Origin of the sequence: Sphingobium sp. B8D3A, from assembly GCF_025961995.1 — a bacterium.
Taxonomy (GTDB): Bacteria; Pseudomonadota; Alphaproteobacteria; order Sphingomonadales; family Sphingomonadaceae; genus Sphingobium.
The window spans coordinates 2,953,965-3,011,502 of record NZ_JAOQOS010000001.1; the positions used below are offsets into that span (position 1 = coordinate 2,953,965).

The window sequence follows — 57,538 nt, forward strand, 5'->3', positions numbered from 1 at the left end:
GCTGCTCTACATTGGCGACGAGCAGCCGCTGGAGATGGAACCGGCGGAGTGATCCGGCAGGATGCGGCTACTCTCCGCGTCTGATAAAGTCCGCAGCGCGCTCGGCGACCATGATGACCGGGAGGTTGGTATTGCCGCCGGGCAAGCGCGGGAAGATGGAGGCGTCGACCACCCGCAGCCCGTCGACGCCATTCACCCGCAGGCGCCCGTCGACGACGGCCTGCGCATCGCTGCCCATGCGGCAGGTGCCGCTCGGGTGATAGGCCGTCGCCGCTGTCTCGCGGATATAGGCCATGACCTCCTCATCTGACAGCAAGGGCCGCTCCGGCCGCCGCATCTGCCCCACCACCTTGGCGAGCGCCGGCTGGCGGATGAGCGCCTCCAGGCCTCGATAGCCGCCGAGCATGGCGCGCTGATCTTCGGGATCGCTCATCAGGTTGAAGGCAATGCGCGGATGGGCCAGCGGATCGGGCGAGCCGAGCTTCAGCCAGCCCCGGCTCTTGGGATAATTGAGCGACCACATCGCCCCCATGCGCGGCCCGAACGGTTTTGCCACGCCGGGGAACCAGACCCGCGAGAACATGGAGAGCGGGATCAGCAGGAAGTGCATGTCGATCACATCCGGGTCCGCGCCGGTGGCGACATTGGCGGAGGCCGCGAGCGGGGGCGCGCCCATGATGCTCTTGCGCCCCGCCACCCAGCGCAGGAATGATCCGGTCAGCCGGTCGAAGCGCAATTCCCGGTCGAAGGCCAGCGCGGGATCGAGATCGAACTCCATGCCGGCGCCGGGATGATCCTGCAGATTGGCGCCGACCTCGCCGCTTTCCACGGCGACATCCAGGCCCATCTCCTGCAGATGGGCGCCCGGCCCAATGCCCGAGAGCAGCAGCAATTGCGGCGCGTTGATCGCGCCGCCGGCCAGCAGCACTTCGCGCTCGGCGAGGATTTCTTCCAGCCGCCCGTCGCGTGAGACCTCGATGCCGATTGCCCGGCCATCACGCAGCAGCACACGCGTCGCCACGGCGCCGGTGCGCACCTCCAGATTGGGCCGGCCCAGCGCCGGGCGCAGATAGGCCTCCGACGTATTGGCGCGGCGACCGTTGCGCGTCGTGAAATCCGGCATGCCGAAGCCGTCGGTTCGCGGGCCGTTGAAATCCTCCGTGATCGGATAGCCGAGCGACCGGGCCGCCTCCAGCACATTGGCCATCAGTGGGCTGGGCGCCGGATGCGGCTCGACGCTCAGCGGCCCGCTGCCGCCATGTTCGGGCGTATCGCCGCGCCAGTGCCGCTCCAGCTTGCGGAACCAGGGCAGCACATCGTCCCAGCCCCAGTCGGTGAGGCCGGTATCGCGCCAGCCATCATAGTCAGCCTTGTGCCCCCGGATCGCCATCATGCCGTTGAGCGAGGACGTGCCGCCAAGCATCCGTCCGCGCGCGACCGGCAGACGGCGGCCGTCCAGCTCCGCCTCCGGCTCCGACATGAAACCCCAGGTGAGCGCCGGATTGGGCCACAGCTTGGAGACCGCCAGCGGCAGGCGCACGTCCAGTCGCCGGTCGCTGCCGCCGGCTTCCAGCAGCAGCACGCGGTTGCGCGGATCTTCGGACAGGCGGGCAGCGAGCACGCAGCCCGCCGAGCCGGCGCCCACGACGATGTAATCGAACCGATCCACGTTCAGACGACTTTCCAGAACCGGAAAATGGAGCCTTCCGGATTGCGCTGGCCGACGCCGACGAAGATCGTGCGGTTCAGCCAGTCATAGGGGCCGGCGGGCGCCTCGAAGCGCGGAGTCATGCGCATATAATAGCTTTGCGGATCGACCTGCTCGCCCGCCAGCAGGGCCTTCACCACCTCCGGCGGGGCGCTGCGCACGCCGGTGCTGCGCTTGAGGATATGGGCGCCGTCGTCCGTCTCCAGCAGATATTGCGATTCGAACCGCCCGCCGCCATCGGGGCGCACAAGCGGGAAGTCGCCGCCGCTGCCCTTGACGATCCGGCCCGAGAGACCGGGACCGGAGAAGCTGCCCTCACCGATCAGCACCGCACCACGCGTGTAGCCCTGCGCGACTTCGATATGCATGCGCGGACCAAGGCCGATGCGCATTTCCAGAGCGAATTCCAGCCGCATGGTCAGACGATCCTCTCGATGTTGAGGACAGGGCTGCCCTCGGCCTGCTCGGCAACGAACGCCAATCGTGCCAGATGGGCGACGCCGCCATCCTCGGCGGCCTCGAACAGCAAGGCGAGCCGCAGTCCCTCGAAATCCGGCGCGCGGGTGCGATAGCCATTGCCGAAGCAGCGGGCGAAACTGCCATCGCTGAAGGCGACATAATAAGAGGCTTCGACGACCGTGACGCCATCGGCGCGCAGCAGATGCATCTCGCTGCCACCGACCAACCGGCCCTCAAGCCCCTCGCCTACGAAGGTGCCGCCGCCGATGGACACATAGCTGCGCTGGCCACCGGTCGCGATCTCGCCGACCGTGACCGGAAAGGCGCGCATCGGTGTCATGCGGAAGGCCGGCGCGAAGCCGGGCACGGGCGCGCTGCTTGCCTCAGCCATGATCGCGGCCCTGATGATCGTGCGCGATCGTCACGGATTTGAGTTCGGTATAGGCTTCCACCCCGGCTCTCCCATTTTCGCGGCCGAAGCCGGATTGCCTGACGCCGCCTGCGGGCATCGCGATGTCGCCAGCGCTGCTGTTCACTCGCACGGTCCCGGCCCGGAGGCGACTGACCATGCCATGCGCCCGCGAGAGGCTGCCCGTCCAGACATAGGCGGAGAGGCCATAGCGGCTCGCATTGGCCAGCGCGGCAATCTCGTCGAGATCGTCGGTGTCAAAGGGGATCGCGCACAGCACGGGGCCGAATATCTCCTCGTCCACCGCGGCCATGCCGGCATGCACGGAGCCGAGCACCGTTGGCGCGACATAATAGCCTTGCTCCGGCAGGGCGATGTCGCCGCCGGCGCGGCTGGCGCCCTGCGTGAGGGCGCCCTCGACAAAGCCCATGATCCGCGCCCGCTGCGCCTGCGTGATCACCGGCCCGAGCTGGGTCGCGGGATCGAGCGGATCGCCGATCGTCATCGCCGCGCCGATGCGGGCGATCTTCTCCACCAGCGCATCGGCGACGGATCGATGCACGAACAGGCGCGAGCCGGCCGAGCAGGTCTGCCCGCTGTTGAAGAAGATGTTCATGGCGATGGCGCGCGCGGCGGCATCGAGATCGGCGTCGGCAAAGACGATGACCGGCGATTTGCCGCCCAGTTCCACCGTCACCCGCTTCATCTGCCGCGCGCAGTCGGCCGCGATCTGCGTGCCGGTCGCCGTCGATCCGGTGAAGCTGATCTTAGCGACGCCGGGATGATCGACCAGCGCCGCGCCCACGACCGGACCAAGGCCGGTCACGACATTGAAGAAGCCCGGCGGAACGCCGCAAGCCACAGCCAGTTCAGCCAGCTTGAGCGCGGAGAGCGAGGATTGCTCCGCCGGCTTGAGCACCACCGCGCAGCCCGCCGCAATGGCGGGGCCGAGCTTGAACGCCGCGCCCATCAGCGGATAATTCCACGGGATGATGTGGCCGACCACGCCGACCGGTTCGCGCAGCGTGTACGCCGTCGTTTCGCCAGGCTGCGAGAGTTCCATGCTTTCGCCGGTGAGCTTGGTCGCCCAGCCGGCGAAGTAGCGCAAGGTCGCTGCGGTGCCGGGCACGTCGACCCGCCGGCTGTTGCTGATCGGCTTGCCGGTATCGAGCGTTTCGAGCAGCGCGAAATCCTCGGCATGGCGCTCCACTGCCTGCGCCAGTGCCAGCAGGGCATCCTGCCGCTGGGCTGGCGTCCAGCGCGTGCGCCGGGCCGCGACCATCGCCGATTCGGCCGCCTGTACGGCCCGATCGATATCCGCCGCAGTGCCCGCACCGACCTCGGTAAAGACCGCGCCGGTCGCGGGGTTTTCCACCGGCAGCCGGTCGCCGGTCGCAGGGGGCGTCCATGCGCCGCCAATGAAATGACGCGCCTCAGCGGCAAGGGGCAATGGCACTTTCAACGTCATCTCAAATACATGTCCATGATGCGGCTGAGGACCCTGCTATCAGCGCGCCTGCGGGCAAACTTGTCTCGCGACGCATCTTTCTGACCAGCGCCGCACTGGAGACAAAATCAACAGTGTGGCGGTCTGCTGGACAGGCCCCGATATGGGGTCTAGCGTGCGCAAAAGCCGGACCGAGGGCGCAAGACCCCGGCCAGGATGCGAGAGGAGCCACGGGGATGCACATCTTCACCACAAAGGCATCGAGCCGCGTCGAGCGCAGCCGGCAATGGTGCGCCGTCACGCAGGCGCCCCACATCGAATTTGCGGATGATCGCGAGGCATCGCTGCGCGGCGGCGATTTCGGCGCGCTTCGCTTCTGCATCGTTTCGCTGGGCAGTCACCGGCTTGTCCTGCCCGACATGGCCGACCGGCGATCGCCACCGACCATGAAGCTGCTGTTCCAGGAGGAAGGCACCGCCCGGATCAGCCAGGGCGGGCTCTACAATGATGTGCAGGCCGGCCAGTGGTGCGCGCTGCGCAAGGATGTGCCCTACACCATCCATGCGCCGGACCAGTGCCGCCAATTGGCCGTGACGGTGCCGTGCAGCCTGCTCGCTGCACCCCGCTGGAGCCTTGACCGCTGGCGCAAGCCCCGCAGCTTCCTGCGCGGGCCGGCCCAGATTCTCCATGCCAGCGTCAGCGCCTCGGTGATGACCGGCAACACGCTGCGGATGCAGGACCGCGAGTTGCTCGGCGACCAGATCGCCCATCTGGTCAACATGACCATCCATGCCGATGACGTGCTGACCATGCCCGACCCGCGCGAAAGCCGGCGACGGGCGATCCTGGAATATGTCGACCGGCATCTGGCCGATGCGGACCTCAGCATCGCGCGCATCGCGCGGGATTTCAGCATGTCCAGCCGCTCGATCCACAAGCTGTTCGAGGGTGAAGCCTATACCATTGCCCGCGCCATCTGGGACCGGCGGCTGGAGCGCTGCCGCGAGGAGATGGTCGACCCGGCCCTCGCCCGCCGCTCGATCACCGAGATCGCCCACCTTTGGGGATTCAGCGATTCCCAGCATTTCAGCCGGGCGTTCAAACAGCGCTTCGGCCTTACGCCGCGCGATTATCGCAATCTCTTCTCGCTGCACTGAACGGCCCGGAAGTGGGATCGCGATCGCGAGCACGACCAGTCAGGTCCATGCGCTCCCATCCAATCGGCATGTCGCGCTGAGCGTCTATCCCGACAGGCCTGCCGCTTGATGCCTGCCCGACCGGCAGGCCTGCCACCCGGGAACAGATATACGTGACCAGAAGACAGCTCACCGTCGCCCTGATCCTGCTCGCCTCGATCAACGCCTTCGGCTTCCTCGACCGCGTGATGATCGCGCTGATCGCCGAGAAGATCAAAGCCGAGTTCCTGCTCAGCGATCTGCAGATCGGCCTGCTCGGCGGCACGGCCTTCGCGGTGGTGAACGCCTTTGCGAGCGTGCCCATCGCGCGCCTGGCGGAACGTTACAACCGCGCGCGGGTGACCGCGAGCTTCCTGATGCTCGCCTCGGTGTTCACGGCACTGGCGGGCGCGACCGTCAGCTTCTTCCAGCTCTTCCTGTGCCGCTGCGGCATGGCGGCGGGCAATGCGGCGACCGAGGCGCCGCCGCACTCGATGATCTCCGACATGGTGCCGCCGGAAAAGCGCGCCTCGGCCCTGTCGCTCTATATGCTCGGCGTGCCGGTTGCGGCTCTGGTCGGATCGTTCGCGGGCGGCGCCATTGCCGAGCATTTCGGCTGGCGCGACACCTTCATGTTCTTCGGCGTGATGGGCGGGCTGATCGCCCTGCTCTGCTTCTTCTGCCTGCATGAGCCAGAGCGCAGCGTGCCGCCCGCCGCTGCCGGATCGGGCAAGCTCGGCACCTGGCAGGTGGTGCGGCTTCTGCTGGGCAACAAGAGCATCCGCTATGTGCTCGCCGGGCTCGCCTTCATCAGCCTTGGCGCCTTTGGGGTAAACACGTTCCTCCCGGCCTTCTTCTCCCGCAATTTCGGGCTGGATGCGGCGCAGGCGGGGCTGGTCTTCGGCGTCGTCTCTGGCATTGCCGCCTTTTTTGGCACGCTGCTCGGCGGCTATGGCAGCGAGCATATGGCCCGGCGCGATGCCCGCTGGCTGCTCGGCTTCCCGGCGCTCGGCACCGTGATCGGCGTGCCGATCTTCCTGGCGGGGCTGAGCAGCAACATGCTGTTCATCGCCATTCCGCTGATGCTGGTCGGCTCCTTCTCCTTCTACACCGCGATGGGGCCGGCGATCGCGACGCTGCACGGCTCGCTCGACAGCTTCAGCCGGGCGACCGGATCGGCCGTGTTCCTGCTGATGGTCCATCTGTTCGGTCAGGGGCTGGGGCCGCCATCGGTCGGCGTGGTCAGCGACATGGCGTCCAGCTTCATCTATGGCGGCAGCCAGTTCGCCACCCAGTGCGCCGGGGCTGCCGGGCAGGTTCAGGGATCGGCCTGCGCGGCGGCCTCGGCCCTGGGCCTGCGCTATGCCATCGGCCTGTTCGCCATCTTCTTCCTGCTCGGCGGGCTGATGTTGTATCTCGCGGCGCGGACCAACCACCGCGCGGCGCAGGCGACCGCCACGGCGCATTGACCGCGCCCTCATTTTGCAACGGAGACCCGCATGAGCCAGGCCATTACCGATCGCGACGCCCAGCTTGCCTTGCTGGAGAGCGCCGATCCGCAGCTCGCGGCCAACAAGCGCCTCGTCTGGGACATGTACCGCACCGTGCTGCAGGCAGGCCATGCCGACCGGGCCGCCGAATTTATCGCCGAGGGCTATATCCAGCATAATCCCAATGTCGCCTCCGGCCGCCAGCCGCTGATCGACTTCATCAAGGGCTCGCGCCCGGTCCGCGAGATCGAAGAGCGGATCATGCTGCCGCTGGTCAACATGATCGCGGAGCGGGACATGGTGATGTGCGTGTTCGAGCGCCCTGAGAAGGATGCCGATGGGCAGCCTTATGTGACGAGCTGGTTCGACCTGTTCCGGGTCGAAAATGGCATGATCGCCGAGCATTGGGACCCGGCGCTCAAGAGCGTGGAGATGCTCAAATTCGACCCCAACAGCAAGCGCACGCCGCCCACCGACTGAGCGGCGAGCGGCAGCGCGCGGGCAACCCGGGCCGCCCTACACCTCCTTATAGTGGTAAGGCGCGATCACCGGCTCGGGGTAGGATTCATACTGCATCGTCGGCGGCAGATCGGGCTGCAGCCCATCGATCGAGCGCAGCAGCTGGACGCCGCCGCGATGCCAGCCCTCATCATATTCGGTGTAGATGTTCATATAGCCGTGCAGCTGCGCGATCCGCCACTTGCCATTCTCGATCTTGTAGCTGTTCTCATAGGTCGCCTCGCCCCAGCGCGCCTCGCGCCCGACGCCGCCGACCATCATGAACGTGCGCCAGCGCGCCTTCGCAGTGCCGGCGGCACAATCGATGTGGACGACCGGCTGGAGCTGCATGTGATTGTACAGCACGCCAGGACCATAAGGCGGCAGATGGTGGAGATATTCCCGCACCCGCTCCCGCCCGACATAGACGCCGCGCCCGGCCAGCTCGAGCGTGCCATCCTCGGCGAACAGCTTGGCTGCATCGTCCCAGCGGCCCTTGTCGACATAATAGCCATAAGCGCATTGGAGATTGCAGATTTCGACATAATGATCGGCCTTGTCGGCACGGGCGGCGAGCGCCGTCAGATCGGATCGCAAACGCGCCAGTTCCTCGCGCAGGGCTGAGACATCATCGGACATGGGGGTGCTCCTTGGGGTCGGGGGATATTATGGGTTCCACGTCGTCACCCCGGGCTTGACCCGGGGTCCCGCTTTACTGCTGGCCGAAGCCCGAAAGCAGCGGGACCCCGGATCAAGTCCGGGGTGACAACGGTGGGTGTGATGGGGTGGCATCCGCTTAGGCCTTCGCCAGCCGCGGATCGCGCTCGTCCTGGGCCCAGGGCGAGCGCATCCGGTAGGGCACGAAGTGGAACACCGCTTCGACGGCGGAAATGGCATCGTCGCGGATCTTGAAGGCTTCCAGATAGGCGAAACTGTGCGGGCGAAGGAAAAAGCCGGTGCGCGTCTCGCCATTGGTGAGTTGATAGTCGCGCGTCTGCCCGTCATGGTCGATGAAGCCGCCGCAGAGGACCACGCCCTGCTCCTCGTCCACCAGCGGATAGCGCCGCGCGCGAATCCAGTTGTCGAACCGGTAATAGCCGAGCAGGAACTGCTCCTCGCAGCCCATCTTGGCGACCGGCGCCAGATCGGGCTGGGGATTGTGCGTGGTCTGCACGCCATTTTCGCGCCGCTCGCAATCCGCCGTGAAGCGGGTGTGCAGCGTGCCGTCATTCTGCTCGAGCGTGGAGAAATAGCCATCGGCCAGCGAGAGCATCCGTGCCCGTTCGGTGCGGGAGGCTGGCGGGACCGGCTCGGTCAGTCCCGGACGCGGCGCGGGATCGGTGTTGAGGAAGGGAACGCCGCTGTCCGTCGCGCGCGCCACCAGCAGCTCGATCTCGGCGAGCGCGCCGGTTTCCAGCGCCGCGATCCGCAGCACGAACAGCGCCTTGTCGCCGCTCTCCTCCAGCACGCCGAAGCGCGCGGCATTGCTGGTGCGTATGTCCACCACATCCCAGCGATACTCGCCGATGCCGGTCACCGTCTTCCAGGCGCCATCGCCAAAGGGAAATTCGACGCTGTTCTCGGTATAGCGCAAACGGGGCGCGAGGGCCAAGCGCTGGGGATCATTGGCGCCCAGAGACGCGACGGTCTCATCCAGCAATGCCAGCAAAGCGGCTCTGTCCATGCGCAGACATCCTCTCGTGTAACGCCGCCGGGTTTATCCCGCTCGTCCGGTGACGCTCGCAGTCCCTAGCCGATTGTTTGCGCAGGAACTTGCCGGTGCGCGCATCCCGTTGCGGCAGGGTTCAAAGATCGATCATCCCGGCAAGCGCCGCATCGGCCCGGCCCCGTTCGACGAACTGCGCGATCAGCCATTCAGCCGCCGGGCCGGGCGGCGTATCCCGGCGCCAGATGCCGGCAAAGCGGTAGGTTCCGCCCGGATGATCGGGCATGGCGAGGCGCACCAGTGTGCCGGCAACGAGATCGCTCTCCACCATGGGCAGCGGCATATTGCCCCAGCCGACGCCCTCGCACAGCAGGGCGTGCTTGGCGCCCAGATCGGCCAGCCGCCAGGTCTTGGGGCTTAACACCGAATAATCCTGCCCATCGGTGGCGCGGGAGCGGTCGGTGAGCACAAGCTGGGTGTAATCGCGCCCGGCGCCCGGCGGGATCTGCGCCATTTGCCCCAGCGGATGATCGGGCGCGGCGACCGGCACCAGCGGCACCGAGCCCGCCGCGACGCACTCCACCCCATCGGCGCCGATGGCGAGCGGGCCGGAAATGCCGATCATCGCCCGCCCCTCCCGCACCATGGCGAGGACAGCGCCCAGCGCCTCGACATGCAGGCGGAGCTGGACGGTGGGGTATTCGCGCGCGAAGGCGCGCAGCACCGCGCCCAGCCGCTCGGCCGGCAGCATGACGTCAACGGCCAGATCGACTTCCGCCTCCAGCCCGTCGAGCAGGCCTTTGACGCGGGCGCGCAGCCCGTCCACGCCATGGGCGACGGCACGGGCATCGGCGAGCAGCGCCCGGCCGGCAACGGTCAGCTCCGGCTTGCGCGTCCCCTCCCGCTCGAACAGCGTCAGGCCAAGCTGCGCCTCCAGATTGGCGATGCCATAGCTGATGACCGACACGGCGCGGTTGAGCCGCCGCCCCGCCGCCGCGAAGCTGCCGCTGTCCACCACCGCGAGGAAAATGCGCAACTGGTCGAGCGTTGGCGTGCCGGGCGTGCTCACTATTCAACTTTCTCGAACATAATGGTCTATTTTATCCCACTGAACAGCAAAGCTCACAAGCCCTAAATCGGTCTCCAACGCCGGACAGAACGTCCGCGACCTTCCCTCTGACAAGGAGACATACGATGATCGACCTTCGCCCCTTCGATAGCCTCGGCGCCGCCAACCATGGCTGGCTGGATGCCCATCACCACTTCTCCTTCGCCGGCTATCATGATCCTGCGCGGGTCCACTTCGGCAGCCTGCGGGTGTGGAACGACGATGCCATCGCGCCGCAGACGGGCTTCCCGCCCCATCCGCACCGCGACATGGAGATCATCACCTATGTCCGCGAGGGCGCGATCACCCATCAGGACAGCTTGGGCAATGTCGGCCGGACGGAAGCGGGTGACGTGCAGGTGATGAGCGCCGGCACCGGCATCCGCCACTCGGAATATAATCTTGAGGACGTGACCACGCGGATCTTCCAGATCTGGATCATCCCCACCCGCGAGGGCGAGCCGCCGCAATGGGGCGCCAAGCCTTTCCCCAAGGGCGAGCGCTCGGGCAAATTCGTCACCCTGGCCTCTGGCCATGCCGAGGATGAGGACGCCCTGCCGATCCGCACCGATGGCCGGGTACTGGGCGCGACCCTGCGTGCCGGCGAGACGGCGGACTATCCGCTCGGCAAGGACCGCAAGGCCTATCTGGTCCCCGCCACCGGCGCCGTGCAGATCGAGGACGTGCGGGTGAATGCCCGTGACGGCGCCGCGATCAGCGATGTGGAGGTGCTGCGCATCACGGCCATCGAGGACAGCGAAATCGTCCTCGTCGACGTGATCTGACCGCAGGAACGCCGCGCTGCCGAACCCACCGGCAGCGCGGCGTTCGCTTGTCCGCGACGCCACGCCTCAATCGGGCATCAGGCCATAGGCGCGGTTCTTGACAACGCTCTCCAGCAACAGCCGCTCGACCGCATCCCGGTCCCCCTGCGCCTCGGCATCCCGCCGATGGAAGACGAGCCGCCAGTCATGCAGGGGGAAGAGCCGCACGATCCTGCCCCGCATATCCGGCGGGATCATCGCTGCAGGGAGGTTGGCGACCGCCTGACCGCGCGCCACCATGGCAATGATCACATCGAAAAATTGCACCCGCGCCACGATGTTGGTGGGCTGCACGCCAAAGGATGCCAGCTTGCGGCGCAGGCGCTGCTCCGCCCCATCATCGCGCCCGGACGGCAAGGCGAAGGGCAAGCGCGCCACCTCTGCGGGAGAGAGCGGCACCTCGCGGCCTGCGGCCAGTTTGCGGTTGCCGAAGATGCCGCCCGACACCCGCCCCAGCGACCGCATCGCTTCCGCCACGGGCTCATCGGCAGGCTGGTGGATCAGCACGAAGTCATAGGTGCCACTGCTGGCCGCGAGTGTCGATTCGTGGCTCGGAATGCGGGTGTCGAACTCCAGAACGATGTGGGGATGGGCCGCCAGAAACCTGTCCAGCCTTGGCCGCACATAATGATCGGCGAGGCCTTGCCCCAGCAGAATGCGAAAGCGCACGATCTCGCGCGGGCCGGGCCTGCGCAGGCGGTGTGCCGCCAGTTGATCGGCCGCGCTGGAAAATATCCTCAAGTCGGCGAGGAAGCGGTCGCCCTCCGGCGTGAGTTCTGGACGCCGCCCCGCGCTGCGGGCCATCAGCGCGACCCCGAGCTGCGCTTCCAGCGCCTTGAACTGGCTGCTCACCGACGCCTGGGAAATGCCCAGCAAGTCCGCGCTGCCGGCGAAGCTGCGTGTCTCGGCAAGCGTCTCGAAGATCACCAGCTGGCGCAGGGTAAATGGCAGGCTTTGCAGGACACTCATCATTCAGCCATAGCCTGTGCGTTATAAATGCCATTGCCCGTACATCTGTTGCCTCGCCCGTTCAATCGCTGCCACATGAGCGAAAGTCAGACGGAGACCCAAGTTGACCGACCTTGACGTGACTCGCCGCAGCGTGCTCGGCCAATCTTTGGGCGTCATCGGCGCCGGCATGGTGGGGGCCGGTTCGACGGCGCAGGCCGCGCGGCCTAAGAAGGCATCGGGCAATCGACGCAAGCAGCCGAACATCCTGTTCATCATGGCCGACGACATGGGCTATGCCGACCTCTCCTGCTATGGTCGGCGTGACTATGAAACCCCGGCGATCGACAGTCTCGCGGCGGACGGCATGCGCTTCCTGCAAGGCTATGCCAATTCCGCCGTCTGCTCGGCGACGCGCACGGGCCTCATCACCGGGCGTTATCAGAACCGCCTGCCCATCGGCCTTGAGGAGCCGCTCGCTCAGCGCCCTGTCGGCCTGCCACCCGAGCATCCCACTCTCCCGTCGCTGCTGCGGGCGGTGGGTTATGGGACGACGCTGATCGGCAAATGGCATCTGGGCGCCCTGCCCAAATATGGCCCGCTCAAGAGCGGCTATGACCATTTCTGGGGATTCCGGGGCGGCGGCGTGGACTATTTCACGCATAAATATGCCGGGCGTCACGACCTGTGGGACGATGACCGCGAGGTCTTCGAGAAAGGCTATCTCACCGATCTTCTGGCCGAGCGCGCGCTGGAGACGATCAGCACCGCCGCCCAGGGCGACAAGCCCTTCTTCATCTCGCTGCACGTCAACGCGCCGCACTGGCCCTGGGAGGGGCCGGGCGACGAGGCCGAGGCCACCAGGCTGGATGCCGATGGCAAGCCGACGGCGCTGATGCATTATGACGGCGGCTCGCAGCGCATCTATGCCCAGATGGTGACGCGGCTGGACATGCAGGTCGGGCGCATCCTGCAGCGGCTGGACGACCTTGGCATCGCGGACGATACCATCGTGATCTTCACCAGCGACAATGGCGGCGAGCGCTTCTCCGACACCTGGCCGTTCACGGGTCGCAAGACCGAGTTGCTGGAAGGTGGCCTTCGCATCCCCGCGATCGTACGCTGGCCGGCCTATGTGCCTGCCGGGGTCACCAGCGATCAGGTGATGATGTCCATGGACTGGCTGCCGACCCTGCTCGCGGCGGCCGGCGGTGCGCCGGACCCGGCCTATCCCAGCGACGGCATCAATCTGCTGCCTTACCTCGCCGACCCCTCCAGCAAGAGCGAGCGGACCTTGTGCTGGCGCTACAAGAATCTGGACCAGCAGGCCTGCCGCATGGGCGATTGGAAGTATCTGAAGATTCTCCAGAACAGCTTCCTGTTCAACGTCGCCGACGATCCGATGGAGCGCGCGAACCTCAAGGACCGGATGCCGGAGAAAATGGCGCAGGTGAAGGCGGCCTATGACGCATGGGACAGCCAGATGCTGCCGCTCGACCCGGATTCATCGACCCATGGCTTCACCGGCAAGGACCTGGCCGATCACTTCGGCGCCAAGATGGAGAACAGCGTCAAGCCGCGCTGACGGGCGTGGCGGGATAGGCAGGCTCGGGTGTCCTGCGGCGCCGCCCGCTCAGGGTGCCCAGCCCTGCCCGGCCTCATAAGGCAGGCGCGTGAAGATCAGCTCGACCTCGCGCACCTTGCCGCCCCGCATGCCCAGCATCTCGCCGCTGAGCAGCGACATCGGCCCCCTCGGCTTGGCGGGGCAGGTGCGACCATAGCCCGGAATGTCGTTGCACTCGGTCCGCCCATAAAAGCGCAGGGAAAACACGCCGAACAGCACCTGCTGTTCCTCATCCACCACCAGAGTGCGACGCGGATCGACCTTATCGAGCGTATCGAACAGATGCGCCTCCACCTGCGCCTGACAGCTCATGCTGCCGAAATGCGGCAGCGGTTTGCCGGGGATGGGCGTAACGGGATAGGCCAGTTGCGGGTTGCCGCTCATCGGCATCCGGTTTTCGATCCGCTGGCAATCCGGCGCGAAATGATCGCCCTTGTTGCGCAGCATATTATCGAAGTTCCGGTCGGCCAGTGCGATCATTTCGGCGCGGGACAGGCGCTCGCGCTTGGGCACGATGGTGCGCAGGCCTGCTCTGACCTCGGTCGGCATGGAGGGATGCTGCGGCGCGAATGACCGGCCGATCACCGTCTCGGCTTCCGCGATCCGCCCGGCGACGATCTTGAGGCGCGTGGCATAGCCGACGGTCTTGCCGGCCTCCTTCACTTCTCCCAGCACCGCGACTTGGCCTGCGGCCACATCGGCGGCGCGCGCCTGGTAGCTGCTATAGCCATCCGTCGTCTGCCAGAGCCCCTCGCCCGGCGCCACCGGCACGCCATTCTCGGTGGCGCGAAAGTCCGGTGCGAGGTCGAGACCGGCTGGCGTCCCCTGCTCGACGGCGGCGAGATAGCGGTCCACATGCGCATAGAGGCAGGCGCGGTCGCACGCAGGCGCGACCTCCCGTGCCAGCGTCGGCAAGCCGGGGGAGAGCAGCAGCGCGAGGGCGGCGGCACGCCATGCAAAGCGGATCATCGCTCAGTTCTCCCCGCCGGACCCGGCATCGCGCAGATCGCCCTGCCAGCCGCTGTCGGCCTCATAAGCGGCGAATTTGAAGATCGCCTCGACCTCGTGAATCTTGCCGCCGCGCACGCCGAGGATTTCCGCGTTGAGCAATGAGACCGGCTGGCGGGGCTTGTCATGGCAGATCGTGCCATAGCCGGGGATCTCGTTGCACCGGCCGTTCTTGTACCAGCGCATGACATAGACGCCGAAGACGAGCTGCTTCTCCTCATCGAGCAGGAGGAAGCGGCGGGGCTCGACCGCGTCAAGCTGGTCGAAGAGGTGCAGGCTGATCTGCTGGCCGCAGCCCATGCTGCCGAAATGCGGCTTGGGCACGCCGGGGATCGTGCCGATGGGATAGTTGAGTTCCGCATTGCTGCTCATCGCCATGCGATTCTCGATGCGCTGGCAATCCTCCGCATAAAGGGAGCCGTCGGCCGCGAGCAGTGCGTCGAAATTGGCATTGGCCGTTTGGATCATCTGCTGGCGGGTCAGCCGCTCGGCGGGCGGAACGATATTGCGGAACGACGCGCGCGGCGCCGGCACGATCGATGATCCCGGCACCCGCCCGCGCCCGAGAATCGTCTCCACCTCGGTGATCTTGCGATCCGCCACCTTGAGGCGCAGCGCGATGGTGACCTTGCCCTCCCCTTCCAGCACCTCGCCGATATAGCCGACGGTGCCGCTCACCGGATCGGCGAGGTCGATGCGATAGGTGCCGAGGCCGGTCGCCGTCTGCCACAGGCCCGCGCCGAGACGGACCTCCTGCGCATCCTCCGTCGCGCGATATTGCGCTGCCATCGGCGCCCGAGCGGGCGCACGCGCGACCATGGCGGCCAGATACTGGTCCATGATCTCGGTGAGGCAGGTGCGGTCACAGGCCGCCGGTGCGGCAGGTCCGGCAGCCATTGCCGGGGCGGCGAGCAGGAGCGCGGCCATCGCGGCCAGCCCCCGGATGGGACGCGCGATCATGGCTGCACGGGACGCGGGCGGGGCCGGATGCGGGTGATCTTGCCGCATGGAATCTCGTAGAGCAGCACGCCGCGCAACCGCCAGTCATCGCCCGCCTTCAAGGGCCGCGAGCCAAAGTCGGGCCAGTCGCTGGTGGCCTGAAAATGCGCTTCCAGATCGACCGTCGCGCCCTGCGGTTGCACCTCGATGGCGTGCGGGGTGACATGCTCCTGCAGCCCACGGGCATCGACGTCGCGATAGAAGGCGATGATCGCCTCGCGCCCCTTGAGATCGGGCCATTTGCCACCTTTCACCAAGACGACATCGGCATCGTAATAGCTGGTGAAGCAGGCATAATCGCGCGCATTGAAACAGAGGAAATAGCGCTCGAAATCGGCCTTGGTCATGCCCGGCGACGGGCAATTCTCGGCCGCCACAGCCGTTTGGGCGAGCGATCCGAACAGAGCAAGTATGAGCGCTTTGCCGACGGCTGAGCTGAACCGCATCCCCTGTAATCTCCCCCTCATGACGTGCAGCTTCCGCATGGGCAGCGGATAAATCGTGATACGTCGTTGTAGTTTATTCCGTCCTGCAGGGCTGCCTTGTCAAGCGAAATGCCCGGCGAGGGAACCGCCCTTGTGACCCTCTGTCAGAGGCGTGACGGACCAATGATCGTTCGACTCCAGTGGCTTGGGCCGCGATCGGACAAGCTGTCGGAACGATCCCTTGACCCTGCTCAGAATAGGAACATAATAGGAACATATGAGACTCGCCCCTGCCCTTTTGTGCGATCACGCGATGCCGGATGCCCCCTCCCGAAAGGCGTTCGGCATCGCCGCGATCGATACGCTGCTGGGCGGCGGGCTGGCGCGCGGGCGGGTGCATGAAGTCTATGCGGCAGAGGTGGACGATGTCGCGGCAGCGGCGGGTTTCGTCGTCTCGCTGGCGACGGGTCTGAGCGAGGCCGAGGGCAAGGTGCTGTGGCTCCGCGAGCGACAGGCGAGCCGAAAAGGCGGCGTGGCGCAGGGCCATGGCTGGGCCGAACTGGGCGGCGCCCCCGGCCTGGGGCTGATCGGCACCGTCAGGGACGGCATGGACCTGCTGCGCGCGGCCGTGGATGCCTTGCGCTGCTCTGGCCTGAGCGCAGTCGTGGTGGAAGGCTGGGGGCCGATGCCCGCGCTGGACCTGACCGCCAGCCGCCGCCTGACTCTGGCGGCAGAGAAATCCGGCGTGACATTGCTGGTGCTGCGCCCGGACGCGCCGCCCGTGCCCAGCGCGGCACAGACCCGCTGGCAGGTGGCCGCCGCACCTTCGCTCGCGCTGCCAGGCAATGCGCCCGGACTGCCGACCTTCGATGTGACCTTGCTGCGCCAGCGTTCCGGCCCTTGCGGCCTTTCCTGGCGGCTGGAGTGGGACCGTGACCGACGCTTGTTCCGTGAAGCGGCGCTATCTGGCGCTGTGGTTTCCGCTCCTGCCCACAGAAAGGCTGCGGATTCAGCAGGGGATCGACAGCGCGGGGACCGGCGGGCAGCCTGACGGGCCGCTGGTTCTCGTCGCCAAGATCAAGGGCGCATTGCGGCTGTGCGCCGTCGATGCGCAGGCCCACGCGCTCGGCATCTTGCCGGGCCAGACGCTGGCCGATGCCCGCGCGCTGCAGCCCGACCTCATCGTGGCCGACATGGACGAAGAGGCCGACCGTCACTGGCTGCAGCGGCTGGCCCGGCATTGCATCGCCTGGTCACCGCATGTCACCCTCGCCCCGCCCGATGGGATAACGCTGGATATTGCGGGAAGCGACCATCTGTTCGGCGGCGAGGCAGGCCTGGCCGCGCAGGCCGAGGATGCCTTCGCCGCGATTGGCATGAGCGTGCGCATGGCCACAGCCTCTACCGCGCAGGGCGCGCAGGCGCTGGCCCGTCATGCCCGCCTGCCCGTCACCAGCGAGCGGGAGGCGCTGCGGGCGCTGCCCGTGCTGGCGCTGGGGCTGGACGAAGAGGCGACGCTCGCCTTGCGCCGCGCCGGGCTGAAGACCATCGGCGATCTGGCGTCGCGGGCCGCCGCCAGCATCGCCGCGCGATTCGGGGCGGACGCGGTGACTGCCTTGCGCCGCCTGCTGGGCGAGGAACAGGCGCCGATCGATCCGCTCGCACAGCCCGAGCCACTCCATTTCGAGCGCCGTTTTGCCGAGCCGGTTGCCTTGCAGGCCAGCATCGCCGGCTGTTTTCTCGACCTGCTGCGCGAGGCGGCCCGGACACTCGATGAGCGCGGACTGGGGGGCCGGCGCTTTGTCCTGACATTGTTCCGCAGCGATGGCGCGCGCCATCGGCTGGCGATCGAGACCGGTCTGCCCACGCGCGATCCGGCGCCGGTGTTGCGCCTGTTCGACGAACGCATCGGGACGCTGGCCGATCCGCTCGACCCCGGCTTTGGCTATGACCGCATCACCTTGTTCCTACCCGTCACCGAGCCACTCGGCACCAGCCAGCCGGCTCTGGATGGCAGCGAGCAGGATGCCGGCGCGCTGGCCGATCTGATCGACCGGTTGAGCACCCGCCTGGGGCCGGCCAGCCTGTGTCGCCTTGAGCCGCAGGACAGCCATATTCCCGAACAGGCGCAGCTTGCCTTGCCGGCGATCCACGCCCGTGCGCCCCTTCCATGGCCCACGCCGCCGGTGGGCGAGCCGCCCTTGCGGCCGCTGTTCCTGTTCGATCCGCCGCAGCCGGTGGAGGTGATCGCGCAAGTGCCGGACGGCCCGCCGCACCGCTTCCGCTGGAAACGCAGGCTGCACGAGGTGCGGCTCTATGAAGGCCCCGAGCGGATCGCCTCCGAATGGTGGCGGCGCAAGGGCGGTGAAGCCCCTGGCAAGGCCGGGCTGACGCGGGACTATTACCGGATCGAGGACGTGCGCGGGCGACGCTACTGGATCTTCCGCCATGGGCTTTATGATGAAAAGCCCGATCCGAACTGGTATCTCCACGGGCTGTTCGCATGAGCGACCCGCCCCCTTTCGCAGAGCTGGTCGCGGCCACCAATTACAGCTTCCTGCGCGGCGCTTCGCATCCCGCGCATATGGTGGCGCAGGCGCATCATCTGAGCATGGCCGGGCTGGGCATTGCGGATCGCAACACGGTGGCCGGCGTGGTGCGCGCGCATGTGGCCTGGCGGGAGGTCGGCGGGCCTGCCACCGGTTTCCGCCTCGCCGTCGGCGCGCGGCTGGTCTTTGCGGATGGGACGCCGGATATCGTCGCCTATCCCGCCACCCGCCATGGCTGGGGTCGGCTGACGCGGCTGTTGACGCTGGGCAACCGCCGCGCGGAAAAGGGTGATTGCACGCTCAATCTGCCGGATCTGCTCGATCATGCCGACGACCTGCTGCTGATCGCCACCGGACGCGACCGGAACCTGTTGGAGCGGCTGACGGAGGCGCGTCCCGGCGCGGTGTGGCTGGCGGCGACCATGCAGCGCAGCGGCGCGGATGCGCGGCGGCTGGCGCAAGCCCAGGCGCTGGGTGCGGCTTGCGGCGTACCTCTGCTCGCCACGTGCGATGCGCTCTACGATCATCCCGATGCGCGACCGCTGCACGATATCCTGACCTGCATTCGCGAAGGCACGACCATCGCTGCGGCGGGCCGCCGCCTGCTGGCCAACGCCGAACGCCATCTCAAGCCGCCTGCCGAAATGGCCCGCCTGTTCCGCACCTGTCCGCAAGCCGTGACGGCCAGCACGGACATCCTCTCGCGCATCGCCTTCACGCTCGATGACCTGCGCTATGAATATCCGCACGAACCGGTGCCCGAAGGCTGGCAGCCGCAAGCCTGGCTGGAACATCTGGTGCAGGAGGGTGGCCGCGAATATTTCCCCGATGGCCTGCCCGAAAAATACCAAGCGGTGCTGGACGAGGAATATGCGCTGATCCGCAAGCGGAACTACGCTTATTACTTCCTCACCGTGCACGATATCGTGCGCCACGCCCGCAGCCTCGAGCAGCCGATCCTGTGCCAGGGCCGGGGCAGCGCGGCCAATTCGCTGGTCTGCTATTTCCTCGGCATCACCCCGATTGATCCGGTGCGGGAGAAGCTGCTGTTCTCGCGCTTCCTCTCGGAAGAGCGCCATGAACCGCCCGATATCGACGTGGATTTCGAGCATGAGCGCCGCGAGGAAATCATGCAGTATATCTATGCCCGCTATGGCCGCGAGCGGGCCGGCATTGCCGCCACGGTAATCCATTACCGTCCGCGCAGCGCGATCCGCGAAGTGGGCAAGGCGCTGGGCCTGACCGAGGACGTGACCGCGCGGATCGCCTCGACCATCTGGGGCTCGCCCGGCGGTAGTCGGGTACCCTCCCCGCGGATCGAGGAGGCAGGATTTGATCCTGACAATCCCGAAGTCGGCCGGCTGCGCACGCTGGTTGAGCGCCTGCTCGAATATCCCCGCCATCTCTCTCAGCATGTCGGCGGATTCGTGCTGACCGAGAGCCGGCTCGACGAACTGGTGCCCATTCACAATGGCGCCATGCCCGATCGCACCTTCATCGAATGGGACAAGGACGATATCGACGCGCTGGGCCTGATGAAGGTGGATGTGCTGGCACTCGGGATGCTGACCTGCATCCGCAAGAGCTTCGACCTGCTGCGCACGCACGGTCTGGCGGACCTGAAGCTGGCCACGGTGCCGCGCGAGGACAAGGCGACCTACGCCATGCTCCAGCGCGGCGACAGCATCGGCACCTTTCAGGTCGAAAGTCGCGCGCAGATCGCCATGCTGCCAAGGATGAGGCCGAAGGAGCTGTACGATCTGGTCATTCAGGTGGCGATCGTCCGTCCCGGGCCGATCCAGGGCGGCATGGTCCATCCCTATTTGCGTCGTCGCAACAAGGAGGAGGCCGTGGTCTTCCCCAGCCCTGCCCCGCCGAACGATCCCAACGAGCTGCGCGAGGTATTGGGCAAGACATTGGGCGTGCCGCTGTTCCAGGAACAGGCCATGAAGCTGGCCATCGTCGCGGCCAAGTTCACGCCGCCGCAGGCCGATGGGTTGCGGCGCGCCATGGCCACCTTCCGCCATCACGGAACGGTGCATAATTACCAGAGCCTGCTGGTCGAAGGCATGGTGGCGCGCGGCTATGAGCGGGACTTTGCCGAACGCTGCTATCAACAGATCGAGGGTTTTGGCGAATATGGCTTTCCCGAAAGCCATGCCCAGGCCTTTGGATGGCTCGCTTATGTCTCATCATGGCTGAAATGCCGCCACCCGGCTGCGTTCACCTGCGCCCTGCTCAACAGCCAGCCGATGGGCTTTTATGCGCCCGCGCAGCTGGTGCGCGATGCGCAGGAGCATGGCGTGGAGGTCCGTGCGGTCGACGTGAATGCCAGCGAATGGGATAGCACGCTGGAAGGACCGGCCGGCGCTGCGCTGGCGTTGCGGCTGGGATTTTCACGCATCGACGGCTTCCGGCAGGGATGGGCCGACACGATCGCACAGGCCCGGCAGGCCGGCGCGTTCGTTTCTATCGAAGATCTCGCCCGGCGGGCCAGTCTGCCTCCCCAGGCCTTGCGCAAGCTGGCCGATGCCGATGCTTTTGGCACGCTGGCGGAGTCGCGCCGCGATGCCTTGTGGGAGGTGCGCCGCACGCCGCCAACCCAGCTGCCGCTGTTCGCCTTTGCCGATGCGCCGGAACTGGGCCGCGAAGCCGATCCGCGCCTGCCCGCCATGCCGCTCTCCGAGGAAGTGGTGGCCGATTACCAGACCGCGCGGCTCTCGCTGAAGGGGCATCCGATGCAGTTTCTGCGCGCTGCGCTCACCCGCGAAGGCGTGCGATCCTGCGCGGCCGCCAATGCGCTGCCCGATGGCCGCAGGGCGCGCGTCGCCGGCGTGGTCCTGACCCGGCAGCGGCCCGGCAAGGGCAATGCCGTGTTCATCACGATCGAGGACGAAACGGGGATCGTCAACGCGCTGCTCTGGGCACGCGATCTCGACAAGCAGCGCCGCGCCGTGATGGCCGCGCGCCTGATGCTGATCGAGGGTGAAATCCAGAAGAGCAAGGAAGGCGTGGTCCACCTGATGGTCCGGCGGGTGATCGATCGCACAGCAATGCTCGATGACCTCGCCGATCATCCCCCCATGGCCCCGCAAACCGCGCGCGGCGACGAAATCCGCAACCCGCAGCGCCCCCGCCTCAATGACCATCCCCGCAATGTCAGGATTCTGCCGAAATCACGCGACTTCCACTGAGGCCCGTCTAGGGCATGTGTGTGGAATATCTCGCTTGTCCACAATATCCGCTAAGCTCAGCGTTCTGGCCACGCGTTATCACAGGCGTCGCTTACGCGACCGTGCCCGTTCAACTCGTGTGGCCACCCAGCGTCTGGGCGAACCAGTCAGCAATATAATCGCGCCCGTAAGACATATTGTCAGCGCCGACATGCTCCACCCCGCCCTCGCGCTCGGTGAACATCTTGAGTTCGCGCCGGGGGCTGTTGACCAGTTGCGCGTAGCAGTCGTGGGCATATTGAACGCTGATCTGCCGATCATGTGCGCCGTGGGTGACCAGGAAGGGCACGCCATCGTCATATGCAACCGCCGCCAGTTCGGCATCGATGTTTGCGAAGTGCTGCATTTTGAGGAAGCATAGGTCGTGAAAGACATGGCAATGATTCGCCCTGATCTTTGGGATTACGCTGACGCGACAAGCCTGCAGTCTTTCCGGACAGCCTGCACCCACGTGTTTTTAGGAGCACGCGATAGTATCCTCATGTGCAGCCGGAACTAATCACCCTGTCCGCTCCTGACCAACTTACGCCATTCAGAGTTGGATGCCCGTATGGCCGCTTAGGTCTGAATCAATGACAGCTTTCAGCAACCGCCCATCGACATTTGAACAACGCTATCACGACCAATGCCCCCTGCCCCACCCTCCGCTAAGGCCGTGGACATAGCCAAGAGAGCGCTCGGTGGCGGGGTCCCGTGCGATGGAACGATGGAGCGGCCCATCTCAATCGGCACATGGCTCGTAACACCGCATATGCTGAAAGGTACGCCGGTCTGCCGACTGAATGGACTGCCAGCCCGGGCAACCGCTCTCCCCGCCAGGGGTTATCCTGGCATGGCTCGCTCGAAATCAACCCATACTGACGACAGCAAGGCTCCGCTTGCGCCCATGGAAGCGGTTTTGGTCGAGGAACTGCCCGAGTCACCCGGCTGGCAGTATGAACCCAAATGGGATGGCTTTCGCGCGATCGCTGCGCGCGAGGGCGACAATATCGAGATATGGTCCAAATCGGGCAAGCCGCTCGGCCGCTACTTTCCGGAAATGATTGCACATATTCGCAACCTTCCTGAGAAGCACCTGCTCCTTGACGGCGAACTGGTGATCCCGATTGGCGATCATCTCTCCTTCGATGCGCTTCAGGCCCGCCTCCATCCCGCTGCCTCGCGCATCGCCAAGCTCTCGAGGGAGACACCCGCGCAGCTTATCCTGTTCGACGCGCTGGCAATCGGCAGCAGCAACCTTCGCGACAAGCCGCTGGCGGAACGACGGGGCGCGCTTGAGGCGCTATACAGCTCGATAGCCAATTCATCACTGATCCTGTCGCCGGCCTCAGAATCGCTGGAGCAAGCAAAAACCTGGCTAGCCGAAACGGGCGGCGCCCTTGATGGCGTGATCGCCAAGTCGCTCGACGAGCCCTATCGACCAGGGGAACGCGCGATGCGGAAGGTGAAGCAATTGCGCACGGCCGATTGCGTGGTTGGCGGATATCGCAAGACTGCCAAGGGCGATGTCGCCTCACTGCTCCTTGGGCTCTATACTCAGACTGGTCATCTCGATCTTGTCGGATTCAGCTCGGGTTTCCCCGCCACCGAGCGCAAGGCCCTGATCAAAACACTCAAGCCGCATGAAGGCGGGCCGGGGTTTACCGGAAAGGCGCCCGGCGGACCCAGCCGCTGGAATCCCGACAAGAGCGGTGATTATATTGCGCTCGATCATGGGCTGATCGCCGAGGTCATCTATGACCAGATCACCGCAGGGCGGTTCCGCCACGGCACCCGCTTCCACCGATGGCGCCCTGACAAAGCGCCCGCGCAATGCACGTTCGATCAGTTGGTGCGAGAGTTGAAGCCTGCCGAACTCATTCAACTCGTCGAAAAGAGCGAGGAAATCGGGACGAAACTTCCGCCCGAAGACCTGACCTAAGCGAAGGGGACGACGCGGATCGACGCACTGAAAGCAGAGCTGTCTCGCGACTGACCTTCTTATGCCCCGATCCGCGCGCCCGTTTCGCCAGTCACGGGATCGCGACGGGGTTCAGGCACAGCGGCCATTCGGGCCTCGGCGGCATCGTCGGGCCCTTCCCGGCAGATGTCCCAGCTCAACCCTTTCGGGTACGCGCCAACAACCTGAAAATCTTCGCTGGACGCGACGCAGCGGTGGCCGGTGCCGACGGGCAACATCACCGCATCGCCCGCCACGACTTCGACCTGCCGGCCATCGGGTCCGCCGAGTTCGAGCATCGCCCTTCCGGCAAACACGCCGAGCGCTTCATGCGTGGTCGAATGATAATGATGATAGTCGAACACACCGTCACGCCAGTCGGGCGGCCAGCCGTTCTCCGCGAACAGCGCTTCAAACCGTTCGGCCAAATCCGAGTTACCGCCCTGCAATACACGGCGATAGACAATCACGGGCAACCGATCGTTGTTCGGCACCCAGCCGTTTTTGCCCAGGAGGAAGCTTTCAGTCTCCATCATGACATAGCTTTCGGGGTTCTTTTGCGTTTGGGCTTATCGGCAAGTTCGATCCAAACTGGCGCATGGTCGCTCGTTTTTTCCCAGCTACGCACATGGGCGTCAACGTGAGCATCGACCAGTCGGCTGGCGAGGGCCGGGCTGAGCAGCAGATGGTCTATTCTAAGGCCTGCATTTCGGCCGTAGGCGTTCCGGAAATAATCCCAGAAGGTGTAGATGACTTCGCCGGGATGAAGCGTGCGAAGCGCATCTGTCCAACCTTGGTCCAGCAACCGGAAATAGGCCGCCTTCACCTCAGGCGCGAACAGGGCGTCGTCGAGCCAGCGCTCGGGCTTATAGACGTCCAGATCGGTGGGCATGACATTGAAGTCACCAGCAAGCATTACTGGCAGCCCGGTTTCGAGCAACCCGGCAGCGTGATCGATCAGCCGCTCGAACCAGCGCAGCTTATAGTCGAATTTGGGGCCAGGTCGGGGATTGCCATTCGGGAGATAAAGCCCGCCAATCAGGATACCGTTGACCGCCGCCTCGAGGTACCGGCTTTGGCTCGGGTCCGGGTCGTCGGGAAGCCCTCGCCGGGTCTCGTGAATTTCTCCGACGCGGCTCAGCATCGCGACGCCGTTCCAGGATTTCTGGCCGTGCCAGATGACATCATAACCAAGATCGCGGATGGCGCCTTCGGGAAAGCGCTCCTGCGGCGCCTTCAACTCCTGGAGCACGACGACATCGGGTTCAGCTTCTTCCAGCCAACGGAGGAGGACAGGCAGCCGGCCGTTGACGCCGTTCACATTGTAGGTCGCGATCTTCACCGCCGAGCACCCGCATGTCCGGCAGCATCCCGTCGGCGGCCGCCCAAGCCTATGAAGACCTCTGGACCGACGCGCTTCATCTGCGCCACATCATGAATCCCGCCAATGGCATATCCACGAAATCCTTTGGCATGAGAGTCGTTCCAGCTTGGTCTAAGGAAGGTTCCAGCGGCCCAACGCACGTCGCTCACCCGCGGAAATGCTCGTTGAGCCGAGTGCAACCGTCGCTAAGGACGCGTTTACTTGCAGGACACAAACCTGCCGGTCGATGGATCAGGGGGCAGTCTCAACATTGATAAGCTAGGGACCGATGCAGCGAAGGCGACGCATCGTGACCAACGTCGGAAGTTCCGACCAGGACAATCAACATAAATCAGACTGAATTTGCCTGCGATCCTGCGACCAGGGGCGAACGTGCGCGTTTCAGACTTCCTATCGTCCAGTGCAGGAGCAGACCCTGGAAGACTTTGCAGGCCGGATTGCGGCCGCGGCCACTATGATCGCCGCTACGATGGCCGCTGCCAATATCGGGCCGCGAACTGCGGTCGATCTTGCAGCAGAGAACGCGACATGAGCGTCGGGCACGGAGTGGGTGTACGGGCCCTGACACTATGGAAAGCGCTGCAAGCCGAGGACGTTCTCTATCTCGCCGATGATGAACAGGAAGCGGAGGCGCTGGCCGCCGCCCTCGGCAAGCTAGCGCCCGAGAACGTTGTCATCTTCTTACCATCAAGTGACACACTGCCCGGCGACAGTGCTCCTGCTTCACCTGCGAACATTGGGCAGCGTGTTGCCGCGCTGCGCATGCTCAGGCGCTCCATGCAGGCGGGCGGCGTCAAGCCCATCGCTGTGGTAATGAGCGGCGAAGCGGCGGCAAGGCTTTATCCGGATCCAGCAGCCTTTGACGCTGCGCCGCCTACGCTGAGGGAGGGCGACAAGATCGATCCTGCGGGGTTTGCGCAGGACATGTACGCGATTGGCTATGTCAGTGACGACCGCGTAGACGAACCGGGCGAGATCGCGGTGCGGGGTGAAGTCATTGATATCTATCCGGCGGATGCCGGTGCGCCCGCTCGCATTGAGATTTCTGATGGGCAGATCGCCAGCATCCGGCATTACGACCCGGCGACCCAGCTTAGCACTGGAGATTGCGAAGCGCTGGAGATCGGCCGCGCGCTGGAGCCAACGGATGGTCGGCGTTGCAGCATTCTCGCTCATCTTCGGCCGGGGCGCCTGTTTCAAAGTGGAAAAGCCGACCAGCGCCGTCGTCGATTTGCTCGACTGGCAGCTGAGACAGGGGCCGAACAGCCGGCCGACGCCGTGGCGGAAGGTGAGTGGAGGGCGGGCGAAGAAAGCTGGAAGACAAGTGAGATTACCGATGCTCAAATCGAAGCCCTCCCCCGTTTCGCTGAGCAACGCGCACCACTCAACGCGATGGTCCGGTTTGTGAAGCCGCGGCTTGATTCCGGCGACCGATTACTGCTCGTTGGAAGCGAGCGGGATGTCCGATTCCTGCGGTCTCGCATCGCGCGCAAATTGGGTCTCGAATTACATGACGTGGCCGATCTCGGTTCCGTTCTCGCGTCTCCGAAGTCGAGTGGTGGCTCTCTAATTGCGCCGATCGACGCGGGCGCGGTCGGAGACCGATTGATCATGCTGGCGGCCGCCGATCTCTTGGGCAGCCGGGCGTTGCTGAACGAGGCCCCGGAGACGGCATCGTCAGAAATTGCGCGCGCAGGCGGCGATATTCGCGTGGGCGATGTGGTCGTCCATGAAGACCATGGCGTCGCGCGAGTGCTCGGGCTCAATGCCGCGCCAGCCGAAGGCGGATCGGAAGCGATCATTTTGGAATATGCCGGCGGTACCCGCCGACTGGTGCCTGCCGGAGAGGCGGGGCGTATCTGGCGCTATGGCGCCGATGCGGACGCAGTAAAGCTCGACAAGCTTGACGGCACGAGCTGGACGAAGCGGCGTAGCGAGATAGACGAGGCGACGGCGGCCAACGCAAAGGCGCTTTTGAAGCTGGCGCAACAGCGCATGAATACAAAAGCCCCTTTACTGGAGCCGGAGGCGGCCGCCTATGAGCGCTTCGTTGCGACCTTCGCGTTCAATGAGACGGCTGATCAGGCACGGGCCATCGCAGCCGTGCGCGATGACCTTGCCAGCGGTCGTCCAATGGACCGACTGATCATTGGCGATGTAGGCTATGGAAAGACCGAAGTTGCCCTCCGGGCTGCGGCATTGGCTGCCCTTGCCGGGCATCAAGTCGTGGTGGCAGCGCCGACTACTGTGCTTGTGCGCCAGCACCTCGAAACGTTCGAACGCCGCTTCGCAGGGCTGGGAGTCAAAGTCGCTAGCCTATCCCGCCTTTCGAGTGCGGCAGAGAAAAAGGTCGTCAAGGCTGGCTTGGCGGACGGATCGATCGACATCGTCATCGGAACGAGCGCGGTAATGGCGAAGGACGTGCGCTATGCGAAGCTGGGTCTCGTTGTCATAGATGAGGAGCAGCGTTTTGGTGCAGCTGACAAGGCGAAGCTGCGCGGCCGGGCCGACGTCCATTTGCTCGCGATGAGCGCAACCCCGATCCCGCGAACCCTCCACCGGGCGATGATCGGACTTCAGCAGATTTCCGTCATCGCAACGCCGCCAGCGCGCCGCCAGCCGATCCGCACCAGCCTTGCCGAGCCGAACGACGCGCAGATCAGAACGGCCTTGCTACGCGAGCGCTCGCGGGGCGGGCAAAACTTCGTCGTCGTGCCACGGATCGAGGATCTCGCGCCCCTCTCAGAGCGATTGCGGCGCATCACGCCCGATCTTGTGCTGATTGAGGCGCATGGCAAGCTGCCGGCGGCGGAGATTGACGCGGCTATGGTCCGTTTCGCCAATGGCGAGGGCGATGTGCTCCTCGCAACGAATATTATCGAGGCGGGTCTGGACGTGCCGCGCGCCAATACCATGCTCGTTTGGCACGCCGACCGTTTCGGCCTCGCCCAGCTTCATCAACTGCGCGGACGGGTCGGCCGGGGCAATAGGCGGGGACAGGTCATGCTGTTCACCGAGGGTGGGACGATTGCCGAGCAGACGATGAAGCGCCTGCGAACGCTTACTACTTACGACCGACTTGGCGCGGGATTCGAGATAAGTGCAGCAGACCTTGATCAGCGCGGCGCCGGCGATCTGTTAAGCGATGCTCAGGCGGGGCATATGAAGCTCATGGGCGTCGACCTTTACCAGCATTTATTCGAGGCGGCGTTGAGGGCCGCACGCGGCGAGGATGACGGGCTTTGGCTCGCGGAGGTGAATGTTGGAACGGCCGGCGCGTTGCCCGAGGACTGGATTCCCGACGTCGACATTCGTCTGGGTCTCTATGTGCGGATCGCCAGGGCGAGCGACGAAGGAGAACTCGAAGCCTTACAAGAAGAGCTGATCGATCGGTTCGGCTCGCTCCCGGATGCTGCTGAGCGACTTCTTGCGGTCGCGCGGATCAGGCTGCTCGCTCGATTGGCCCAGATAGAGAGGGTCGACGCAGGACCTGCAGCAATCGCGCTGACTCCGCGCGGACGGCGCAGGAAGGTCCCGACCGGGCTGGTCCATAAAGACGGACGCTGGCTGCTCAAGGAGCGGATCGCTGAGGAAGAGCAACTGGAGCGGCTGGCAGGCGTGCTGCACGCCATCGCGCGATAATCGCATTGGTTGTGTCGTTGCGTTTCTTACACCCTCTGCGACGCGCTTTATAAGACCAGAGGGACGCTTGCCAACTTTTCATCTTTTGGGCTCCCTTGACTAATCCTGGCGCGGCGAGCGGGCTCCCCCGGGGCCACTACCGCCTCGCCAGCTGAGCCAGCCAGACCGGCCCGGAACTTATGCCAATCGACCTGAGCGAATGGCGGCTTTCGGAACACGAGCAACGTAGACCGCACGACCGCAACCAAGGCGAAGCCACATGCTGCTTTCTAACGACAGGCTTGCTGATGACGAGTAGTGAACGATCACCTACGTCCTGACCCTATGTGACCGCAATCAAGCTCGCCTCATTGTCAATTCAGGCTATGTCACGGCTGCCCCAGCTCGAAGTAGGTGCGGTGACTTAAGGAAAGCCAGAAGATCAACTCCCATGGAGCACAGTGCGGAAAGAACCTGCTGGACGTCGATGCCATAGCCGTGCTGATGACGGGCCTGTGATTATATGTGAGGCGGAACGGCGCCAGCGAACTGAGGGATGCACGACATGATGATGAGCCGGCTGGTATCAACGTCCTGCCTCACCTTCATCTGCGCAAGCAGCGCGGCGCTGGTGCATGCGCAACCTGCAGGGGCTGGACAAGCAGAAGTGCGATCCGCACCGGCCCAAGCGGCTGGCGCGATCCTGCCAACGCCGGAACAGCGCTTTGAAGGCAAGATCGGCCGTACGCTCGCGCAATCCGATCCGCCGAAATATGCGCCCTTGCCCAAGCCGCCGGCAGGGGCGCCGAACGTTCTGGTCATCATCACCGACGATGTGGGGTTCGGCGCCACCACACCGTTCGGCGGCCCGGTGCCGACACCGACCTTCGAGGCGCTCGCCCATGATGGGCTGCGCTACAACCGCTTCCACACGACCGCGCTTTGCGCACCGACCCGCGCCTCGCTGCTGACCGGCCGCAATCCGCATCGCGTCGGCTTTGGCGCCATTACCGAAATGGGCACGGGCTATCCCGGTTACACGACGATCCTGCCCAAGAGCGCAGCGACGGTCGGCGAGGTGCTGCGCCAGCATGGCTACGGCACGGCGTGGTTCGGCAAGAACCACAATACCCCGGAATGGGAACAGAGTGCCGCCGGTCCGTTCGACCGCTGGCCCAACGGGCTGGGCTTCGATTATTTCTATGGCTTCATGGGCGGCGCGACCAGCCTGTGGAACCCCTCCTTGTTCGAGAACCAGCTTCCGCTCGCCCGCGGAAATTTCCCGCCGGGCTATCATCTTGAGCGCGACATGGCCGATCACGCGATCGAATGGATCCGCATGCAGGGGATTTCGGCACCGGGTCGGCCCTTCTTCATGCTCTATGCACCGGGCACCTCGCACAGCCCCCATCATGCCCCGGCCGACTGGATCGCGCGGTTCAAGGGCCAGTTCGATCAGGGCTGGGACAAGATGCGCGAGCAAATTCTGGCGCGGCAGATCGCGGCCGGCGTCGTCCCGGCCGGGACCAAGCTGACGCCGCGCCCCGCCTCCATTCCCGCCTGGGACACGCTCGGCCCGGACGAGCGGCGGCTCTACGCCCGGATGATGGAGACCTACGCGGGCGCCCTCTCTTATGCGGATCACCAGATCGGCCGGGTCATCGAGACGCTGCGGGCGTCCGGCCAGCTTGAAAACACGCTCGTCATCTACATTCAGGGCGACAATGGCGGGAGCGGCGAAGGCGGCCTGAACGGATCGACCAACGACATCGCCGCGATCAACGGGATGCGCCCTGATCTCACGACAATGCTGGGCCAGATCGACAAGCTGGGCGGCCCGGAACTCTATAATAATTACCCCGTCGGCTGGGCCTGGGCGATGAACGCGCCGTTCCAGTGGACCAAGCAGGTTGCCTCCCATCTCGGTGGCACGCGCAATGGCCTGGTGGTGTCCTGGCCTGCGCGGATCAAGGCGCATGGCGAAGTGCGCACGCAGTTCCACCATGTCGCGGACATCGTCCCGACCATCTATGAGGCGGTGGGCATCACGCCGCCCGAGCAGGTGGATGGTGTGACGCAGATGCCGCTCGATGGCATCAGCATGGCCTATAGTTTCGGGCAGGCCGATGCGCCAGGCCGCCGCCACGAGCAGATTTTCGAACTGCAAGGCAATGCCGGCCTGTACCGCGACGGCTGGTTCCTCAGCAGCACCCCGACCCGCGCACCGTGGGATTTCGCCGGGCCCGGCGGCCTGCCCACCGACAATGGCTGGGAGCTCTATAATCTCTCCGAGGACTTCTCCCAGTCGCGCAATCTGGCGGCGCAGGAGCCGGAGCGGCTGAAATCGATGATCGACCAGTTCTGGGCGGACGCCAAGAGCGGGGACATTCTGCCGCTCGACAACCGCTCCTTCGCGCGCTGGTCGAGCCGCAATCGCCCCACGCTGCTGGCCGGGGAGACACGCTTCACCTACCAGCCCACGTCACGGCCGATCACCGGCCCCGGCTTCCCTGATCTGGCCGGCCGCTCGTGGCGGGCAGAGGCGGATATCGCCCTTGCGAAAGGCATACGCGCCGAGGGCACGCTGGTCATGAACGGCAGCCGTTATGGCGGCTGGAGCCTCTACATGACAGGCGGGCGACCGACCTTCCTCTACAAGGCCTCGGATTCACCCGGCGACATTCTGCGCCTGCAGGGCCCTGCCCTTCCCGCCGGCAAACACCGCATCTCGGTTGCGGTGACCGACAATGGGCAGGGCAAGCCCGGCGATGCGGTGCTGCACGTGGATGGCGTCGCTGTAGGCCAAGGTCAGATCAAGCGGACCATTCCCGCCATCATTCGCGGCGGCGGCGCCATCGGGCGCAGCTTCGACACGCTGGACGGCAGCTTCACGGCCCCCTTCGCCTTTAACGGGCAATTGGACAACGTGACAATCGAGGTAGCGCAGGAATAGTTCGGATATTTGCAGAACGCTTCGGGTGTCGCGCGTCGCTCGTAAGACAAAGGCCAACAGCGCATGCGACACACACACCGTCAGTCGATACGTTCCATGAAAATGGTGTCGCAACATCGATCCCGAGTTGTAGCAAACGTCTAATGAGCAAAGGGCAGGTTTCAGCGACCATTCGAGCAGTGAATGTCGGCTATGCCGGCGCTTCCACGCGCCTGTTTCAAGCACGTGCCAATGATAGGTTTTGGGGAGAACTGACATTCACGGAAGGTCTGCTTGAAGGGCGACCAAGTCCCGGAGTTACGGACTCGCAAATAGAGGCCGCCGTCGGAATAGATGCTTGACGTTGAGTTTGTGCCGCGTGCGCATAAGCCATGGCGGTATGCCGGGTATTACAATGGATTAAGCCGTAAAATCGGTCATAAAACCGGCCGAGTTTGCACACGATCTACCGCGGACGGAGACGGATGGCCTCTTTGCCGAATTCCTAGGATTCAAGAAAATTTGCGTACGCGCTGGATCGGGAGCGATCACTGAGGCGCAGGAACTGGCGGAGAGGGTGGGATTCGAACCCACGGTACGGTTGCCCGTACACCGCATTTCGAGTGCGGCGCATTCGACCACTCTGCCACCTCTCCGCAGAGGTTTTCGCGTCGCAGTGCCCAAAGAGAGGGCGCCGCTGCGGTAGTCGAGCGCGCGCTGTTAGCGGATGATCAGGGCTTTGCCAAGCAGTCGGTGCGGGAAAACTTGCACTCGGTGCCGGCGACACTAAATCTGTCTCATGAATCAAGCCCAAGCCCGCAAGTCATTCTCTTCCGTGACGCACATTCCGACGATCAGTGCCGCCCATCGCGTGTCGCACGCGCATTTCGGCATTGGGGAGAAGGTCCGGCACCGCCTGCTGGGGTTTCGCGGGGTTGTGTTCGATATCGATCCGGTCTTTTCCAACAGCGAGGAATGGTATGAGGCCATTCCCGAGGCGATGCGGCCGGAGCGGGACCAGCCTTTCTACCATCTGTTCGCGGACAATGGTGAAGCGACCTATGTCGCTTATGTGAGCCAGCAGAATCTGGTGGCCGACGGAACCGACGAGCCGATCGATCATCCCGCTGTCACCGCCTTGTTCGGCGAGCATCGCGGCGGGCATTATGCGCTCGACCCGAGCTACTGGCACTGAACTGACGGGCGGCGCCTCGCCTGTTGTAGTCGGGGCTATGCCTGTCTTCAGGATTTGATCCGCCACCCCTGCCGTAGCCCGATGTAGCAGACGGCGGCCAGCACGAGGTTGAGCGCCAGCAGGAGCGCCGCGCCCACCGCGATGGGCGAATCGGCCGCGGCGAGGAAGCCATAGCGGAAGCCGGAAATCGCGTAGAAGAACGGATTGACGTGGCTGATCGCTCGCATGATCGGCGAGACATGATCCATCGAGTAGAAGGTGCCGGAGAGCAGCGACAGCGGCGCAACGAGAAAGTTGGTGACGGCAGCGGCATGATCGAACTTTTCCGCCCAGATGCCGGTGAGAATGCCGAGGAAGCCCAGCATCGCCGAGCCGGCAATGCCGAAATAGACGACCGCCCAGAGATGATGCGGGGCCACATGGACGCCCGGCCAGGCCAGCATCGCCAGCCAGATCGCGCCACCGACGAAAGCCGCACGGGTCACCGAGGCCGCGACGAGGGCGAACAGCAGTTCCCCGGCGGAGAAAGGCGGCATGAGATAATCGACGATCGTGCCCTGCAGCTTGCCGGCGAGCACCACGGTGGCGGTATTCTGGAAGCTGTTCTGCACCATCGCCATGATGATGAGGCCGGGCGCCACGAAATCGGCGAAGGGCACGCCCATCACCATCAGGCCGCCACGCCCCAGCGCGACGGTGAAGATGATCAAGAACAACAGGCTGGTAAGCGCCGGCCCCCAGATCGTCTGCAGATGCACCTTGAGGAAGCGGCGGACTTCCTTGAGATAGAGCGCCTTCATCCCGGACCAGTTGACGCCGTGGATGACGGGAACGCCCGGTTCATGACGAATGAGCGGTTGGGTGTGCGAGGAAGCAGGTTCGGCCATGAAACTGCCCTATCGCGTCCCACCCGCAGCAGCAATGGCGCAGCGATACTGTGCCGCCCGGCTTTGTCGATGACAGGCCGTTTGACCTTTGGGCCATGGATGCCCATATGACCCGATCATTTGAAGGAATAGGCATGTCCTGGACAGACGAACGCATCGATCAGCTCCGGCAGATGTGGGAGCGCGGCATGACTGCGAGCCAGATCGCTGAAGAGCTGGGCGGCGTGAGCCGCAACGCCGTGATCGGCAAGGCGCACCGCCTTGGCCTGCAGTCGCGCCCCTCCCCCGTGAAGGCGGCGGACTCCAGCCGCGCTGCTGCGCCGCAAAGCCGCAAGGCCGCGCCTCCGCCGGCACCCGCCGCACCCAAGGCGGAAGCCGCGCCGGCGCCCGAGCCGCGCATCGCAAAGCCGCAGCCCAAGGCGCCGCCGGTGGTGGAAGCACGGCCGCAGCCGCCCGTCGCGGCCCAGCCTGTTGCCGACGCCCCTCCGCCGCCTCCCCAGCCCCGGATCGTCTCGGTTGGCCCCGGCGGCTTCCTGCGGCAGGGTCCGGGCGAGATGCAGCAGCCGATTCCGCCGGCACCGCCGCGCCGGCTGGTTCCGGCCAAGCCCAGCCCGGAAATCGCAGACAAGACTAGCCTGCTCGATCTCAACGAGAAGATCTGTAAATGGCCGATGGGCCATCCGGGCGAGCCGGACTTCCACTTCTGCGGTGAAAAGGTGAACCCTGGCTTCCCTTATTGCGTGGAACATTGCGGGCGGGCCTATCAGGCGCAGCTGCCGCGTGGCACGCGCCGTCCCCCGCCGCCCATGCCTTATGGCGGCCCACGGGTGCGCTGAGGCATCAAGCGATGACATAAAAAAGGGGCCGGTTTCGGCCCCTTTTCTGTATCTGGCATTCCAGTGCGACGTACACCCTCCCGCCTTATGAAGCGGGAGGGCGCAATCGATCTTAGAAGCGGAAGCTCGCCGTCGCGCGAACGGTGTGATGATCGAACACATCGTTGGTGCGCTGGATGTCGGTGAAGCCAGCCGGCGTAATCACGAACGGGTTCGTCAGCGAGGGCGGCGTGCCTTGGCCGGCGCGAACCGTGTAGCCATCCGTGTTGAAGCGGGTGTAGCGATACTGCACGCCGATCGAGAAGTTCTGGCTCACGCGCTGCTCGATGCCGCCGCCAGCGGTCCAGCCCCACTCATCCGCGCTTTCGTTGGACTCGGTGAAGGTGTTGAACGTGTTGCTGGTGGCGAAGTTGTTCTTGATCTTGGCGTAGGCGACACCGCCGGTGCCGTAGATCAGCGTGCCGGTGCCGAGTGCCAGACCAGCGCGCAGACGGGCGTTGGCATCCCAGTCAATCCGACGCGACAGGACATAGCTGGCCGGGGTCGTGCTGAAGCCGCTGACCGAATTACCGATCATCGTGCGACCGCCTTCGATGACAGCGCCGACGACAAAGTTGCCCATCTGCATGTCATAACCGGCATGGACACCCCAAGCGACGCGACGATCCTTGTCACCGGCACAGGAGCCGGGCGTGGCACCAAGCGCGCGGCCGCGGCAGAAGCCGGGCGCGAAGGCATTGCCGGGGACAGCCGTGGAAACGGTATCGCCATAATTGCCGTCATTGTTGGTGTCGAAGGTCAGCGTCTCGAGCGTGTCGCGGTCATAATTGGGCTGCCAGGCCATGCCGAGCGAGCCACCGACATACGGACCGGTCCAATCACCCGCGCCATCCTGCGCCAGAGCCGGAGCGGCCAGCAGGCCTGCCATGGCGGTGGTGAGCGAAATGAGAGCGATCTTTTTCATACAATAAATCTCCTGCCTCTGAACTGGCTGGCCGCAATACGTTCACCCCCTCGAATTGGTTTCGCGAACTCGCTCACAAAATTCTGTTAACCACGACACCTGTCTCTTTTTTGTAACGCTTTGGCCGCGAATATTGCTGCCAGATGAACGAAACGGTCGCGATTATTGATTTTGCGTACTTCGTTGCTCACAAAGCGGTCTGCATCTGCAGGCTATTCTATTGCATTTGGCCGCGGTGCGGCGCTGCGATGATCGATCCGCTAGAGCGCTTGGGCGCCGACATGGTTCCACCACCCGCCGGATAAGATCACGCCGCTTGCGCCCGTGACTCCGCTGGCCCTATAGTTCCCGCATGTCCGACAACCTGTTCGACCAGAACATCGCCCGCACAACCGAAAGCTACGACGCCTCCGCCATTGAGGTGCTGGAGGGGCTGGAGCCGGTGCGTCGCCGCCCCGGCATGTATATCGGCGGCACGGATGAGCGCGCCCTGCACCATCTCGCCTCCGAAGTGCTCGACAACGCGATGGACGAAGCGGTCGCCGGCCACGCTACCCGCATCGAGGTGACGCTGGAGGCGGGCAATCGGCTGACGATCACCGACAATGGCCGCGGCATCCCGGTGGACCCGCACCCCAAATTCCCCGGCAAGTCGGCGCTGGAGGTCATCCTCACCACCCTGCACTCGGGCGGCAAATTCTCGGACAAGGCCTATGCGACCTCGGGCGGCCTGCATGGCGTCGGCATCAGCGTGGTCAACGCGTTATCCGCGGACACCGAGATCGAGGTGGCGCGCAATCGCGAACTGTTCCGCCAGCGCTTCTCCAAGGGGCACCCTGTGGGTCCGCTGGAGAAGGTGGGCGCGGCGCCCAACCGGCGGGGCACCAGCGTCAGCTTCACGCCGGATAGCGAGATTTTCGGCGAACTGAAGTTCAAGCCCTCCCGGCTGCACCGCCTCGCCCGCTCCAAGGCCTATCTCTTTGCCGGTGTGGAAATCCGCTGGAAATGCGATCCGGCTATCATCACGGATGACACCCCCGCCGAGGCGGTGTTCCAGTTCCCCGGCGGCCTCTCCGATCATCTGCGTGAGCAGCTGGGCAATCGCGAGTGCGCGACGGCGGAGTTCTTCCGCGGCACGCAGGATTTCCCGGACGGTGTCGGGCGCGTGGAATGGGCCATCGCCTGGCCGCTCTGGTCCGACGGTTCCACCAGCTGGTACTGCAACACCATCCCGACACCCGACGGCGGCACCCACGAGACCGGCCTGCGCGGCGCGGTCACCAAGGGCATCCGCGCCTTTGGCGAGTTGGTCGGCCAGAAGAAGGCCAAGGACATCCAGACGGACGACATCATGTCCGGCTGCGAGCTGATGCTGAGCGTGTTCATTCGCGATCCGCAATTCCAGAGCCAGACCAAGGACCGGCTGACCAGTCCCGAAGCCGCGCGGCTGGTGGAAGCGGCGATGCGCGACCATTTCGACCATTTCCTCACCGACAATATGGACCGGGGCAAGGCGCTGCTCGGCCATGTGCTGGAGCGGATGGACGAGCGCCTGCGCCGCAAGCAGGAAAAGGAAATCAAGCGCAAGACGGCGACCTCAGGCCGCAAGGTCCGCCTGCCGGGCAAGCTGACAGATTGCTCGTCAGATGACCCCGAGGGCACTGAACTGTTCATCGTGGAAGGCGACAGCGCCGGCGGCAGTGCCAAGCAGGCGCGTGATCGCAAGACACAGGCGATCCTGCCGATCCGCGGGAAGATCCTGAACGTCGCCTCGGCCACCTCTGCCAAGATCCTCGCCAATCAGGAAATCGCGGACCTGATCCTCGCCATCGGCTGCGGCACCCGCAAGGACTGCAACCCGGACAATCTGCGCTATGAGCGCATCGTCATCATGACCGACGCCGATGTCGATGGCGCGCATATCGCCACCTTGCTGATGACCTTCTTCTTCCAGGAGATGCCCGAGCTTGTGCGCCGCGGCCATCTCTACCTCGCCCAGCCGCCGCTCTATCGCCTCGTGGCGGGCGGCAAGAGCTGGTATGCGGCGGACGATGCCGCACTCGCCAAACTGCGCAGCGGCGAGCTCAAAGGCAAGAAGCTGGAGGTCAGCCGCTTCAAGGGCCTGGGCGAGATGAACCCCATGCAGCTGCGCGAGACCACCATGGACCCCAAGAAGCGCAAGATGATCCGCATCACGCTGCCGCAGGAATATGAGGAACGCGCGGGCGTGAAGGATCTCGTCGATCGGCTGATGGGCACCAATCCCGCGCATCGCTTCGCGTTCATTCAGGAGAATGCCGCGCAGGTCGACGAGGACGTCATCGACGCCTGAGCCGGGCGAGCCCACGGAATTTCGCGCTTGAAACCGCCCGTAACGGGAGCGTTATCCCGCGCCTCGCGTTTCCCCACCAAGCAGTCGGGAGACATATGTGCGCACTGGAATTTTTGGATCATCGTTGCTGGCGGTCGCGCTGCTTCTTTCAGGTTGCGATAACACAAAGGACAATCAGGATCAGGCCGGCGTCGCGCTGGAAGACATGCAGTGGAGCGACGAGGCAACCGATCAACTGACCGAAGCGCTGGCCCAGCGCGCCGCCCATGGTCTGGACCAGAAGGATTTCGGCCTCGCCGGCTCGGGTGAAAAGGCCGACAAGACCCAGCTCACCAAGGCCGCGCTCGCTTATGCGCAGGCGCTGGCGCGGGGCGCGACCGACCCAACCAAGCTGTATGAAATCTATACCGTCCCCCGCCCCTCGCCCGACCTTCGCGCCGGGCTTGCGCAGGCCTTGCGGGAGGGCAAGGTCGGCGCGTGGCTGGCCAGCCTCGCGCCGCAGGATGCAAGCTATCGCAAGCTGTCCGAGACCTATCTCGCGCTGCGCAAGCAAGGCAATGGCGCCAGCACCGAAATTCCTGCAACCAGCGCGCCGCTCAAGCCGGGTGAGAGCGACCCCCGCATCCCGGCCATAGCCCGGCAGCTCGTGGCGACGGGTTATCTCGACAAGGCGAATGCCAGCACGGACACGCGCTACACCCCAGCAATCGCCGCCGCCGTGCGGGCCATGCAGGCGGACTATGGCATCGCGACCGACGGGGTGATCGGGGATGATGCGCTGAAGATCATCAACCTGTCAGACGCTGACCGCGCCCGCGCCATCGCGGTGAACATGGAGCGGATGCGCTGGCTCGAACGCACGCCGCCTGCGACGCGCATCGATGTGAACATTGCGGCGGCCCGGCAGAGCTACTGGCGCGACGGCAAGTTGGCCGATGTGCGCCGGGTGATCGTGGGCGAACCGGACCATGAAACGCCGATGCTCGGATCGCCCATCTATCGCCTCGTCGCCAACCCGACCTGGACCGTGCCCCGCTCTATCGAAGAGAGGGAACTGGCCGACAAGGGCGCGGACTATCTCCGCCGCAACAACATGGCGCGGAAGGACGGCTGGATCGTCCAGCAGCCCGGGCCGAAGAATTCGCTCGGGCTCGTCAAATTCGACATGAAGAACGGCCACGCCATCTATCTACACGACACGCCGGCCAAGCAGCTGTTCGATGACGTCCAGCGCCAGCGCAGCCATGGGTGCGTGCGCGTGCAGGACGCGCTTGGCTTTGCCGACATGATCGCGCGGGACGAAGGCGTGACGGCCGAATGGCAAAAGGCACGCGAAACCGGCAAGGAGAGCTTTGTCCCCCTGCCCCGCGAAATCCCGGTGCGGCTGCTCTACCAGACCGTGATCTTCGACGACGCCGGCGATCCGGTGGTCCGCGACGATCCTTATGGGTGGAACAACCCCGTCGCCGCCGCGCTTAGCTTCGGCTCGGGGTCGGAACGGCGGGTGCGGGGCGATCGCGGCGATATTGGGCCGTGATCCACTTGGTGCCGGGCGGTTTAGGCTAATCCTCCACCCGGCGCCGGCCGGGCCGCAGCAGATAGCGCCACACCCCGACAAGGTTGATGACGAGCAGCACGATGTTCTGCACGCCGATGCCTTCGCTCTCCGGCTGGAGGAAACCCCAGCCGATAAGCGCCATGGAACTGGTGACGAAAATCACCATCGCCCAGCCCGTCCACAGCCGGCCGAGATTGAGCGACACGATGAGCGCGGCCAGCGTCGCCGCGGCCGCGCCATAATATTGTAAGGCTGTCAGCAAGCCGTCAGACATGCAGGTCAGGCCGCATCGACATGACGACCTTCAGCAAATTCCTCGATGATCTTGGCGCAGAAGGCGTCCAGATCATCCGGCGTGCGGCTGGTGACGAGGCCGTTGTCGACGACCACTTCCTCATCCACCCAATCACCGCCGGCATTTTCGATGTCGGTCCTGACTGTGGGGTACGAAGTGAGCGTGCGCCCCTCGACCACATCGGCCTCGACGAGCAGCCACGGACCATGGCAGATCACGCCGATGGGTTTGCCAGCCTCGGCGAAGGCGCGAACCAGATCGATGACATCGTCATCGCCGCGCAGCTTGTCTGCGCCGACGCTGCCGCCGGGGATGATCAGGCCGTCGAAGTCATCGACGGACACATCGGCAACCGCGCGATCGACGGTGTAGCTGCCGCCGGGGTCGAGATCATTATTGTTGGTCTTGGCTTCACCCGTCTCGATGCCGATCACGGTGACGGTGGCGCCCGCCTTGGTCACGGCATCGCGGGGTTGAACGAATTCAGGCTCTTCCGTGCCGCGCGGCGCGATGAGGATCGCGATGGATTTTCCTTCCAGACTCATGGGGTCTCTGCCTTTCCTTGCGTTTGGGGATATTCCGGACAACGCACCGGCAGACGTTCCGAGCCCGAAGGACGTGCAAGACAGGCTGAACCGAACCAATCATGCGCCAGCGGCGGAGCAGGCCCTCCGCCGCCAGCGCGCTCATTGAGGGTTAGAAGCGGGCGCGAACGCCGCCGTAAACCGCGCGGCGCTCGACCGGGTAATAGATCGCGGAAGTTCCCGTGGCAGCGATCACTGCCGAAATGTCGCCGATCGCCTTCTTGTCGGTAATGTTCCTCACGTCGAGGAACAGGTCGACCCCGCTCGTCAGCGTCGCGCCTGCTGTCAGGCCAAGCAGCGCATAGCCGGGCGTGCGCGTGCTGTTGGCGTAATCGGCAAACGCCCCCTGCGGCACCCATTCGAGATTGGGCGCGACGTTGAGCGCCGGCGTCCCGATCCGTACTTCGCTGCGCAGCACATTCAGCGGCACGACCGGCAGGCGGTTGTTCTGGAAAACCGCATCGTTGACGAAGTGGAAGTCCGAATATTGCCAGATCTGGCGCAGGCGCAGCCAGGGGTTCGGCGCGAGGCTGACGGCGGCCTCGATGCCACTGTGCCGCGTGCGATCCGCGTTGAAGGTGGCGGCCGGAACGGTGGTGCCATTGGGGGAATATTGCAGCAGCTCATCGCGCAGGGTGGCACGGTAGGCGGTGATATCCCAGCTCACCATGCCCGCCTGCCCGCGGGTGCCGATTTCCGCCGTCCAGGCCGTCTGCGGAGCGATGGCCGCAATGAGCGTGCTGACCGGCGGCGTGCCGACGCTCTGGAAGACCTCCCCGAAGCCCGGGAATTCCGCCGAGCGGCTGTAGTTGGCGAAGAGCTGAATGTCCGGGGTCGGCTCGATGAGCACGCCGAACTTGGGCGAGAATTCATTGAACGCCAACCGCCCGCTCTGCCCCGTGGAGAGCAGCACTGTGCGCTTGCGGAAGCCATCGGCATAAATGCCACCGGCAATCAGCGTGACGCCCGGCACCGGCTGCAGGCGCGCCTCGCCATAGACATTGGCGGTGCGCGCCGTCTGATCGGCATCGAAGGTCAGCGCGCCGCGTTCCCCATTCACATTCCGATACTGGCGCGCCCGCGTCTCGCCGTGGCGAAACTCGCCGCCCAGCGTGAAGGAGAGAATGTCCGCATCATGATCCAGCCGGGCGAAGACGCCCCGGTCGGTCGATTTCTGATCGATCACTTCATAGATGGGGTGGAACAGATCCTTCATGTTGAGGAAGGCCCCGACATCGAGCCGGGTCTGCCCCCAATCGAAGCGGGTTCGGTTCTGCAGGCGGATCGAGTCGATATCCCGCCCCTGATCGCCGCTGAAATTGCCTTTTTGCGGATTATTCAGAACATCCGTAGCGGTAAGCGCGCCGGGCAGATCCTGACGGATGCGGTTGAGGCTCGCATAGAAGCGCGTGCTCACAACGTCGGACAGAGCGAGGCCGACATTGCCATGGACGCGCATGCTCTCGCGATGGGCGTGCTGGCGGTCGCCATCCGAGGTATCGGCGCTCATGCCGACCCAATAGTCGGCCGGGCCACTGTTGCCGCCATAGGCCGCCAGCCCCCGGACTGTCTCGAAGCTGCCGGCATCGGCGCGCAAATACAGGCCGGGCGCATCCTTGCCGGTGGGGGTCACGCCATTGATCGCGCCGCCCAGCGTGCCCGAGCCGAAGCGCAGGGCATTGGCGCCGCGATAGACCTCCAGCCGCTCGAAGAAGATCGGGTCCAGTTCCTGAAAGTCGCCATTGTCGTCAGCGAGATTGATCGGCGCGCCATCCTGCAGCAGCGTGATGCCGCGCATGTGGTAGCCGCGCGAGAGGCCCGAGCCGCGAATGGAGAGGCGAACCTCCTGCCCGTAGCGAGGCTGGGTGTAGACGCCGGGCGAGAAGGCGAGCGTATCGCGCAGTGAGACAATGGTCTTGTCGGCATAATCCTCGTGCCGCACGACATCGGTGCCGCCCGGCGTGGCGCGGGCGAGCCGCTCGGCTTCCTGCGTTTGGGACTGGCCCACGACGATGATGGTGCGCTCGCCATCGGCGGCGGCATCAGCCGCCTCCTCGGCAAAGGCGGGCGTGGCCATGGCGAGCATGGTTGCGAGAGCGATAAAGGACGTTTTCATGATGATGTCTCCCCCCGTTCGGGGTCTGAAATATGGTGGGTCAGGCGATCAGGCGGCGAAGTTCGGCAAGGGCCGCATCTTCGCTATCCTGATCGCTCAGCAGGGATTGCAGGCGCCCGTCACGATCCATGAGGATGACGAAGGCGCTGTGATCGATGGTGTAATCGCCGCCCTCGAGCGGGACCTTCTGGTAAAAGACCCGGAATGACTTCGCGGCGTCGGCAATCTGCGTTGGCGAACCGGTGAGGCCGAGAATGGGCGTGCCGAACAGATCGACATAAGCACCCACATCGGCCGGCTTGTCATGGCCGCTATCCACCGAGACGAAGACGATGCGGAACTTGTCCCCATCGGCACCCATCGCCTTGCGCAGATGCGCCATGCGGCTGAGCGTCGTCGGGCAAATATCCGGGCAGCGCGTAAAGCCGAAAAAGATCGCATAGGGCTTGCCCTTGAGCGTCTGCGCGGTCACGGGCTTTCCATTTCGGTCGACCAGCGAGAAATGCTGGCCGACATCGGCCGGCGCCCCCGCAATCACTTGCGGCGGACCTTGGGTGACGAACCGCAGGGCCAGCAGAATACCAAGGCCAAGGGCAGCGAGCGCCACCAGCAGCCAGAGCCACAAGCGAATGCGAGCCAGCCGGCGCGGATCACTGTCCGCCATGGCTGCCTCCATAAGTGACGGCCTCGACGGCGAACCAGACCTGCACCTTGCCGACGCGGGCGAAGTCGAGCGTGACGGGAATGGTCTCGCCCCGGACCAGCGGGCGCTTGAGGCCCATGAACATGATATGGAAGCTGCCCGGCTTGAGCGTCACCGAGCCGCCGGCCGGGATCGGCAGGCCATGCTTGAGCGGCCGCATCCGCATGACACCGCCCTCCATGCTCATGCTGTGGATTTCGACGCGGGTGGCGACCGGCGTGCTACCGCCAGTGAGGCGCTCATCCGCACGGGCGCTGTTGGTGATAGTGAGGAAACCGCCGCTGGCGGACTGGCCCCGCGCGGTTTCCCGTGCCCAGGGTCGATCGATGGTGAGGACGTCTTTCTTGACGCCCTGCGCGGTGGCAGGCGCCACCAGAGCTGCGGCGAGACCCGCCGCGATTAGGATAGGAATTTGCATTGAGAAACACTCCGACATGCCCGCGCGTGACGACGCGCCGGCAGAACCGACAAATCAGCTCAGATTGTCAGGCGTTGGCCGGAGGACCGCGTAACGGGGGACGGAGATAGGTCTCATGCCGAGGCAGCCGCAGATCGGTCTGCAGCAGGGCCGTCGCGAAGATGAACGCCAGCGCGGCTTCGAGCACGACCGGATCGGTTGCGGCAAGCGCCTGAGCCGTCAGGCCACCGAAGGCGCAGGTCTGATCCGATTGGGTCTGCGGCGTCTTGTCCTTGCCCTCGACGGGAATGTGCAGCGTGATCGGCCCGGCCCCGCCGGACGAACACAGCTCGACGGTGAGCGTCTTGCCACTGACGACGGGCATGAAGCCCGCCGGCATCAGCGCCTTGAACAGCAACGCGAGGCCGAGCAGCGTGGCAGCCCAGCAGCGGTGCGAAAGAACAAGGCGGCGCATATGCAACACGGCCGCGCTCCTAATCCCCTCCGCCGCATTTGTCACCCGCGAACGGATAAAACCTCACGGCGCGCAGGCAGGAGCGGATTTTCTAGAACAGATAGCTCAGGCTGTGCAGCGTGAGACCGACCAACCCTCCGACAAGGGTGCCGTTGATACGGATATATTGCAGATCGCGCCCGACCGCATTTTCCAGCCGCCCGGTGATCGTTCGCGCGTCCCAACTGCGCACGGTTTCGGAGACCAGCAGGACGATGCTGTCGCCATAGCGCGCCGCCGTGCCGACCGCGACGCGCCGGGCGAAACGATTGACCACATGCTTGAGCGCGGGATCGTCGCGGAGCGTTTCGCCAAGCTGGCGCACCACCTCGCCCATCCGCCCGGCGAGCGCTGCCTGCGGATCACGTGCGGCGCGCAGCATGGCCTCGCGCGCGGCTTGCCAGATGCCATCCAGCCAGCGCTGCATGGCCGGGTTAGCGATCATCTCGTCGCGGATGCGGTCGACACGCGCCTGCATCTTGGGATCGGTCTGGAGATCGTCCGCAAGGGTCGCCAGCCCCTCCTCCACCTTGAAGCGCAGACGGTGCTCGGGATCGTCAGCAGCTTCCTGCAGCAGCCTGTCCAGCCCGTCGATGATCTTGTTAGCCAGCGTCTCGTCGAGCCCGGTGAAGCGCATGATCTTGCCGGACCGCTCATGCACGATCTGGCGGATGAGCTCGCGATTGGCCTCCAGCGTCCGCGCGCCCCAGCGGATCAGCGCATCGAGCACCGGCTGGTGGCGCCCGTCCTTCATGGCCGCGGCGAGCAACTGGCCCAGCAGCGGCGCGGCATTGAGTTGGCCGATGCGCTGCACCAGCACGCCCTTGAGCATCCCGCCTAGCCGCTCGTCGTCCAGCGCTTCCAGAGAATCGGCCAGCAATCGTGAGGCGCCACGGCGTAGCCGTCCATCGCTGGCGGCCGGCGCCGCCAGCACGCGCCCGGCCGCGCCGGCGACATCCAGCCGGCCCATGCGGCGAGCGACGACGGCGGGCGTGAGGAAATTGTCGCGCAGAAAGACCGCCAGCGTATCGCCGATGCGGTCCTTGTTGCGAGGGATGATCGCGGTGTGCGGGATCGGCAAGCCCAGCGGATGACGAAACAGCGCGGTGACCGCGAACCAGTCGGCCAATCCGCCGACCATGGCCGCCTCGGCGAACGCCCGGACGAAGCCCAAAGCCGGATGCAGGTCCTCGAACCGACGCGCCGACACATAGGCAATCGCCATCACGACCAGCAACCCGGTCGCAATGATGCGCATCTGCCGCACGCCGCTATGGACGGGAACCTTGATCATGCGACGTCTCTAGCCGAGTGCTGCCCCTGGGTCATCCGGCAAGGCATCGCGCGGCCGGTCCATCCCGGCACGCGAACCAAGCCGCTGCCGGAAGAAGTCCCGCCAGCGACAAGAGTTCCTGAAAGCCCTGCTTATTCGGCTGGCTGAGCAGCCTCGCCCTTGCCATCATAGGTCAGCACCCGGCGGCGCAGCCACGGGCCGATCCGCTTTTCGACGCCATCGGCAAGGCTGAACGCAGCCGGCACGATCGCGAGGGTGAGCAGCGTCGAGAGGATCAGGCCGCCGATCACGGTGATGCCCATCGGCGAGCGCCAGGCGCCATCACCGGTGAGCGAGAGCGCGGTCGGCACCATGCCGGCGGTCATGGCGACCGTCGTCATGACGATCGGCTGGGCGCGCTTGTGGCCTGCTTCCATGATCGCCTCGAACTTGGGCACGCCCTTGTCCATCTCCTCCAGCGCGAAGTCGATCAGCAGGATCGAGTTCTTGCCGACGATGCCCAGCAGCATCAGCAGGCCGATATAGACCGGCAGCGAGAGCGGCTCGTTCATCACCAGCATCAGCAGCAGGCCACCCAGGGGCGCCAGCGCCAGCGAGCACATGTTCACCAGCGGCGAGATGAAGCGTTTGTAGAGCAGCACCAGGACCGCGAAGACCAGCAGCACGCCAGAGGTCACGGCGATGACGAAGTTCTGGATCAACTCCTCCTGCCAGCGATCGCTGCCGACGGCCTGATTGCTCACGCCTTGCGGCAGGTTGCGCATGGTCGGCAGCTTGTTGATCGCCTCCATGACCGGGCCCTTGACCGCGCCCTGCGCCAGATCCGCACCGACGAAGATGCGGCGCTGCTGGGCATAACGCTGAATGGAGGTGGGCCCGGAGCCGAAGCTGATCTCGGCGACGCGGCTGAGCGGCACGGTGCCGCCGCCCGCCGTGGGGACAGGCAGGTTCTCGATGTTCGAGAGATCGCGCCGCGCCGATTCCGGCAGCATGACCCGGATGGGCACCTGGCGATCGGACAGCGAGAATTTCGCGCTATTCTGGTCGATATCGCCCAGCGTCGCGATGCGGATCGTCTGGCTGAGCGCGGACGTCGTGACGCCAAGTTGCGCCGCCAGATCGAGCCGCGGACGGATGATGAGCTCCGGCCGCTGCATGTCGGCATTGACGCGCGGCGCCACCACACCGGGCAGGCTCTTCATCTCTTCGGCAACCTTCGTCGCCGTCTCTTCCAGAAGCGCCGGGTCAGAGCCGGAGAGCATCACAGAAATGTCGCGTCCCGTGCCGAACCCGCCCTGCTGGGACGCGAACGAGACGCGCGCGTCCGCTATTTCCGCGAGGCGCGGCGCCAGTTCGCGCTCGAACTCGATGCTGGTCCGCTTGCGGTCCTTCTTGAGCGTGATGAAGATACGGGCATTGCCTTCGCCGACGTTCGCCATGGCAGTATCGACTTCCGGCTGCTTGTTCAGCAGCTCGGTCACCTGATCGGCAATGGCCTCGCTCTGCCGGAGCGTGGTGCCCGGCACTGCCTCGATGTTGATCCGGCTGAAATCCTGATCGGCATTGGGCTCGAACTGCTTGGGCATCGAGATGAGCAGGATGACGGTCAAGGCGAAGGCCGCCAGACCAAAGCCCATCATCCAGACGCGATGATCGAGGAAGCGCGCGCGAATCCGCCGCCCCAGCCCACCGCCCCGTGCATAAGCCTTGGCCTTGCGATCATCGAGTGCCCAGCCAAGCAGGCTCATATAGCGGTCCATCAGCCAGCCCTCGCCATGCTTCTCCTCGCCATGATGTTCGAGGAAGTAAGCGGCGACCAGCGGCGTGATCATGCGCGCGACGGCAAGGCTGATCAGCACGGCGATGACGACCGTGAAGCCGAAATTCTTGAAGAACTGACCGGTGATGCCGGGCATCAAGGCGACCGGGAAGAACACCGCGACGATGGACATCGTCGTTGCAACCACCGCGAGGCCGATCTCATCCGCCGCGTCGATGGAGGCCTGATAAGCCGTCTTGCCCATGCGCATGTGCCGCACGATGTTCTCGATCTCCACGATCGCATCGTCGACCAGCACGCCGGCCACCAGACCGAGCGCGAGCAGGGACAGGGAGTTCAGGTTGAACCCCATCAAATCCATGAAATAGAAGGTCGGAATTGCCGAGAGCGGAATGGCGATCGCGCTGATCACGGTGGCACGCCAGTCGCGCAGGAAGATGAACACCACGATGACGGCGAGCACCGCACCCTCGATGAGAGCGTGCATCGAGCTGCTATACTGGCTCTTGGTATAGTTCACGCTGTTGAAGCGCTGGTAGAAGCGAATACCGGGATTTTCCGTCTCAAGCTGCTTCAACACCTTGAGCGTTTCATCGAAGACGCTGACGTCCGATGCGCCCTTGGCGCGCTCGATGGAGAAGTTGACGACCTGCTTGCCGCCGACCTTCGCCAGGCGCTTTTGCTCGCCATAGCCATCGGTCACGCTGGCAATGTCCGCCAGCAGGATCGTGCGGCCGTTGCCCAGCGATATCTGGGTCTGGCCGAGGCTGTAGGCATCCTGCGCATTGCCCAGCACGCGCACCGACTGACGCGAGCCGGCGATCTCCGCCTGGCCGCCCGCCGCGTTGACGTTCACCTGACGCAGCGCCTGGTTGACCTGCGACGCCGTAACGCCGAGCGACTGCATCTTGGCCGGATCCAGCGTCACGCGGATTTCGCGATCGACGCCGCCGCCGCGCCCGACGCGCGCCATGCCTTCGATGCCGAGCAGGCGCTTTGCCACCGTATCGTCGACGAACCAGCTCAACTGCTCGATCGTCATGTCCGAGGCCTGGACCGAGAAAAACGCGATCTCGGCGCCGCCCACTTCGACCTTCTGGACGAAGGGCTCGAGAATGCCATCGGGAAGATCGCTGCGAATCTGGTCGACCGCGTTCTTCACTTCTTGGGTAGCGACGTTGGAATCGACGCCGATCTGGAACTGGACGAAAGTCTGGCTCGATCCTTCGCTGGCCGTCGACTGGATTTCATCGACGCCATTGATCGATCGCACCGCCGCCTCGACGCGCTGGGTGATCTGGGTCTCGATTTCCGTCGGCGCGGCGCCCGGCTGGCTGATCGTCACATTGACGGCCGGAAAATCGATGTCCGGATTGTCCACGACGGCCATGCGGCTGAACGCAATGATGCCCGCCAGCAGCAGGCCGATGAAGAGCACGATCGGCGGCACCGGATTGCGGATGCTCCAGGCCGATATGTTGCGAAGACTCATCTCGTATGTCCTGCCAATCTAGCGTGTGACGGCCGCCACAAGCAGCGGCGCCCTGTTAGACGTCGCCCGTTAGACGTCGCTTGTCAGGCGTCGCCGGTCAGCCGCCAGCCCTTCCGTCCGTTGCACTCTTCGCGAGCCGGGGCTTGACCGTCTCGCCCGGGCTGAGGAAGCCGCCGGCATAGAGCACGACGCGCTCCGAGCCATTGAGTCCCTGCACCACGGCGATGCCCCGCGTTGTCACGGCGCCCGTCTTCACCGACCGGCGCTCGACCTTGTTATCCTTGCCGACGACATAGACATAGCTGCCCTTAGGGTCGCTCTGGATCGCGGACTCCGGCAGGACTGCTGCCGACACGCGCTCCATGGCAATTTCCGCATTAGCGAAACCACCCGGACGCAGCGCGGCATTATAAGGCACGGCGATGCGGACGATGCCCTGGCGCGACGTCTGGTCGATCACCGGCGCGATCTGCCACACGCGGCCCTCGAAGCTCTGCGTCATGCCGACAGGCGTCACGCGTGCCACGGCGCCTTCGGACAGCAAGGCCAGCTCGTCTTCGGAGAGCAGCGCCTTCATTTCCATTTCGCCCGCGCGCGCGATGCGAAACAGCACGGCACTGCCGCCGGAGACGACCTGACCCGGCTCGACCGAACGCGTGAGCACCAGCCCTGCGGCCGGCGCGCGAATATCCAGCCGCCCGACCTGCGCGCGCATCTGGTTGAGCTGCGCCACCGCCACATTGACCCGGGCCACGGCAGCATCGCGCGTCGCGGTCTTCTGGTCGATGTCGGCGCGGGACACGAATCCGTCGCTCACCAGCGCCTTGGCGCGATCAAGATTGTTCTGGGCCAGCTTGGCGTCGGCTCGGGCGACCTGCACGGACGCTTCGAGCTGGGAAATCTGCTGGGCCTGCACCGAGCGTTCGATGGTCGCGAGAATCTGATTCGCGCCGACCCAGTCGCCCGGCTGAACATGAACGGCGACCACGCGGCCACCCTCGCCGACCACGCCGACGGGCATATCCACCCGCGCTGCGAGTGAGCCGGTGGCATTGGCGGTGCGCGTCACGGCTTCCTGCGCGGGCACAGCGACGGTGACGATTGCCACCTGGCTGACCTGCTCGCCCTGATCGCCCGAACCGCCGAAGAATCGATAGGCCAGCATCGCGATGACCGCCAACGCGACGAGCGCGCCAACAACCAGCAGCAGGCGCCGCCGCTTCTGCCGACTCTCGGCCTCTTCCGGGTCCGCACTGGACACGCCGTATTTCATGTTCGCTTCATAGTTCATGAGTTTCGCCGCCTAGGCGCCCCTTAGCTCGAACTGTATTACATGAATAAGTCACTATCGACAAGCGGGATTATACCCACCTTCTCGCAGCCGCAACACCCTGTTTTCACTTCGCTTTCTAAGCTGAAGACCTTACAGGACAGCAGCATGAATGAACGCTGAGCAAAAGCGATGCTTGGCGGATGCGCCTGCAAGAAATCCGAGTGTCGCAGCGGTGCCGGCTTGTAGACTTCGTCTACTTGCTGTCAAACGAAATTAAGAACATAACAATGAGAGGCAGCGACCGCCATTCTCACCATGAGGTCGCCTAACCAAGTCCTGAAAATAAACGGTTTGAGCAGACGCAACACTTACCGATCCAGCTTGGCGGATCAGGCAGCCCGCGGAACGATTTTCGCCAGTTCACGCCCATGCACGCGGCGCTCTTCTTCCAAGTCGTAATCAATCTGAAGACCCAGGAAAAACCCTTCGCTCACACCAAAATAACGAGCCAGCCGCAGGTCCATATTCGCGTCAACGGGATAAACCTCAGCGAGAACGTCTGACAGGCGCCGCTTCTCGACCCCCGCGCCTGTCACGACTTCATCAAGTGAGATCTCGCTACCGACCAGAAAATCCTCGCGCAGGATCGAGCCCGGATGGACATTGTCCAGCAGGCCGTCATCCTCTGTGATAGTCCTCGATCCGGACATTCTCTGCGCCTCCATCCGACCAGTTGAACGTGATCCGCCATTGGTCGTTGATCCGCAGACTATATCGTGAAGGTGTGAAGCCTTTCAACTGCTCGAAGCGATTTCCCGCAGGAATGCGGAGATCATACAGATTTGTGATGCGATTGATCTGACGAAGTTTGCGGCGCGCCGTCTGCTGGATATCCGGCGGCAGCTTGCGACTGCGCTGGCCGAGGAAGACTCTTTCAGACTCCCCATCGGTAAACGACCGGATCATTGAAACTCATCCAGCCGACGCCAATTTGCATCCGCGGGGCCTTTTGCATGCCAAAAACGCCAACCATTAACGTTGTTCCCGGTTATCGCGCCTGCTGCATCTGAAGGACTGGTACGGACAATCCCGTTAGAATCCAGCCACTGCCCATTCTGGATTTCCGCGAAGTAAGTTCGCCCCTTGTAATCCGCCTTAAGCTTCGTTCCGTTGGGAAAAAGAACGCCATTAAACCAAGCACCGTTCATATACGGCGCGAGCACATTTCCTCCAGCAGGACGCCGCATTAGGGCATCCACCTCTGCTTCACTCATGCCGGCAAGCAACGCATTGGTGACGGCATTTTCACGATTAGGAAGCTTCAATAACCGACGCAAAACGTCATTATACCCGTCCGCCTCGTTATGTCGAAGGGCGGTGAGTGCTTTGAAAACGTCAAAGTCGATTTCGATCTGCATGCCATAGCCTTCTCTCTACGGGAGCATACTATGATAGTTTACCGACGTTAGCAATACAGATTTTTGCTGTTTAACGCCCCATTTTCCGCTGCGTCTTGCCGTAGCGCATCTTGCGCGTGCCGGGTTTGCCCTCGGTGGCGCGGCCGAGATAGCGGCCCGCATTGGCGGTGACCTGCTGATCGACAGGGAGCCCCAGTTCCTCGGCTTCCAGCTTGCGGATCTGGTCGCGCAGGCGGCCGGCTTCCTCGAACTCGAGGTCGGCAGCAGCGGTGCGCATCTTCTTTTCGAGATCCTCGATATAGGCGCGCAGATTATGGCCCACCATGTGCGGCGCATCGTCGAGGCCGGTGTCGACGGTCACCTGATCCTTGCTGGCGACATGGGCGATGATGTCGCCGATCTGCTTCTTCACGCTTTCCGGCGTGATGCCATGTTCCAGATTATAGGCGACCTGCTTCTCGCGGCGACGGTTCGTTTCGTTGAGCGCGCGCTCCATCGAGCCTGTCATGCGGTCGGCATAGAGGATCACGCGGCCATCGATGTTGCGCGCGGCGCGGCCGATGGTCTGGATGAGGCTGGTTTCCGAGCGCAGAAAGCCTTCCTTGTCGGCATCAAGAATGGCAACGAGCCCGCATTCGGGGATATCCAGACCCTCGCGCAGCAGGTTGATGCCCACGAGCACGTCATAGACGCCCAGGCGCAAGTCGCGGATCAGCTCGATGCGCTCCAGCGTCTCGACATCGCTGTGCATGTAGCGGACCTTGAGGCCTGCCTCATGCATGAACTCGGTCAGATCTTCGGCCATGCGCTTGGTGAGCGTGGTCACCAGGGTGCGGTAGCCCTTTTGCGCGGTCAACTTGGCTTCATGGATGAGGTCGTCCACCTGATCCTCGACCGGCTTGATCTCCACCGGCGGATCGATGAGGCCGGTCGGGCGGATGACCTGCTCGGAGAAAGTGCCGCCGGTCTGCTCCATCTCCCAGTTGCCGGGCGTGGCGGAGACGCTGACCGTCTGCGGGCGCATCGCGTCCCATTCATTGAAGCGCAACGGGCGGTTGTCGATGCAGCTTGGCAGGCGGAAGCCATATTCGGCGAGCGTCACCTTGCGGCGATGATCGCCCCGCGCCATCGCGCCGATCTGCGGCACGGTCTGATGGCTCTCATCCACGAAAAGGATCGCGTTTTCCGGCAGATACTCAAACAGAGTCGGCGGCGGCTCACCCGGCAGGCGGCCGGTGAGAAAGCGGGAATAATTCTCGATGCCGGCGCAGGAGCCCGTGGCTGCGATCATTTCCAGATCGAAATTGGTGCGCTGCTCCAGCCGCTGCGCCTCCAGTAACTTGCCCTCCTCGACCAGCTCCTTCAGCCGCTCGGTCAGTTCGTGGCGGATCGCCTCCATCGCCTGCTTGAGCGTCGGGCCGGGGGTGACGTGGTGCGAATTGGGGAAGACCTTGACGTAATCGAGGCTCGCCGCCTTCTTGCCGGTCAGTGGATCGAACTCGACAATCTCCTCGATCTCGTCCCCGAAGAAGCTGATCCGCCAGGCATTATCCTCATAGTGGCTCGGGAAAATCTCCAGATTGTCGCCCCGAACGCGGAAGTTGCCGCGCGCGAAGGCGGCATCGTTGCGCTTATATTGCAGCGCCACGAGCTTGCGGATGATCTCGCGCTGATCGGCGCTCTCGCCCTTTTTGAGGCTGAAGGTCATCGCCGAATAGGTTTCGACCGAACCGATGCCGTAAATGCACGAGACGGACGCAACGATGATCACGTCATCGCGCTCCAGCAGCGACCGGGTCGCCGAGTGGCGCATCCGGTCGATCCCCTCGTTCACGCTCGACTCTTTCTCGATGTACGTATCAGAGCGAGGCACATAGGCCTCGGGCTGGTAATAATCATAATAGCTGACGAAATATTCTACCGCATTGTCAGGGAAGAAGCTCTTGAATTCCCCATAGAGCTGCGCGGCGAGGATCTTGTTGGGCGCCAGCACCAGCGCGGGGCGCTGCACCGCCTCGATTACCTTCGCCATGGTGAAGGTCTTGCCCGACCCGGTGACGCCGAGCAGCACCTGATCCTTCTCGCCAGCCTCGGCCGCCTCGACCAGCTCGGCAATGGCCGTGGGCTGATCGCCGGCCGGCTGATAATCGCTCACCAGCTTGAAACGCCTGCCTCCCTCCGCCTTTTCCGGCCGTGCCGGACGGTGGGGAACGAAGGACTGGTCGGTCTGGGGTTCAGCCAGATTTGTGCGGATTTGGATCGCCATAGGGGGAATATGGCGATTGTGGCCGCCGGCGGCAATGGGGCGGAAGAACAAAGCGGGATCGACGATGACTGGGCCCGCCATCATGATATGGGGTGAGCGTCAATCAGGCTTTTGCCACCGATCCGTCCGTCGTGCCGTTCTCGAGCTTGCCCTGCGGAGGCTAAAGCGCCATCACCGGCCGGACGAGCTTGGACACACAGGTGCCGGGCCTTGCGAAGAGGACATGCCCATGCGCGCCGTTTTTCTGATCACCCCTGCCCTTCTTGTCCTCTCCGGCTGCGACAGCGGCCCGAATGTCTCGGCGACCAACGCGACGCCCGAGGAAGTGCAGCAGCAAGTGGCGGCTGCCGGCGGCGATGGTGTCATGGTCAGCCCCGGCCGGTGGGAAGGCCAGATGACGGTGCAGGAGATCGAGATGCCCGGTCTGCCCGCCGAAGCGCGTGATCACATGAAGGCGCAGATGGGCGCCGGGCGAAGCTTCACCAGTTGCGTGACCGAAGAGGATGTGAAGGAGCAGAAAGCCTTTTTCACCGGCGAGCACGACAAGAGCTGCAAATATGATCACTTCACGATGAAAAATGGTAAGATTTCCGCGCTACTCAAATGCGATGGCGGCGCGCAGGGCCGCATGGAAATGAAGATGGACGGCGAATATGCCCCCGACCGCTACCGGATGGAGATGGCCTCAAAGGCCCAAGGCGGGGACGCCGCAGGCGAGATGACGATGAAGATGACAGTGGACGCCAAGCGGGTCGGCGCCTGCAAGGGAGACGAACAGGGCTGACGATCCGCGTTTGAACGGCCTTTTTAGACTCGCGGGGGGGATGCACCCTGAGCGACATCAAACAAGCAATGCAGTGGGGAAGTGATGGCAATACTCACGCCAATCGAGAATGAAGGTTATATTCACTTCGACGAGGATGCCAGCAAGCAAGCGGGCACCGAGCTCGCTGAAGCTTATCAGACTGGCGCCCCCTTTCCTCACATCGTGATGGAAGAATTCCTGCCGATGCCATTTCTGCGCAGCTTGCTCGGCGAGTTTCCTGACACAAGCGACAAAAGCTTCTTCGATCGCGACCAGGAGCGGTTCAAGGTGCAGCTTCCGCCAAGCCAGATTCCCGGCGCCCGACTGCGCAATCTTGTCACAGAGCTGAACAGCCCAGCCGTGCTGCGCTTCCTGCAGGCGCTGACTGGCATCAAGGGGCTCATTCCCGATCCATATTATATGGGTGGGGGTTTGCACGAGACGCGCAGCGGCGGCCATCTGGGCGTTCATGCCGATTTCAACATTCACAAGCCCCTCAAGCTTGAGCGGCGCCTCAACCTGTTGATCTATCTGAACGACGACTGGCAGGATGATTGGGGTGGCCATCTTGAACTGTGGGATAAAAAGATGACGAAGTGCGAACACCGGATCGCGCCGGTGCTCGGACGCGCAGTCATTTTCAACACGTCGCTCGACAGCTTCCATGGGCAGCCCGACCCCGTTCGCTGCCCCCCTGATCGCGCACGGCGGTCCATTGCCACCTATTACTACACCGCGAGCGAAGAGGGGCTGAACAAACTCCCGCAGCGGACCACGGTCTTCAAGACGCGGCCCGGCACGACCGACCGGGAGGATCTTGCGGTCCGGTTCGACCATTTTCTGAGAGACTGGGTGCCGCCGCGCCTCTACCCCTTTGCAACCAAGTTCAATCGTTTCAAATGAAGCTGCGGTACGGCAAGTCCGCATCAGCGGGAGATCGTCTGTCGGGTCGACCTGGATTTGCCGCTGGTCGGCCTTTGACAGCAAGGAACGGGATCGCCTGACGGCATCCCGGCGGAGAGGCACCCATGATCGGCTACACGACGGTGGGCACCAATGACCTGCAGCGCGCCATGGCCTTCTATGATGCGCTGTTCGGCAGTGTCGGCATCCGGCGGTTGCTGGAGCTGCCGCATATCGCGGCCTGGGGCGCCAGCTGGAGCAAACCGATGTTTGGCGTCGCCAAGCCCTTCAATGGCGGACCAGCGACCCCCGGAAACGGGGCGATGGTCGCCATGGGCCAGCGCACGCGGGAGAAGGTGCGGCGATTGCATGGCAAGGCCATCGAAATGGGCGGGGTGGATGAAGGCCCGCCTGGTCTGCGCAGTGCCGATGGGAGTCAGGCCTTCTACGCCGCCTATGTGCGTGATCTCGATGGCAACAAGCTCTGTTTCTACTGCGTCGGCCCCGGCGAAGGCGATGCTGAGGCAGCCGCCGCGGCCGGCTAGATCCGCAAACACGCCCCGACGGTCAGAATTTTCCGGGCGACCTGGCCTGCGCTTGTGCTAACGGCGCGCCATGCTGACCATCAATGATATCACCGTGCGGCTGGGGGGCCGTGTCATTCTCGATGCCGCGAGCGCGGCATTGCCGCCGCGGTCGCGGGTCGGCCTGATCGGCCGCAATGGCGCCGGCAAGTCCACCCTGATGAAGACGATCATCGGGGAACTCGACCCCGATGGTGGATCGGTCGACATGCCGCGCGACACGCGTCTGGGCTATATCGCGCAGGAAGCCCCGAGCGGCAGCGCCACGCCGTTCGACACCGTGCTCGCTGCCGATACCGAGCGCGCGGCGCTGCTGGTGGAGAGCGAGACGTGCGAAGATCCGGACCGGCTGGGCGACCTGCACGATCGCCTGATCGCCATCGATGCCTACACCGCGCCCGCGCGCGCGGGCCGCATCCTCACGGGCCTCGGTTTCGATGAAGAGATGCAGAACCGGCCGCTCGACAGCTTCTCGGGCGGGTGGAAGATGCGCGTCGCGCTGGGCGCCCTGCTCTTCTCCGAGCCGGACCTGCTCCTGCTCGACGAGCCATCCAACCACCTCGACCTCGAAGCGACCTTGTGGCTGGAAAGCTTCCTTAAGGAGTATCGCGGCACGGTGCTGGTCATCAGCCACGAGCGCGACCTGCTCAACAATGTCGTCGACCATATCCTGCATCTGGAAGGCGGCAAGATCACGCTGTATCCGGGCGGCTACGATGCCTTCGAGCGGCAGCGCGCCGAGCGGCTGGCCCAGCTCGAATCGGCCCGCGAGAAGCAGGCGGCGGAGCGTGCCAAGCTGCAGGATTATGTCGCCCGCAACAGCGCGCGCGCCAGCACGGCCAAGCAGGCGCAATCACGGGCCAAGGCCCTGGCCAAGATGCAGCCCATCGCCGCCGCGCTGGAAGATCCCAGCCTGTCCTTCGACTTCCCCGATCCCGAAGCGCTACGCCCGCCGCTCATCACGCTCGACATGGCGGCAGTCGGCTACAATGAGACCCCGATCCTCCAGCGCCTCAATCTGCGCATCGACCCCGATGACCGCATCGCGCTGCTCGGCAAGAACGGCAACGGCAAGACGACGCTGGCCCGGCTACTGGCCGCGCAATTGCCGGCCATGGAAGGCGCGATGAACGCCTCGGGCAAGATGAACGTCGGCTATTTCACGCAATATCAGGTGGAAGAGCTGGATACGGAAGACACACCGCTCGAGCACATGACCCGGCAGATGAAGGGCGCCACGCCCGGCGCGGTGCGCGCGCAACTCGGCCGGTTCGGCTTTTCGGGCATAAGAGCGACCCAGAAGGTCGGGTCGCTCTCCGGCGGCGAACGCGCGCGGCTGGCGCTGGCGCTGATCACCCGCCACGCCCCGCATCTGCTGATCCTCGACGAGCCGACCAACCACCTCGACGTCGATAGCCGCGAGGCACTGGTGCAGGCGCTCAACAGCTATTCCGGCGCGGTGGTGATCGTCAGCCACGACCGGCACATGATCGAGCTGGTGGCCGACCGGCTGGTGCTGGTCGATAGCGGACTGGCCCAGCCTTTTGACGGCAGCCTTGAGGATTATACCGACTTCGTGCTGGGGCGCGGTGCCAGTGCCCCGGCGAAGGAGAGCGGATCCAAGAACGACCGCAAGGCCGATCGCCGCGCGAACGCCCAGGCACGGGAGCGCTACAAGGCGCTGCAGGCGGCTGTGAAGAAGACAGAGAAAGCGCTGGCCGATCTCACCGCCGAGCGCTCGCGGATCGATCTCGCCCTGTTCGATCCGGCAAAGGCTGGACCGCAGGAAAAGGACCGGACGATGAGCGAACTGATGCAGCGGCGCGCCAAGCTCGACGGCGCCATCGAACAGGCCGAACAGAGCTGGATGGAAGCCAGCGAAGCGCTCGACAGCCT

The 57,538-nt window shown here is 64.5% G+C and carries 48 protein-coding genes, 1 tRNA gene and 1 pseudogene (2 of these 50 only partly in view); 20 read left to right on the plus strand and 30 right to left on the minus strand.

The genetic code is table 11. The features are described from left to right. On the plus strand, positions 1–52 hold the 3' portion of the coding sequence (locus tag M2342_RS13655; protein ID WP_264579495.1) for an FAD-dependent oxidoreductase. Its footprint begins 1,622 nt before the window's first position; only the last 52 of its 1,674 coding nucleotides appear in the window; its start codon lies off the left edge, out of view; its stop codon occupies positions 50–52. Between the two features lie 15 nt (positions 53–67). On the opposite strand, the gene M2342_RS13660 is transcribed toward M2342_RS13655, so the two are convergent. Genes M2342_RS13660 through M2342_RS13675 form a run of 4 tightly spaced genes read right to left on the minus strand, consistent with a single transcriptional unit; the run spans position 68 to position 4,044 of the window. After that, positions 68–1,669, minus strand: a complete 1,602-nt coding sequence (locus M2342_RS13660) for a GMC family oxidoreductase (protein ID WP_264579496.1) — start codon at positions 1,667–1,669, stop codon at positions 68–70. A 2-nt stretch (positions 1,670–1,671) separates the two neighbouring features. Further along, complete coding sequence (locus M2342_RS13665; protein ID WP_264569668.1) at positions 1,672–2,124, minus strand: DUF3237 domain-containing protein; 453 nt, start codon at positions 2,122–2,124, stop codon at positions 1,672–1,674. A gap of 2 nt (positions 2,125–2,126) precedes the next feature. Further along, positions 2,127–2,558 carry a DUF3237 family protein gene (locus M2342_RS13670; protein ID WP_181558938.1) on the minus strand — a complete coding sequence of 144 codons (432 nt, stop codon included), beginning with the start codon at positions 2,556–2,558 and terminating at the stop codon, positions 2,127–2,129. Then, a complete protein-coding gene (locus M2342_RS13675; protein ID WP_264579497.1) occupies positions 2,551–4,044 on the minus strand; it encodes an aldehyde dehydrogenase family protein in 1,494 nt (497 codons plus the stop codon). The genes M2342_RS13670 and M2342_RS13675 overlap by 8 nt, the downstream gene beginning before the upstream one ends. A gap of 215 nt (positions 4,045–4,259) precedes the next feature. Between M2342_RS13675 and M2342_RS13680 the strand changes: the two genes are divergently transcribed. From M2342_RS13680 to M2342_RS13690, 3 genes are all read left to right on the plus strand, one after another. After that, positions 4,260–5,180 (plus strand): helix-turn-helix domain-containing protein, encoded by a 921-nt coding sequence (locus tag M2342_RS13680; protein ID WP_264579498.1) that lies wholly within the window; start codon positions 4,260–4,262, stop codon positions 5,178–5,180. Positions 5,181–5,332: 152 nt separating this feature from the next. Beyond that, on the plus strand, positions 5,333–6,667 hold the full coding sequence (locus M2342_RS13685) for an MFS transporter (RefSeq protein ID WP_264579499.1): 1,335 nt from the start codon (positions 5,333–5,335) through the stop codon (positions 6,665–6,667). 30 nt (positions 6,668–6,697) lie between these two features. Next, positions 6,698–7,168: a nuclear transport factor 2 family protein gene (locus tag M2342_RS13690; RefSeq protein ID WP_264579500.1), complete on the plus strand. Its 471-nt coding sequence runs from the start codon at positions 6,698–6,700 to the stop codon at positions 7,166–7,168. A 36-nt stretch (positions 7,169–7,204) separates the two neighbouring features. Here the strand turns inward: M2342_RS13690 and M2342_RS13695 are convergent, their stop codons facing one another. The 3 genes from M2342_RS13695 to M2342_RS13705 all read right to left on the minus strand — a co-directional run bounded on the left by M2342_RS13695 (position 7,205) and on the right by M2342_RS13705 (position 9,921). After that, positions 7,205–7,825 carry a nuclear transport factor 2 family protein gene (locus M2342_RS13695; protein ID WP_181558933.1) on the minus strand — a complete coding sequence of 207 codons (621 nt, stop codon included), beginning with the start codon at positions 7,823–7,825 and terminating at the stop codon, positions 7,205–7,207. 157 nt (positions 7,826–7,982) lie between these two features. Then, a complete protein-coding gene (locus M2342_RS13700) occupies positions 7,983–8,870 on the minus strand; it encodes a hypothetical protein (protein WP_264579501.1) in 888 nt (295 codons plus the stop codon). Positions 8,871–8,991: 121 nt separating this feature from the next. Beyond that, positions 8,992–9,921 carry a LysR family transcriptional regulator gene (locus tag M2342_RS13705; protein WP_264579502.1) on the minus strand — a complete coding sequence of 310 codons (930 nt, stop codon included), beginning with the start codon at positions 9,919–9,921 and terminating at the stop codon, positions 8,992–8,994. A 125-nt stretch (positions 9,922–10,046) separates the two neighbouring features. Here M2342_RS13705 and M2342_RS13710 point away from each other — a divergent pair, with 125 nt between their 5' ends. After that, entirely contained in the window at positions 10,047–10,745 is a 699-nt protein-coding gene (locus tag M2342_RS13710) for a pirin family protein (RefSeq protein WP_181561336.1), read from the plus strand. A gap of 66 nt (positions 10,746–10,811) precedes the next feature. Here the strand turns inward: M2342_RS13710 and M2342_RS13715 are convergent, their stop codons facing one another. After that, positions 10,812–11,756 (minus strand): LysR family transcriptional regulator, encoded by a 945-nt coding sequence (locus M2342_RS13715; protein WP_264579503.1) that lies wholly within the window; start codon positions 11,754–11,756, stop codon positions 10,812–10,814. 100 nt (positions 11,757–11,856) lie between these two features. Here M2342_RS13715 and M2342_RS13720 point away from each other — a divergent pair, with 100 nt between their 5' ends. Continuing rightward, a complete protein-coding gene (locus M2342_RS13720; protein ID WP_264579504.1) occupies positions 11,857–13,317 on the plus strand; it encodes a sulfatase-like hydrolase/transferase in 1,461 nt (486 codons plus the stop codon). A 48-nt stretch (positions 13,318–13,365) separates the two neighbouring features. Here the strand turns inward: M2342_RS13720 and M2342_RS13725 are convergent, their stop codons facing one another. From M2342_RS13725 to M2342_RS13735, 3 genes are read right to left on the minus strand one after another with little or no spacing between them, the layout of a single operon-like run. Beyond that, positions 13,366–14,325 (minus strand): hypothetical protein, encoded by a 960-nt coding sequence (locus M2342_RS13725; RefSeq protein ID WP_264579505.1) that lies wholly within the window; start codon positions 14,323–14,325, stop codon positions 13,366–13,368. Between the two features lie 3 nt (positions 14,326–14,328). Further along, complete coding sequence (locus tag M2342_RS13730) at positions 14,329–15,324, minus strand: hypothetical protein (RefSeq protein WP_264579506.1); 996 nt, start codon at positions 15,322–15,324, stop codon at positions 14,329–14,331. Continuing rightward, a complete protein-coding gene (locus M2342_RS13735) occupies positions 15,321–15,809 on the minus strand; it encodes a nuclear transport factor 2 family protein (RefSeq protein ID WP_264579507.1) in 489 nt (162 codons plus the stop codon). Before M2342_RS13735 ends, M2342_RS13730 begins: the two co-directional genes overlap by 4 nt. Before the next feature lie 256 nt (positions 15,810–16,065). Here M2342_RS13735 and M2342_RS13740 point away from each other — a divergent pair, with 256 nt between their 5' ends. The 3 genes from M2342_RS13740 to M2342_RS13750 are packed head-to-tail and all read left to right on the plus strand — an operon-like array spanning position 16,066 to position 21,531. Continuing rightward, positions 16,066–16,839: an ImuA family protein gene (locus tag M2342_RS13740; protein ID WP_264579508.1), complete on the plus strand. Its 774-nt coding sequence runs from the start codon at positions 16,066–16,068 to the stop codon at positions 16,837–16,839. After that, positions 16,721–18,295: a Y-family DNA polymerase gene (locus M2342_RS13745; RefSeq protein WP_264579509.1), complete on the plus strand. Its 1,575-nt coding sequence runs from the start codon at positions 16,721–16,723 to the stop codon at positions 18,293–18,295. The genes M2342_RS13740 and M2342_RS13745 overlap by 119 nt, the downstream gene beginning before the upstream one ends. Then, positions 18,292–21,531: an error-prone DNA polymerase gene (locus tag M2342_RS13750; RefSeq protein ID WP_264579510.1), complete on the plus strand. Its 3,240-nt coding sequence runs from the start codon at positions 18,292–18,294 to the stop codon at positions 21,529–21,531. Before M2342_RS13745 ends, M2342_RS13750 begins: the two co-directional genes overlap by 4 nt. Positions 21,532–21,640: 109 nt before the next feature. Here the strand turns inward: M2342_RS13750 and M2342_RS13755 are convergent. Continuing rightward, positions 21,641–21,859: pseudogene (locus M2342_RS13755) on the minus strand (alpha/beta hydrolase); the annotation flags it as partial. 417 nt (positions 21,860–22,276) lie between these two features. On the opposite strand from M2342_RS13755, the gene M2342_RS13760 reads away from it, so the two are divergent. After that, complete coding sequence (locus M2342_RS13760; RefSeq protein WP_264579511.1) at positions 22,277–23,491, plus strand: ATP-dependent DNA ligase; 1,215 nt, start codon at positions 22,277–22,279, stop codon at positions 23,489–23,491. Between the two features lie 59 nt (positions 23,492–23,550). On the opposite strand, the gene M2342_RS13765 is transcribed toward M2342_RS13760, so the two are convergent. Next, positions 23,551–24,045: a cupin gene (locus M2342_RS13765; RefSeq protein ID WP_264579512.1), complete on the minus strand. Its 495-nt coding sequence runs from the start codon at positions 24,043–24,045 to the stop codon at positions 23,551–23,553. Beyond that, positions 24,042–24,851 (minus strand): exodeoxyribonuclease III, encoded by an 810-nt coding sequence (gene xth / locus M2342_RS13770; RefSeq protein ID WP_264579513.1) that lies wholly within the window; start codon positions 24,849–24,851, stop codon positions 24,042–24,044. Before xth ends, M2342_RS13765 begins: the two co-directional genes overlap by 4 nt. A gap of 570 nt (positions 24,852–25,421) precedes the next feature. Here xth and M2342_RS13775 point away from each other — a divergent pair. Then, on the plus strand, positions 25,422–28,535 hold the full coding sequence (locus M2342_RS13775) for a TRCF domain-containing protein (protein ID WP_264579514.1): 3,114 nt from the start codon (positions 25,422–25,424) through the stop codon (positions 28,533–28,535). Between the two features lie 544 nt (positions 28,536–29,079). Next, a complete protein-coding gene (locus M2342_RS13780; protein ID WP_264579515.1) occupies positions 29,080–31,467 on the plus strand; it encodes an arylsulfatase in 2,388 nt (795 codons plus the stop codon). A 545-nt stretch (positions 31,468–32,012) separates the two neighbouring features. Here the strand turns inward: M2342_RS13780 and M2342_RS13785 are convergent. Beyond that, positions 32,013–32,102: transfer RNA gene (locus tag M2342_RS13785), tRNA-Ser, on the minus strand. A gap of 143 nt (positions 32,103–32,245) precedes the next feature. On the opposite strand from M2342_RS13785, the gene hspQ reads away from it, so the two are divergent. Beyond that, on the plus strand, positions 32,246–32,641 hold the full coding sequence (gene hspQ / locus M2342_RS13790; RefSeq protein WP_264571004.1) for a heat shock protein HspQ: 396 nt from the start codon (positions 32,246–32,248) through the stop codon (positions 32,639–32,641). A gap of 47 nt (positions 32,642–32,688) precedes the next feature. On the opposite strand, the gene M2342_RS13795 is transcribed toward hspQ, so the two are convergent. Further along, a complete protein-coding gene (locus tag M2342_RS13795; RefSeq protein WP_181560303.1) occupies positions 32,689–33,528 on the minus strand; it encodes an ABC transporter permease in 840 nt (279 codons plus the stop codon). A gap of 134 nt (positions 33,529–33,662) precedes the next feature. Between M2342_RS13795 and M2342_RS13800 the strand changes: the two genes are divergently transcribed. Then, entirely contained in the window at positions 33,663–34,364 is a 702-nt protein-coding gene (locus M2342_RS13800; protein WP_264573340.1) for a GcrA family cell cycle regulator, read from the plus strand. Positions 34,365–34,476: 112 nt separating this feature from the next. On the opposite strand, the gene M2342_RS13805 is transcribed toward M2342_RS13800, so the two are convergent. Next, positions 34,477–35,328, minus strand: a complete 852-nt coding sequence (locus tag M2342_RS13805; RefSeq protein WP_264571006.1) for an outer membrane protein — start codon at positions 35,326–35,328, stop codon at positions 34,477–34,479. A 352-nt stretch (positions 35,329–35,680) separates the two neighbouring features. Between M2342_RS13805 and parE the strand changes: the two genes are divergently transcribed. Together parE and M2342_RS13815 are read left to right on the plus strand one after the other, a co-directional pair. Continuing rightward, positions 35,681–37,660, plus strand: coding sequence for a DNA topoisomerase IV subunit B (gene parE, locus M2342_RS13810; RefSeq protein WP_264579516.1), 1,980 nt, complete (start codon positions 35,681–35,683; stop codon positions 37,658–37,660). 97 nt (positions 37,661–37,757) lie between these two features. Next, complete coding sequence (locus M2342_RS13815; protein WP_264579517.1) at positions 37,758–39,197, plus strand: L,D-transpeptidase family protein; 1,440 nt, start codon at positions 37,758–37,760, stop codon at positions 39,195–39,197. Between the two features lie 25 nt (positions 39,198–39,222). Here the strand turns inward: M2342_RS13815 and M2342_RS13820 are convergent, their stop codons facing one another. The 13 genes from M2342_RS13820 to uvrB form a co-directional block, all read right to left on the minus strand. Further along, positions 39,223–39,492: a hypothetical protein gene (locus M2342_RS13820; RefSeq protein ID WP_264579518.1), complete on the minus strand. Its 270-nt coding sequence runs from the start codon at positions 39,490–39,492 to the stop codon at positions 39,223–39,225. Positions 39,493–39,497: 5 nt separating this feature from the next. Next, positions 39,498–40,058 carry a type 1 glutamine amidotransferase domain-containing protein gene (locus tag M2342_RS13825; RefSeq protein ID WP_264579519.1) on the minus strand — a complete coding sequence of 187 codons (561 nt, stop codon included), beginning with the start codon at positions 40,056–40,058 and terminating at the stop codon, positions 39,498–39,500. Between the two features lie 151 nt (positions 40,059–40,209). After that, positions 40,210–42,213, minus strand: a complete 2,004-nt coding sequence (locus tag M2342_RS13830) for a TonB-dependent receptor family protein (protein WP_264579520.1) — start codon at positions 42,211–42,213, stop codon at positions 40,210–40,212. A 40-nt stretch (positions 42,214–42,253) separates the two neighbouring features. Next, entirely contained in the window at positions 42,254–42,877 is a 624-nt protein-coding gene (locus M2342_RS13835) for an SCO family protein (RefSeq protein WP_264579521.1), read from the minus strand. Further along, positions 42,864–43,334, minus strand: a complete 471-nt coding sequence (locus M2342_RS13840; protein ID WP_264579522.1) for a copper chaperone PCu(A)C — start codon at positions 43,332–43,334, stop codon at positions 42,864–42,866. The genes M2342_RS13835 and M2342_RS13840 overlap by 14 nt, the downstream gene beginning before the upstream one ends. Before the next feature lie 67 nt (positions 43,335–43,401). Then, positions 43,402–43,788 carry a DUF2946 family protein gene (locus M2342_RS13845; protein WP_413715171.1) on the minus strand — a complete coding sequence of 129 codons (387 nt, stop codon included), beginning with the start codon at positions 43,786–43,788 and terminating at the stop codon, positions 43,402–43,404. A gap of 91 nt (positions 43,789–43,879) precedes the next feature. Next, positions 43,880–45,121: a DUF445 domain-containing protein gene (locus M2342_RS13850; RefSeq protein ID WP_264579523.1), complete on the minus strand. Its 1,242-nt coding sequence runs from the start codon at positions 45,119–45,121 to the stop codon at positions 43,880–43,882. A 131-nt stretch (positions 45,122–45,252) separates the two neighbouring features. Continuing rightward, entirely contained in the window at positions 45,253–48,393 is a 3,141-nt protein-coding gene (locus M2342_RS13855; RefSeq protein WP_264573348.1) for an efflux RND transporter permease subunit, read from the minus strand. 97 nt (positions 48,394–48,490) lie between these two features. Beyond that, positions 48,491–49,684, minus strand: coding sequence for an efflux RND transporter periplasmic adaptor subunit (locus M2342_RS13860; RefSeq protein ID WP_264571015.1), 1,194 nt, complete (start codon positions 49,682–49,684; stop codon positions 48,491–48,493). A gap of 371 nt (positions 49,685–50,055) precedes the next feature. Next, positions 50,056–50,376: a HigA family addiction module antitoxin gene (locus tag M2342_RS13865; protein WP_264571016.1), complete on the minus strand. Its 321-nt coding sequence runs from the start codon at positions 50,374–50,376 to the stop codon at positions 50,056–50,058. After that, entirely contained in the window at positions 50,345–50,632 is a 288-nt protein-coding gene (locus tag M2342_RS13870; RefSeq protein WP_264571017.1) for a type II toxin-antitoxin system RelE/ParE family toxin, read from the minus strand. The genes M2342_RS13865 and M2342_RS13870 overlap by 32 nt, the downstream gene beginning before the upstream one ends. Next, positions 50,629–51,084: a hypothetical protein gene (locus M2342_RS13875; protein WP_264571018.1), complete on the minus strand. Its 456-nt coding sequence runs from the start codon at positions 51,082–51,084 to the stop codon at positions 50,629–50,631. Before M2342_RS13875 ends, M2342_RS13870 begins: the two co-directional genes overlap by 4 nt. A 70-nt stretch (positions 51,085–51,154) precedes the next feature. Further along, positions 51,155–53,350 (minus strand): excinuclease ABC subunit UvrB, encoded by a 2,196-nt coding sequence (gene uvrB, locus M2342_RS13880; RefSeq protein WP_264572290.1) that lies wholly within the window; start codon positions 53,348–53,350, stop codon positions 51,155–51,157. Between the two features lie 229 nt (positions 53,351–53,579). Between uvrB and M2342_RS13885 the strand changes: the two genes are divergently transcribed. The 4 genes from M2342_RS13885 to M2342_RS13900 form a co-directional block, all read left to right on the plus strand. Then, positions 53,580–54,134 (plus strand): DUF3617 domain-containing protein, encoded by a 555-nt coding sequence (locus M2342_RS13885; RefSeq protein WP_264575284.1) that lies wholly within the window; start codon positions 53,580–53,582, stop codon positions 54,132–54,134. An 84-nt stretch (positions 54,135–54,218) separates the two neighbouring features. Then, complete coding sequence (locus M2342_RS13890; protein ID WP_264579524.1) at positions 54,219–55,058, plus strand: 2OG-Fe(II) oxygenase; 840 nt, start codon at positions 54,219–54,221, stop codon at positions 55,056–55,058. Between the two features lie 125 nt (positions 55,059–55,183). Beyond that, positions 55,184–55,603, plus strand: a complete 420-nt coding sequence (locus M2342_RS13895; protein ID WP_264575283.1) for a VOC family protein — start codon at positions 55,184–55,186, stop codon at positions 55,601–55,603. A 70-nt stretch (positions 55,604–55,673) separates the two neighbouring features. Continuing rightward, positions 55,674–57,538 carry the 5' portion of an ABC-F family ATP-binding cassette domain-containing protein gene (locus tag M2342_RS13900; protein WP_264579525.1) on the plus strand. 13 nt of this gene lie beyond the right edge of the window, so the window shows 1,865 of its 1,878 coding nt (coding positions 1–1,865); the start codon lies at positions 55,674–55,676; its stop codon lies beyond the right edge, outside the window.

What these genes read in the sequence shown, in the direction of transcription:
- M2342_RS13665 (WP_264569668.1), bottom strand. Translation starts at nt 2,124, where the DNA reads ATGCGGCTGGAATTCGCTCTGGAAATGCGCATCGGCCTTGGTCCGCGC.
- M2342_RS13670 (WP_181558938.1), bottom strand. Translation starts at nt 2,558, where the DNA reads ATGGCTGAGGCAAGCAGCGCGCCCGTGCCCGGCTTCGCGCCGGCCTTC.
- M2342_RS13675 (WP_264579497.1), bottom strand. Translation starts at nt 4,044, where the DNA reads ATGACGTTGAAAGTGCCATTGCCCCTTGCCGCTGAGGCGCGTCATTTC.
- M2342_RS13680 (WP_264579498.1), top strand. Translation starts at nt 4,260, where the DNA reads ATGCACATCTTCACCACAAAGGCATCGAGCCGCGTCGAGCGCAGCCGG.
- M2342_RS13690 (WP_264579500.1), top strand. Translation starts at nt 6,698, where the DNA reads ATGAGCCAGGCCATTACCGATCGCGACGCCCAGCTTGCCTTGCTGGAG.
- M2342_RS13695 (WP_181558933.1), bottom strand. Translation starts at nt 7,825, where the DNA reads ATGTCCGATGATGTCTCAGCCCTGCGCGAGGAACTGGCGCGTTTGCGA.
- M2342_RS13700 (WP_264579501.1), bottom strand. Translation starts at nt 8,870, where the DNA reads ATGGACAGAGCCGCTTTGCTGGCATTGCTGGATGAGACCGTCGCGTCT.
- M2342_RS13710 (WP_181561336.1), top strand. Translation starts at nt 10,047, where the DNA reads ATGATCGACCTTCGCCCCTTCGATAGCCTCGGCGCCGCCAACCATGGC.
- M2342_RS13715 (WP_264579503.1), bottom strand. Translation starts at nt 11,756, where the DNA reads ATGATGAGTGTCCTGCAAAGCCTGCCATTTACCCTGCGCCAGCTGGTG.
- M2342_RS13725 (WP_264579505.1), bottom strand. Translation starts at nt 14,325, where the DNA reads ATGATCCGCTTTGCATGGCGTGCCGCCGCCCTCGCGCTGCTGCTCTCC.
- M2342_RS13730 (WP_264579506.1), bottom strand. Translation starts at nt 15,324, where the DNA reads ATGATCGCGCGTCCCATCCGGGGGCTGGCCGCGATGGCCGCGCTCCTG.
- M2342_RS13735 (WP_264579507.1), bottom strand. Translation starts at nt 15,809, where the DNA reads ATGCGGTTCAGCTCAGCCGTCGGCAAAGCGCTCATACTTGCTCTGTTC.
- M2342_RS13740 (WP_264579508.1), top strand. Translation starts at nt 16,066, where the DNA reads ATGAGACTCGCCCCTGCCCTTTTGTGCGATCACGCGATGCCGGATGCC.
- M2342_RS13750 (WP_264579510.1), top strand. Translation starts at nt 18,292, where the DNA reads ATGAGCGACCCGCCCCCTTTCGCAGAGCTGGTCGCGGCCACCAATTAC.
- M2342_RS13760 (WP_264579511.1), top strand. Translation starts at nt 22,277, where the DNA reads ATGGAGCGGCCCATCTCAATCGGCACATGGCTCGTAACACCGCATATG.
- M2342_RS13765 (WP_264579512.1), bottom strand. Translation starts at nt 24,045, where the DNA reads ATGATGGAGACTGAAAGCTTCCTCCTGGGCAAAAACGGCTGGGTGCCG.
- M2342_RS13775 (WP_264579514.1), top strand. Translation starts at nt 25,422, where the DNA reads ATGAGCGTCGGGCACGGAGTGGGTGTACGGGCCCTGACACTATGGAAA.
- M2342_RS13780 (WP_264579515.1), top strand. Translation starts at nt 29,080, where the DNA reads ATGATGATGAGCCGGCTGGTATCAACGTCCTGCCTCACCTTCATCTGC.
- hspQ (WP_264571004.1), top strand. Translation starts at nt 32,246, where the DNA reads ATGAATCAAGCCCAAGCCCGCAAGTCATTCTCTTCCGTGACGCACATT.
- M2342_RS13795 (WP_181560303.1), bottom strand. Translation starts at nt 33,528, where the DNA reads ATGGCCGAACCTGCTTCCTCGCACACCCAACCGCTCATTCGTCATGAA.
- M2342_RS13800 (WP_264573340.1), top strand. Translation starts at nt 33,663, where the DNA reads ATGTCCTGGACAGACGAACGCATCGATCAGCTCCGGCAGATGTGGGAG.
- M2342_RS13805 (WP_264571006.1), bottom strand. Translation starts at nt 35,328, where the DNA reads ATGAAAAAGATCGCTCTCATTTCGCTCACCACCGCCATGGCAGGCCTG.
- parE (WP_264579516.1), top strand. Translation starts at nt 35,681, where the DNA reads ATGTCCGACAACCTGTTCGACCAGAACATCGCCCGCACAACCGAAAGC.
- M2342_RS13820 (WP_264579518.1), bottom strand. Translation starts at nt 39,492, where the DNA reads ATGTCTGACGGCTTGCTGACAGCCTTACAATATTATGGCGCGGCCGCG.
- M2342_RS13825 (WP_264579519.1), bottom strand. Translation starts at nt 40,058, where the DNA reads ATGAGTCTGGAAGGAAAATCCATCGCGATCCTCATCGCGCCGCGCGGC.
- M2342_RS13830 (WP_264579520.1), bottom strand. Translation starts at nt 42,213, where the DNA reads ATGAAAACGTCCTTTATCGCTCTCGCAACCATGCTCGCCATGGCCACG.
- M2342_RS13835 (WP_264579521.1), bottom strand. Translation starts at nt 42,877, where the DNA reads ATGGCGGACAGTGATCCGCGCCGGCTGGCTCGCATTCGCTTGTGGCTC.
- M2342_RS13840 (WP_264579522.1), bottom strand. Translation starts at nt 43,334, where the DNA reads ATGCAAATTCCTATCCTAATCGCGGCGGGTCTCGCCGCAGCTCTGGTG.
- M2342_RS13845 (WP_413715171.1), bottom strand. Translation starts at nt 43,788, where the DNA reads ATGCGCCGCCTTGTTCTTTCGCACCGCTGCTGGGCTGCCACGCTGCTC.
- M2342_RS13850 (WP_264579523.1), bottom strand. Translation starts at nt 45,121, where the DNA reads ATGATCAAGGTTCCCGTCCATAGCGGCGTGCGGCAGATGCGCATCATT.
- M2342_RS13855 (WP_264573348.1), bottom strand. Translation starts at nt 48,393, where the DNA reads ATGAGTCTTCGCAACATATCGGCCTGGAGCATCCGCAATCCGGTGCCG.
- M2342_RS13860 (WP_264571015.1), bottom strand. Translation starts at nt 49,684, where the DNA reads ATGAACTATGAAGCGAACATGAAATACGGCGTGTCCAGTGCGGACCCG.
- M2342_RS13865 (WP_264571016.1), bottom strand. Translation starts at nt 50,376, where the DNA reads ATGTCCGGATCGAGGACTATCACAGAGGATGACGGCCTGCTGGACAAT.
- M2342_RS13870 (WP_264571017.1), bottom strand. Translation starts at nt 50,632, where the DNA reads ATGATCCGGTCGTTTACCGATGGGGAGTCTGAAAGAGTCTTCCTCGGC.
- M2342_RS13875 (WP_264571018.1), bottom strand. Translation starts at nt 51,084, where the DNA reads ATGCAGATCGAAATCGACTTTGACGTTTTCAAAGCACTCACCGCCCTT.
- uvrB (WP_264572290.1), bottom strand. Translation starts at nt 53,350, where the DNA reads ATGGCGATCCAAATCCGCACAAATCTGGCTGAACCCCAGACCGACCAG.
- M2342_RS13885 (WP_264575284.1), top strand. Translation starts at nt 53,580, where the DNA reads ATGCGCGCCGTTTTTCTGATCACCCCTGCCCTTCTTGTCCTCTCCGGC.
- M2342_RS13890 (WP_264579524.1), top strand. Translation starts at nt 54,219, where the DNA reads ATGGCAATACTCACGCCAATCGAGAATGAAGGTTATATTCACTTCGAC.
- M2342_RS13895 (WP_264575283.1), top strand. Translation starts at nt 55,184, where the DNA reads ATGATCGGCTACACGACGGTGGGCACCAATGACCTGCAGCGCGCCATG.